This is a genomic window from Kitasatospora sp. NPDC002522, assembly GCF_053595195.1.
This window is the reverse complement of the sequence record NZ_JBSFXE010000007.1, coordinates 1-54,703: the sequence shown is the minus strand read 5'-3', so window position 1 is coordinate 54,703 and position 54,703 is coordinate 1. Positions and strand designations below refer to the sequence as shown.

56 protein-coding genes and 1 rRNA gene (1 of these 57 cut by a window edge) are annotated in these 54,703 nt (G+C 72.3%); 16 read left to right on the top strand and 41 right to left on the bottom strand.

The features are described from left to right. Positions 1 to 348: the 3' portion of a TerD family protein gene (locus ACWD4U_RS07805; protein ID WP_363457953.1), read on the top strand. 228 nt of this gene lie to the left of the window's left edge; the window shows 348 of its 576 coding nt (coding positions 229–576); its start codon lies off the left edge, out of view; the stop codon is at positions 346 to 348. A 91-nt stretch (positions 349 to 439) separates the two neighbouring features. Here ACWD4U_RS07805 and ACWD4U_RS07800 read toward each other — a convergent pair whose 3' ends face one another. The 7 genes from ACWD4U_RS07800 to ACWD4U_RS07770 all read right to left on the bottom strand — a co-directional run bounded on the left by ACWD4U_RS07800 (position 440) and on the right by ACWD4U_RS07770 (position 6,723). Further along, positions 440 to 1,510, bottom strand: a complete 1,071-nt coding sequence (locus ACWD4U_RS07800) for a hypothetical protein (RefSeq protein ID WP_363457951.1) — start codon at positions 1,508 to 1,510, stop codon at positions 440 to 442. Positions 1,511 to 1,658: 148 nt separating this feature from the next. Further along, positions 1,659 to 2,156, bottom strand: a complete 498-nt coding sequence (locus ACWD4U_RS07795; protein WP_363457948.1) for a DUF3180 domain-containing protein — start codon at positions 2,154 to 2,156, stop codon at positions 1,659 to 1,661. Positions 2,157 to 2,304: 148 nt separating this feature from the next. Then, positions 2,305 to 2,904, bottom strand: a complete 600-nt coding sequence (gene folK, locus ACWD4U_RS07790) for a 2-amino-4-hydroxy-6-hydroxymethyldihydropteridine diphosphokinase (RefSeq protein ID WP_363457946.1) — start codon at positions 2,902 to 2,904, stop codon at positions 2,305 to 2,307. A gap of 33 nt (positions 2,905 to 2,937) precedes the next feature. After that, complete coding sequence (gene folB / locus ACWD4U_RS07785; RefSeq protein WP_363458119.1) at positions 2,938 to 3,297, bottom strand: dihydroneopterin aldolase; 360 nt, start codon at positions 3,295 to 3,297, stop codon at positions 2,938 to 2,940. Between the two features lie 195 nt (positions 3,298 to 3,492). After that, complete coding sequence (locus ACWD4U_RS07780; RefSeq protein ID WP_363457943.1) at positions 3,493 to 3,990, bottom strand: nuclear transport factor 2 family protein; 498 nt, start codon at positions 3,988 to 3,990, stop codon at positions 3,493 to 3,495. A 2-nt stretch (positions 3,991 to 3,992) separates the two neighbouring features. Next, entirely contained in the window at positions 3,993 to 4,850 is an 858-nt protein-coding gene (gene folP, locus ACWD4U_RS07775; protein ID WP_449787136.1) for a dihydropteroate synthase, read from the bottom strand. A gap of 22 nt (positions 4,851 to 4,872) precedes the next feature. Continuing rightward, the gene (locus ACWD4U_RS07770) at positions 4,873 to 6,723 is read right to left on the bottom strand and encodes a phosphatidylglycerol lysyltransferase domain-containing protein (RefSeq protein ID WP_449787135.1); all 1,851 of its coding nucleotides are present in this window, start codon (positions 6,721 to 6,723) and stop codon (positions 4,873 to 4,875) included. A 261-nt stretch (positions 6,724 to 6,984) separates the two neighbouring features. On the opposite strand from ACWD4U_RS07770, the gene ACWD4U_RS07765 reads away from it, so the two are divergent. Next, entirely contained in the window at positions 6,985 to 8,208 is a 1,224-nt protein-coding gene (locus ACWD4U_RS07765) for an alpha/beta hydrolase (protein WP_363460084.1), read from the top strand. A 41-nt stretch (positions 8,209 to 8,249) separates the two neighbouring features. Here ACWD4U_RS07765 and folE read toward each other — a convergent pair whose 3' ends face one another. The 6 genes from folE to dacB all read right to left on the bottom strand — a co-directional run bounded on the left by folE (position 8,250) and on the right by dacB (position 15,895). Further along, on the bottom strand, positions 8,250 to 8,855 hold the full coding sequence (gene folE / locus ACWD4U_RS07760; protein WP_363460082.1) for a GTP cyclohydrolase I FolE: 606 nt from the start codon (positions 8,853 to 8,855) through the stop codon (positions 8,250 to 8,252). Between the two features lie 113 nt (positions 8,856 to 8,968). Further along, positions 8,969 to 11,011 carry an ATP-dependent zinc metalloprotease FtsH gene (gene ftsH, locus ACWD4U_RS07755; protein ID WP_363460080.1) on the bottom strand — a complete coding sequence of 681 codons (2,043 nt, stop codon included), beginning with the start codon at positions 11,009 to 11,011 and terminating at the stop codon, positions 8,969 to 8,971. A gap of 219 nt (positions 11,012 to 11,230) precedes the next feature. After that, complete coding sequence (gene hpt / locus ACWD4U_RS07750) at positions 11,231 to 11,770, bottom strand: hypoxanthine phosphoribosyltransferase (RefSeq protein WP_033217699.1); 540 nt, start codon at positions 11,768 to 11,770, stop codon at positions 11,231 to 11,233. A 77-nt stretch (positions 11,771 to 11,847) separates the two neighbouring features. Continuing rightward, on the bottom strand, positions 11,848 to 12,993 hold the full coding sequence (gene tilS, locus ACWD4U_RS07745) for a tRNA lysidine(34) synthetase TilS (protein WP_363460078.1): 1,146 nt from the start codon (positions 12,991 to 12,993) through the stop codon (positions 11,848 to 11,850). Positions 12,994 to 13,199: 206 nt separating this feature from the next. After that, positions 13,200 to 14,360, bottom strand: a complete 1,161-nt coding sequence (locus ACWD4U_RS07740; RefSeq protein WP_363460076.1) for a zinc-dependent metalloprotease — start codon at positions 14,358 to 14,360, stop codon at positions 13,200 to 13,202. Positions 14,361 to 14,425: 65 nt separating this feature from the next. Then, entirely contained in the window at positions 14,426 to 15,895 is a 1,470-nt protein-coding gene (dacB, locus tag ACWD4U_RS07735; protein ID WP_363460074.1) for a D-alanyl-D-alanine carboxypeptidase/D-alanyl-D-alanine endopeptidase, read from the bottom strand. Between the two features lie 128 nt (positions 15,896 to 16,023). Here dacB and ACWD4U_RS07730 point away from each other — a divergent pair, with 128 nt between their 5' ends. Beyond that, complete coding sequence (locus tag ACWD4U_RS07730) at positions 16,024 to 16,515, top strand: inorganic diphosphatase (RefSeq protein WP_363460072.1); 492 nt, start codon at positions 16,024 to 16,026, stop codon at positions 16,513 to 16,515. Positions 16,516 to 16,597: 82 nt separating this feature from the next. Here the strand turns inward: ACWD4U_RS07730 and ACWD4U_RS07725 are convergent, their stop codons facing one another. The 3 genes from ACWD4U_RS07725 to ACWD4U_RS07715 form a co-directional block, all read right to left on the bottom strand. Next, entirely contained in the window at positions 16,598 to 16,813 is a 216-nt protein-coding gene (locus ACWD4U_RS07725) for a dodecin (RefSeq protein WP_363460070.1), read from the bottom strand. Positions 16,814 to 16,912: 99 nt separating this feature from the next. Next, entirely contained in the window at positions 16,913 to 17,863 is a 951-nt protein-coding gene (locus ACWD4U_RS07720; RefSeq protein WP_363460069.1) for an asparaginase, read from the bottom strand. Between the two features lie 59 nt (positions 17,864 to 17,922). Next, on the bottom strand, positions 17,923 to 18,447 hold the full coding sequence (locus tag ACWD4U_RS07715; protein WP_363460068.1) for an RsiG family protein: 525 nt from the start codon (positions 18,445 to 18,447) through the stop codon (positions 17,923 to 17,925). A gap of 348 nt (positions 18,448 to 18,795) precedes the next feature. Between ACWD4U_RS07715 and dtd the strand changes: the two genes are divergently transcribed. Beyond that, complete coding sequence (gene dtd, locus ACWD4U_RS07710) at positions 18,796 to 19,227, top strand: D-aminoacyl-tRNA deacylase (RefSeq protein WP_363460067.1); 432 nt, start codon at positions 18,796 to 18,798, stop codon at positions 19,225 to 19,227. Between the two features lie 19 nt (positions 19,228 to 19,246). Here the strand turns inward: dtd and ygfZ are convergent, their stop codons facing one another. From ygfZ to ACWD4U_RS07695, 3 genes are all read right to left on the bottom strand, one after another. Beyond that, entirely contained in the window at positions 19,247 to 20,203 is a 957-nt protein-coding gene (gene ygfZ, locus ACWD4U_RS07705; protein WP_363460066.1) for a CAF17-like 4Fe-4S cluster assembly/insertion protein YgfZ, read from the bottom strand. A 10-nt stretch (positions 20,204 to 20,213) separates the two neighbouring features. Beyond that, entirely contained in the window at positions 20,214 to 20,660 is a 447-nt protein-coding gene (locus tag ACWD4U_RS07700; RefSeq protein ID WP_363460065.1) for a Fur family transcriptional regulator, read from the bottom strand. Between the two features lie 88 nt (positions 20,661 to 20,748). After that, positions 20,749 to 21,333 carry an FABP family protein gene (locus ACWD4U_RS07695; protein ID WP_363460064.1) on the bottom strand — a complete coding sequence of 195 codons (585 nt, stop codon included), beginning with the start codon at positions 21,331 to 21,333 and terminating at the stop codon, positions 20,749 to 20,751. Between the two features lie 243 nt (positions 21,334 to 21,576). Here ACWD4U_RS07695 and ACWD4U_RS07690 point away from each other — a divergent pair, with 243 nt between their 5' ends. Beyond that, on the top strand, positions 21,577 to 21,939 hold the full coding sequence (locus tag ACWD4U_RS07690; RefSeq protein ID WP_363460063.1) for a DsrE family protein: 363 nt from the start codon (positions 21,577 to 21,579) through the stop codon (positions 21,937 to 21,939). A gap of 7 nt (positions 21,940 to 21,946) precedes the next feature. Here the strand turns inward: ACWD4U_RS07690 and ACWD4U_RS07685 are convergent, their stop codons facing one another. The 5 genes from ACWD4U_RS07685 to ACWD4U_RS07665 all read right to left on the bottom strand — a co-directional run bounded on the left by ACWD4U_RS07685 (position 21,947) and on the right by ACWD4U_RS07665 (position 25,059). Continuing rightward, on the bottom strand, positions 21,947 to 22,264 hold the full coding sequence (locus tag ACWD4U_RS07685) for a DUF3099 domain-containing protein (RefSeq protein ID WP_363460062.1): 318 nt from the start codon (positions 22,262 to 22,264) through the stop codon (positions 21,947 to 21,949). A 74-nt stretch (positions 22,265 to 22,338) separates the two neighbouring features. After that, positions 22,339 to 22,629 carry a DUF1416 domain-containing protein gene (locus tag ACWD4U_RS07680; RefSeq protein ID WP_363460061.1) on the bottom strand — a complete coding sequence of 97 codons (291 nt, stop codon included), beginning with the start codon at positions 22,627 to 22,629 and terminating at the stop codon, positions 22,339 to 22,341. A gap of 39 nt (positions 22,630 to 22,668) precedes the next feature. Then, positions 22,669 to 23,502, bottom strand: coding sequence for a sulfurtransferase (locus ACWD4U_RS07675; RefSeq protein WP_363460059.1), 834 nt, complete (start codon positions 23,500 to 23,502; stop codon positions 22,669 to 22,671). Positions 23,503 to 24,024: 522 nt separating this feature from the next. Next, the gene (locus ACWD4U_RS07670) at positions 24,025 to 24,696 is read right to left on the bottom strand and encodes an LmeA family phospholipid-binding protein (protein ID WP_363460058.1); all 672 of its coding nucleotides are present in this window, start codon (positions 24,694 to 24,696) and stop codon (positions 24,025 to 24,027) included. Between the two features lie 117 nt (positions 24,697 to 24,813). Further along, a complete protein-coding gene (locus ACWD4U_RS07665; RefSeq protein ID WP_363460094.1) occupies positions 24,814 to 25,059 on the bottom strand; it encodes a MoaD/ThiS family protein in 246 nt (81 codons plus the stop codon). Between the two features lie 656 nt (positions 25,060 to 25,715). On the opposite strand from ACWD4U_RS07665, the gene ACWD4U_RS07660 reads away from it, so the two are divergent. The 5 genes from ACWD4U_RS07660 to ACWD4U_RS07640 all read left to right on the top strand — a co-directional run bounded on the left by ACWD4U_RS07660 (position 25,716) and on the right by ACWD4U_RS07640 (position 31,122). Beyond that, positions 25,716 to 26,447, top strand: a complete 732-nt coding sequence (locus ACWD4U_RS07660) for a response regulator transcription factor (protein WP_363460056.1) — start codon at positions 25,716 to 25,718, stop codon at positions 26,445 to 26,447. Between the two features lie 115 nt (positions 26,448 to 26,562). After that, entirely contained in the window at positions 26,563 to 27,615 is a 1,053-nt protein-coding gene (locus ACWD4U_RS07655; RefSeq protein WP_363460055.1) for a LacI family DNA-binding transcriptional regulator, read from the top strand. A gap of 89 nt (positions 27,616 to 27,704) precedes the next feature. Further along, positions 27,705 to 28,796: a S1C family serine protease gene (locus ACWD4U_RS07650; RefSeq protein WP_363460054.1), complete on the top strand. Its 1,092-nt coding sequence runs from the start codon at positions 27,705 to 27,707 to the stop codon at positions 28,794 to 28,796. Positions 28,797 to 28,885: 89 nt separating this feature from the next. After that, entirely contained in the window at positions 28,886 to 29,659 is a 774-nt protein-coding gene (locus ACWD4U_RS07645) for a response regulator transcription factor (RefSeq protein ID WP_363460053.1), read from the top strand. A 59-nt stretch (positions 29,660 to 29,718) separates the two neighbouring features. Further along, positions 29,719 to 31,122, top strand: coding sequence for a sensor histidine kinase (locus ACWD4U_RS07640; protein ID WP_449787143.1), 1,404 nt, complete (start codon positions 29,719 to 29,721; stop codon positions 31,120 to 31,122). Positions 31,123 to 31,190: 68 nt separating this feature from the next. Here ACWD4U_RS07640 and ACWD4U_RS07635 read toward each other — a convergent pair whose 3' ends face one another. The 6 genes from ACWD4U_RS07635 to ACWD4U_RS07610 form a co-directional block, all read right to left on the bottom strand. Next, on the bottom strand, positions 31,191 to 32,999 hold the full coding sequence (locus ACWD4U_RS07635) for a bifunctional metallophosphatase/5'-nucleotidase (protein WP_449787134.1): 1,809 nt from the start codon (positions 32,997 to 32,999) through the stop codon (positions 31,191 to 31,193). Between the two features lie 146 nt (positions 33,000 to 33,145). Further along, positions 33,146 to 34,492, bottom strand: coding sequence for an ATP-binding protein (locus ACWD4U_RS07630; protein WP_363460051.1), 1,347 nt, complete (start codon positions 34,490 to 34,492; stop codon positions 33,146 to 33,148). Between the two features lie 26 nt (positions 34,493 to 34,518). Further along, positions 34,519 to 36,105: an SCO6880 family protein gene (locus tag ACWD4U_RS07625; RefSeq protein WP_363460050.1), complete on the bottom strand. Its 1,587-nt coding sequence runs from the start codon at positions 36,103 to 36,105 to the stop codon at positions 34,519 to 34,521. Between the two features lie 7 nt (positions 36,106 to 36,112). After that, on the bottom strand, positions 36,113 to 37,402 hold the full coding sequence (locus tag ACWD4U_RS07620; protein ID WP_363460049.1) for a hypothetical protein: 1,290 nt from the start codon (positions 37,400 to 37,402) through the stop codon (positions 36,113 to 36,115). Next, a complete protein-coding gene (locus ACWD4U_RS07615) occupies positions 37,392 to 38,210 on the bottom strand; it encodes a hypothetical protein (protein WP_363460048.1) in 819 nt (272 codons plus the stop codon). Before ACWD4U_RS07615 ends, ACWD4U_RS07620 begins: the two co-directional genes overlap by 11 nt. Before the next feature lie 166 nt (positions 38,211 to 38,376). Next, positions 38,377 to 38,724, bottom strand: a complete 348-nt coding sequence (locus tag ACWD4U_RS07610) for a hypothetical protein (RefSeq protein WP_363460047.1) — start codon at positions 38,722 to 38,724, stop codon at positions 38,377 to 38,379. Positions 38,725 to 38,972: 248 nt separating this feature from the next. Between ACWD4U_RS07610 and ACWD4U_RS07605 the strand changes: the two genes are divergently transcribed. Next, entirely contained in the window at positions 38,973 to 40,028 is a 1,056-nt protein-coding gene (locus tag ACWD4U_RS07605) for a bifunctional lytic transglycosylase/C40 family peptidase (RefSeq protein ID WP_363460046.1), read from the top strand. Between the two features lie 176 nt (positions 40,029 to 40,204). Further along, positions 40,205 to 40,936, top strand: coding sequence for a phosphatase PAP2 family protein (locus ACWD4U_RS07600; RefSeq protein WP_363460045.1), 732 nt, complete (start codon positions 40,205 to 40,207; stop codon positions 40,934 to 40,936). Between the two features lie 23 nt (positions 40,937 to 40,959). Here the strand turns inward: ACWD4U_RS07600 and ACWD4U_RS07595 are convergent, their stop codons facing one another. Then, on the bottom strand, positions 40,960 to 41,142 hold the full coding sequence (locus ACWD4U_RS07595) for a hypothetical protein (RefSeq protein ID WP_363460096.1): 183 nt from the start codon (positions 41,140 to 41,142) through the stop codon (positions 40,960 to 40,962). A gap of 157 nt (positions 41,143 to 41,299) precedes the next feature. Here ACWD4U_RS07595 and ACWD4U_RS07590 point away from each other — a divergent pair, with 157 nt between their 5' ends. Then, the gene (locus ACWD4U_RS07590) at positions 41,300 to 42,133 is read left to right on the top strand and encodes a hypothetical protein (protein WP_363460044.1); all 834 of its coding nucleotides are present in this window, start codon (positions 41,300 to 41,302) and stop codon (positions 42,131 to 42,133) included. 141 nt (positions 42,134 to 42,274) lie between these two features. Next, positions 42,275 to 42,466: a hypothetical protein gene (locus ACWD4U_RS07585; protein ID WP_363460043.1), complete on the top strand. Its 192-nt coding sequence runs from the start codon at positions 42,275 to 42,277 to the stop codon at positions 42,464 to 42,466. A 49-nt stretch (positions 42,467 to 42,515) separates the two neighbouring features. Here ACWD4U_RS07585 and ACWD4U_RS07580 read toward each other — a convergent pair whose 3' ends face one another. Continuing rightward, a complete protein-coding gene (locus ACWD4U_RS07580) occupies positions 42,516 to 42,866 on the bottom strand; it encodes a metal-sensitive transcriptional regulator (protein WP_363460042.1) in 351 nt (116 codons plus the stop codon). Between the two features lie 222 nt (positions 42,867 to 43,088). Between ACWD4U_RS07580 and ACWD4U_RS07575 the strand changes: the two genes are divergently transcribed. Beyond that, entirely contained in the window at positions 43,089 to 43,709 is a 621-nt protein-coding gene (locus ACWD4U_RS07575; RefSeq protein WP_363460041.1) for a DUF47 domain-containing protein, read from the top strand. 5 nt (positions 43,710 to 43,714) lie between these two features. Continuing rightward, positions 43,715 to 44,710 (top strand): inorganic phosphate transporter, encoded by a 996-nt coding sequence (locus ACWD4U_RS07570; protein WP_363460040.1) that lies wholly within the window; start codon positions 43,715 to 43,717, stop codon positions 44,708 to 44,710. A 169-nt stretch (positions 44,711 to 44,879) separates the two neighbouring features. On the opposite strand, the gene pstB is transcribed toward ACWD4U_RS07570, so the two are convergent. The 9 genes from pstB to rrf form a co-directional block, all read right to left on the bottom strand. After that, on the bottom strand, positions 44,880 to 45,656 hold the full coding sequence (gene pstB, locus ACWD4U_RS07565; protein WP_363460039.1) for a phosphate ABC transporter ATP-binding protein PstB: 777 nt from the start codon (positions 45,654 to 45,656) through the stop codon (positions 44,880 to 44,882). A gap of 42 nt (positions 45,657 to 45,698) precedes the next feature. Next, entirely contained in the window at positions 45,699 to 46,778 is a 1,080-nt protein-coding gene (pstA, locus tag ACWD4U_RS07560) for a phosphate ABC transporter permease PstA (protein ID WP_449787133.1), read from the bottom strand. Beyond that, positions 46,775 to 47,758 (bottom strand): phosphate ABC transporter permease subunit PstC, encoded by a 984-nt coding sequence (pstC, locus tag ACWD4U_RS07555; protein WP_363460038.1) that lies wholly within the window; start codon positions 47,756 to 47,758, stop codon positions 46,775 to 46,777. The genes pstA and pstC overlap by 4 nt, the downstream gene beginning before the upstream one ends. Before the next feature lie 163 nt (positions 47,759 to 47,921). Next, entirely contained in the window at positions 47,922 to 49,040 is a 1,119-nt protein-coding gene (gene pstS / locus ACWD4U_RS07550; RefSeq protein ID WP_363460037.1) for a phosphate ABC transporter substrate-binding protein PstS, read from the bottom strand. Between the two features lie 212 nt (positions 49,041 to 49,252). Beyond that, positions 49,253 to 49,744: an NUDIX hydrolase gene (locus ACWD4U_RS07545; RefSeq protein WP_363460036.1), complete on the bottom strand. Its 492-nt coding sequence runs from the start codon at positions 49,742 to 49,744 to the stop codon at positions 49,253 to 49,255. 26 nt (positions 49,745 to 49,770) lie between these two features. Then, entirely contained in the window at positions 49,771 to 50,850 is a 1,080-nt protein-coding gene (locus ACWD4U_RS07540) for a CHAD domain-containing protein (protein WP_363462316.1), read from the bottom strand. Positions 50,851 to 50,940: 90 nt separating this feature from the next. Next, positions 50,941 to 53,307, bottom strand: coding sequence for an RNA degradosome polyphosphate kinase (locus ACWD4U_RS07535; RefSeq protein ID WP_363462252.1), 2,367 nt, complete (start codon positions 53,305 to 53,307; stop codon positions 50,941 to 50,943). 288 nt (positions 53,308 to 53,595) lie between these two features. Next, entirely contained in the window at positions 53,596 to 54,516 is a 921-nt protein-coding gene (gene mshD / locus ACWD4U_RS07530; RefSeq protein WP_363462250.1) for a mycothiol synthase, read from the bottom strand. A gap of 100 nt (positions 54,517 to 54,616) precedes the next feature. After that, positions 54,617 to 54,703 (bottom strand): 5S ribosomal RNA (rrf, locus tag ACWD4U_RS07525); the annotation flags it as partial.

The window sequence follows — 54,703 nt, the reverse complement described above, 5'->3', positions numbered from 1 at the left end:
GGCGACAACCGCACCGGCGAGGGCGAGGGCGACGACGAGCGGATCAACGTCAACCTGGCCGCGCTGCCCGCCGACGTCACCCGGATCACCTTCCCGGTCTCGATCTACGACGGCAACAACCGCGGCCAGAACTTCGGCCAGGTCCGCAACGCCTACATCCGGGTGCTGAACGCGGCCGGCGGCGCCGAGATCGCCCGCTACGACCTCTCCGAGGACGCCGCCACCGAGACCGCGATGGTCTTCGGCGAGCTGTACCGCAACGGCGCGGAGTGGAAGTTCCGCGCCATCGGCCAGGGCTACGCCTCGGGCCTGGTCGGCATCGCCCAGGACTTCGGCGTCAACGTCTGACCCCGCGCGGCCGCCTGACGCCGCGCCGGCCGCGAAAACGCCCCGGCCCCCTCCGTGCGGAGGGGGCCGGGGCGCATCCGTGGTCAGCGGGTCAGGAACGGCCGGCCCGCAGCTCGGGCAGCTCCAGCAGCTCGGTCTCGTCGTGCGGGGTCAGGTCGACCACCTCCGGCACGGTGTCCGACTCGGCGTGCTGGTGGCTCGGCGGCTGCTCCACCGCCAGGTGGTCGGGCTGCTGCGCGGCGTCCACCGGCCCGGCGTCCACCACCGCGTACTGCTCGCTGGCGGCCAGCGCCTCGTCCCCGACCACGTCGGCCAGGTCGCCGACCGCCGGGGCCGGCGCGGCCGCCCGCAGCGCGGCCCGGGCGCTGCCCGGCCGGCCGAAGAAGCTGAAGTTCGCCGCCCGCGGGCGCTGCCGCCCGCCCGGGACGACCGCAGCGGACTGCTCCGGGACGGCCTGCTCGACGGCGCCGGACGCCTGCGCGGGGACCACGGCGGCGGTCGGCGGCACCGGCTTCGGCAGCGCCGAGGCGACCGTGCGCAGGGTCTGCGCGGTGGGCACCGGCTGCGGCATCTTCGGGCGCAGCTCGACCTGGGCCCGCTCGTCCACCTCCCGGTTCGCCTCGGCGGTCGCGGCCTGCCGCTCCAGGTGCCGCAGCGCGGCCGCCGCCCGGACGTACGCGGCCGGGGAGGCCGGGTTCCTTGGGCGGGACGCCTCCAGCGCCTGCTGGACCGCCTCCGCCTCCTTCAGCGCCTGCTCGGCGACCATCACCGCGCGCTCGCGCAGCAGCCGGGCGATCTCGGTCTCCGCCTTCGCCAGCCGGGACTTCTCCGCGGTCAGCCGCCGGCCGAAGCGGGTGGCCCGCTCCTCGGCGACCTCGGCCGCGTACTCGGCCTCGGCGAGCTGTTCCTCGAACCGCTCCTCGGCGCGCAGCCGGCGCACCCTGGCGAGCTCCGCGGCGGTCCGGGCCGCCCGGTCGCGCTGGCGCAGCACCAGGCCCAGGCCGACCACGGCGACCACGGCCGCCACGCCGACCGAGCGGGCCACGATCTGGTCCGGACTGGCCACCAGCGCGGCGAGCGCCGCGAGCACGAGCACACCGGAGGCGGCCGGTGGCAGCGACCGGCCGAGGAAGGAGGAATGACGGTGGCGTCCGCGAGACATGGCTAGAAACTAGCGTGCGAGTCAGGGCCCTGTCAGCCTCGCCCCCCATTCGGGCCTTGACAGTCCGCCAGAAACACGCACCGGAGTGGATCATTGGCCGAAAGTCACCGGTTTCTGACCCGTCGTCAGCGCATCGCGGGGTCCCGGCTCAGCGGGGGGAGGCGGCCGTCCCGCGCGGGCGCTCCGGGTCGTCGTGGTCCTCGGGGAGCCGGCAGATGTGCTGCAGCCAGAGCGCCACCGCGATCACCGCCGCACCGGCCAGCACCGCCCAGCCGGCGGTCTGCGCCTGCGCCCGGCGGGCTGCCACCTCCAGCTGGCCGAGCAGGAACACCCCGACGCCCGCGTAGATCCCGGTCACCACCGAGGAGACCAGCGCACTGGCCTGCCCCAGCACCAGCACCCGGGCCGCGTGCAGCGGGTCCACGCCCTTCGCCCCGGGCTGCCGCTCGCGCACCGCCTTCAGCCGGGACCGCAGCGAGATCGCCGCGGCCAGCAGCACCACCGCGATCGCCGCCAGCACGTACGGCGCGTAGGCGGGCACGCCGGGCAGGGTGCCCAGCGAGTCCCACAGCCGGGCCCCGGCCCAGGACAGCGCCCCGGTGATCGCGATGATGCCGAGCAACAGACGGAGACGGAGCGGCTTCACGCGGACGGGGTTCCTTCCCTGGTGACGGGCGGGGCGGCGGCCCCGGCGGGCCGGGACGGCGGCGACCAGCCCACCGTACCGGCCCGGCCGCACCCGCAGGGAGCTACGCCCGCGTGCGGCCGGAAGTTCCCGCCACCGCGGCGGCCGGCTACTCCGGCAGCTGCAGCCGGAGGTCGGCCCGCAGCCGGACGCCCTGCGCCGCGGCGCCACCGAGGCCGTCCAGCAGTGCGGCGACCTTCCCGTGGCCGGGGATCTCCGCCTGCCCGTCGGCGTCCTGCCAGGGCGCCAGGACGAACGCCCGCTCGTGCGCCCGCGGGTGCGGGAGCAGCAGGTGCGGGTCGTCGCTGGTGACGCCCTCGTAGTCGAGCACGTCGACGTCCAGGGTGCGCGGGCCCCAGTGCACGGTGCGCACCCGCCCGAAGGCGTCCTCCACCGCGTTGGCGCGCTCCAGCAGGTCGGCCGGCGGCAGTGAGGTGCGCAGCAGCACCACCGCGTTGAAGTAGCTCGGCTGGTCGGCGGGGCCGCCGACCGCGTCGGTCTCGTACACCGCGGAGACCGCGGTGATCCGCAGGCCCGGGGTGTCGCCGAGCGCGTCCACCGCGCCCTGCAGGGTCTCCAGGCGGTTGCCCAGGTTGCTGCCCAGGGCGAGGGCGGCGTGCCGGGATGAGTGCAGGGTGGACTCGGCTCGGTCCACCCGGCGTTCCAGGTCGAAGGTGGTCGGCGAGGCGGTCGGGTCAGTCGTCGGCAACGGAATTCCCTCTGCTCGGCTTCCGACGGGGCGTCAGGAGCGCCCCCGGCGGATGGTGATGGTGACGTCGTCGAAGGGCACGGTGATCGGGGCGTCCGGCTTGTGCACGGTGACCTCGACCTCCTCGACCACCTCGTGCGCCAGGCACCGGTCGGCGATCCGCTGGGCGAGCGTCTCGATCAGGTCCACGGGATCCCCGGCGATCACCGCCGTGACCTCCTCCGCGATCACGCCGTAGTGCGCGGTGCGGGTGAGGTCGTCGCCCGCGGCGGCCGGCCGGGTGTCGAGGAACAGCACCAGGTCGACCACGAAGGTCTGCCCCTCGATGCGCTCGCGCTCGAAGACGCCGTGGTGGCCCCGGGCACGCAGGCCCCGCAGGGTGACGCGGTCCAGCAAACGAATCACTGCTCCCAGCTGACGGCCCCGCACGGGCGGGGACCGGCGGGCACCGGTCGCCCGCCGCCCCTCGAATCTACCTTCGAGCACCGACCGCGCCAGACCGCCTCCCCGGCCGCCCACCCGTTCGGACTGGCCTCGGCGGCACTTGACGACGCCCGCCCGCGCCTGCTCGGCGCGCGGGCCGCGCCGTCACTCGTCCTCGTCGTCCTCGTCGTCGTCGCCGCTGGTGAGCACCGGCGAGCCGTGGTGCGACCACAGCTTCCAGCCGTCCGAGGTGCGGCGGAACAGGTTGGTCGACACGACCTTCCCGCCCACCAGCGGCCCCAGTTCGCCCTCCTCCTCGGGCTCACCGCCGGACAGGATGTTCTCGGTGCAGGTGACCAGCGCCACATCGCCCTGCACGTCGACCTCGACGTCGGTCAGGAAGAACTGGATGTACTCGGTGTTCGCCATGATCAGCATGTACGAGCGGGTCACCTGGGCCCGCCCGATCAGCACCGGCCAGCCGGGGTGCACGCAGAACACGCCGCCCTTGTCGTCAGCCTCGTCCGGCCCCAGCCAGATCGACTCGACGGCCTCCAGGTCGCCGGTCTCCAGCGCCTCGTAGAGCGTCTGGTTGGCCGCCAGCACCGCCTCGCGGTCCGACTCCAGCGCCGCCCGGTCGTTGCCGCTCACTGCCTCCGCCACGCCTACCCCCTTCGCGCCGCCCGCTGCCAGGCAGCGACCACTCGTACGGCGTCAGCCGTGCCGGCCACATCGTGCACCCGCACCGCCCAGGCGCCCGCCCGGGCCGACAGCACCGAGACCGCCGCCGTGGCGTCGTCCCGCTGCCGCGCCGGGCGCAGCTCCCCGGTTTCCGGGTTGGCGAGCAGCGTACCCAGGAAGCGCTTGCGCGAAGCCGCCACCAGCACCGGCCGCCCCAAAGCGGTCAGCGCGTCCAGCCGGCCCAGCAGCGCCCAGTTGTGCTCACTGGTCTTCGCGAACCCCAGCCCCGGGTCGAGGATCAGCTGCTCCTCCTTCACCCCGGCGGCCAGCAGCGCCTCCACCCGGGCGGTCAGCTCCGCCACCACGTCCGCGACCACGTCCCGGTAGACCGCGAGGGCGTCCATGTCCGCGGACTGGCCGCGCCAGTGCATCACCACGAACGGCGCCCCGGTGGCCGCCACCACCTCGGCCATCGCCGGGTCGGCCAGCGCGCCGGAGACGTCGTTGACCACCCTGGCGCCGGCCTCGACCGCCGCCGCGGCGACGCTCGCCCGCATGGTGTCCACCGACACCACCACCCCGGCCCGGGCCAGCTCGGTCACCACCGGGATCACCCGGCGCAGCTCCTCCGCCTCGGTGACCCGCTGGGCGCCCGGCCGCGTCGACTCGCCGCCGACGTCGACCAGGTCCGCCCCGCGGGCCACCAGGTCCAGTCCGTGTGCGACCGCCTTCGCCGGATCCAGCCACAGCCCCCCGTCCGAGAACGAGTCGGGTGTGACGTTGACCACCCCCATCACCGCACAACGGTCGAGGACGGGAAGGCCGGGAAGGTGCTCGCTCATACGCCCATTATCGGACGCCCGCTCAGGCCGCCTCGTGCAGCTGCGCCGCGGGCTCGGGCATCAGGCCCTGCCGCTGGCGCTTGCGGCCCAGGCGGGGCATGCCGAGGGTGATGAAGGCCTCGGCCTGCATCGCGGCGAAGCCGATCCGCGGCAGGTCGCGGGTCTGCTTGTAGACCAGGAAGCGGGGCTCCCAGCTGGGCTGGAACTTGGCGTTGAACTTGTACAGCGACTCGATCTGGAACCACCGGGACAGGAAGACCAGCAGGCCGCGCCAGGCGCGCAGCACCGGTCCGGCGCCGATCCGCTCGCCGCGGGCCAGCGCGGAGCGGAACATCGCGAAGTTCAGCGACACCCGGCGCACGCCCATCGCGCCGACCTCCTGCAGCGCCGCCACGATGAGCAGCTCGTTGAGGCCCGGGTCGGCCTCGCGGTCGCGCCGCATCAGCTCCAGCGAGATGCCGTCCGATCCCCACGGCACGAAGTGCAGCACCGCCTTGAGGTCGCTCCCGGCGGCCGCGGGCGCGCCGTCGGCGGCGGGCTCGTCGGCCTTGTGCGCGGTGACCACCACGCACTCGTCGTCGCCGACGTCGCCGAAGCGGCCCAGCGCCATCGAGAAGCCGCGCTCGGTGTCGGTGCCGCGCCAGCGGGCGGCGGCGTCGCCGATCTGCCGCTTCTCCTCCAGCGTCAGGTCGCCGACCCGGCGGACCTTGCAGGAGTAGCCGTTGCGCTCGATCCGCTTGACCATCTGGCGGACGTTGCGCATCGCGCGGCCGGAGAGCGAGAAGGAGGCGGTGTCGACGATCGCCTCGTCGCCGAGCTCCAGCGCGTCCAGCCCGGCCTCCCGGGTCCACACCTCGCCGCCGACCTCGGAGCAGCCCATCACGGCGGGCACCCAGGCGTGCTCACGGGCCATCGCCATGAAGACCTTGATCGCGCCGGGCCAGGCCTCCACGTCGCCGACCGGGTCGCCGGAGGCGAGCATCACGCCGGAGACCACCCGGTAGGAGATCGCCGCCTTGCCGGAGGGCGAGAAGAGCACCGACTTGTCGCGGCGCAGCGCGAAGTAGCCGAGCGAGTCGCGGCGGCCGTGCCGGGCCAGCAGGTCACGCACCTTCAGCTCGTCCTCGGGGGTGAGGAACGGCTCGGGCTTCTCGGGGCGCAGCGCCAGGTAGGCGGTGGTGAACGCGGTCACCAGGCCGAGCGCGCCGAGCGAGTAGGCGACCAGATCGCCGATCCGGTCGGAGGTGTAGTGGATCGGTCCTTCGAACCCGAACAGGCCGTAGCCGACGTGCTCCAGGCGCGCGAACAGCGACGGGTCGCCGACCTCGGCCTTCCAGCGCATCGAGACGATCAGCAGGCCCAGCAGCACCGAGACGGTGCCGAGGACCAGGAAGTTGACCACGGCGCGCCAGCGGGTGCGCGGGTCGGCCTTGGCGTAGAACTCGCGCTGGTGGACCACCATCACCACGAGCAGCGCCAGCGAGATCACGGCCTGCCCGACCTGGTGCCAGCGCAGCAGGTGCAGCGCGGCGCCGATCGGCAGCAGCACGCACACCGCCCGCCAGGCGCGGCGCTTGCGGCGGCGCAGGGCGTGCGCCAGCAGCACCAGCAGCATGCCCACCATCAGCGTCCCGGCGGCGGCCAACGACGTGGTGCCGCCCGGGAGTTGGCCCGCCCAGTTGTGCATCCGGGTGAACCGCAGCTTGGGGAAGATCGCGCAGGCGATGTCGATCAGACCGATCAGCATCGTGGCGTACCCGACCACGCCGGGCAGCCACGGCCGCGGCACCGCGGCCGCCTGGCTGCGCAGCGCTCGCAGACCCCTGGGACGGGGCTCCTCGGACGTCGTCTCAGCGGGCACGGTTACGCTCATAAAAGCTCAGCCTAGAGGCACCCGGGCACTGGCCGCGCACCCCGCGAGCGGGGCCGTGATGGACCTTCATGACTGTTCCTTTGTCTGGCAATCCGCACGTCAAGGGGCGTCCATAGAACGTTCAAGAGCCACTCGGGCCGGACGTCCCACATGATGGACGCCGCATTCTAGAGCCTCGGTTGCGGTCGGCACAGGCGCTGGTTCGCACTGGTTTCCGACGCCCGGTCAGAGTACTACGGGTGGCTACCGACGGTTCGTCAGATGACGATGATCCTCTGCCGGGCGGCCGTCGAGGAGGGACCGGGCATGGAGCTCACCAGCCGGGCACTGGTGTACACGCTGATCGCGGCGGCCACCGCCGGACTGGTCGCCACCCTCTGGCTGTGGCCCCGGCTGGCCCGCCAGCGCCCGCTCCCCGTCCTGGGCCGGCTGGCCCTGCTGACGGTCACCCAACTCGCGGTGCTCTCCGTGCTGTTGCTGTCGGTCAACAACAGCTACGGCTTCTACACCTCCTGGAACGACCTGCTGCGCCCCGGCGGCGCCCCGCTCGCCCTGGCCGCCCACTCCCCCGGCGCGGCGCCCGACCACACCGCGCTGGTCCAGCCCACCGCCGAGGGCGGCCTGGAGGCCGTGCCGGACGTGCTGCCGCCCGGCAAGCCGGAGGAGGTCGGCCGGGTCGACTCGGTGCGGATCACCGGCCCCGAGTCCGGCCTGTCCGACCAGGTCTTCGTCTACCTGCCGCCCGAGTACTTCAACCCCCGCTACGCCCGCGAGCGCTTCCCCGTGATCCTCGCCCTGGCCGGCTACCCCGGCCCCTCGCTGCACCTGCTCGACAGCCTGAAGCTGCCGCAGGCCGCCGCCGACCTCCAGCGCACCGGCCGGCTCGCCCCCACCGTCATCGTGATGGCCCGCCCCACCGTCGCCCCGCCCCGCGACACCGAGTGCGTGGACGTCCCCGGCGGCCCGAAGACCGAGACCTGGTTCGCCAAGGACATCCCCACCGCGGTGCGCTCCGCCTACCGGGTCGGCCGGGCGGCCGGCTCCTGGGGCGTGCTCGGCTACTCCACCGGCGGCAGCTGCGCCCTGCGGCTGGCCATGCGCTACCCCGGCTCGTACGAGAGCGCGGCCGGCCTGCACGCCGACTACACCGTGCCCGACGACCGGTGGACCGACGGCGACCTGTTCCGCGGCGACGCCGCCGCCGCCCGGCAGTCCGACCTGGGCTGGCGGCTGAAGAACCTGCCCGCGCCGCGGGTCGGCCTGCTGGTGGTCTCCACCAGGACCGAGGACGACTACCCGGCCACCGAGCAGTTCCTCGCCACCGCCCGGCAGGTCGCCGCCGCGCACCCGGAGTTCCAGGTCGACTCGCTGCTGCTGCCCGACGGCGGCCACTCCTTCGAGACCTGGCGCCGCGAGCTGCCAGCCGCCCTGGAGTGGCTCAGCGACCACCTCGCACCGCCGCAGGACCGCGAACCGCGCAGCTGACGGCCCGGCCGCCTGCCTGGGGCGCGCCCTTCGGACGACGCCTAGCGCCCGATGATCAGGCTCATCGCCTCGGCGCGGGTGGCGGGGTCGCGCAGCTGGCCGCGGACCGCGGAGGTCAGCGTCTTCGCGCCCGGCTTGCGGATGCCCCGCATCGACATGCACATGTGCTCGCACTCGATCACCACGATCGCCCCGCGCGGCTCCAGGATCCGCATCAGCGAGTCGGCGACCTGGCTGGTCAGCCGCTCCTGCACCTGCGGGCGGCGGGCGAACACGTCGACCAGCCGGGCCAGCTTGGACAGGCCGGTGATCTTGCCGCTGGTGGACGGGATGTAGCCGACGTGGGCCACGCCGCGGAACGGCACCAGGTGGTGCTCGCAGGTCGAGAACACCTCGATGTCCTTGACCAGCACCATCTCGTCGTGGCCGAGGTCGAAGGTGGTGGTGAGGACGTCCTCCGGCTCCTGCCACAGGCCCGCGAATATCTCCTTGTAGGCGCGGGCCACCCGGGCCGGGGTCTCCAGCAGCCCCTCGCGGTCCGGGTCCTCGCCGACCGCGAGCAGCAGTTCGCGGACGGCGTTCTCGGCCCGCTTCTGGTCGAAGGTGCCGACGGTCGACTCACCGTCGAGCGTCACCGGGTCGATCATGCGTGCCTCGCTGCTCGTCAGTCGGGATCAAAGGTCCGTGCAGCACGAATGCCGCGCCTCCAGGGTACAAACCCGGGAAACGCGGCATCCATTCCGAACAGGTGGTCGAACGATCAGCTCTCGACCTGGCCGCCGTCGACCGGCGGCAGCTTGACCACGTCGACCGGGTCCACCGAGCTCGGCGCGGCGCCGTTGGTCAGCGCCAGCTCCTTCGGCGACTGCACCGGCGGCCGGGTGGACGGGGTGCGGCGGGCCGAGCCGGTCCACGCCGGACGCGGGGGACGCTTGATGACCGGAGTGAAGATCTCGGCGATCTGCTCCTTGTTCAGCGTCTCCTTCTCCAGCAGTTCGAGGACCAGGTTGTCGAGCACGTCGCGGTTCTCGACCAGGATCTCCCAGGCCTCGTTGTGCGCCGTCTCGATCAGCTTCTTGACCTCCTCGTCCACCAGCCCGGCGACCTCTTCCGAGTAGTCGCGCTGGTGGCCCATCTCGCGGCCCAGGAAGGGCTCGGAGTCGGAGGAGCCGAACTTGATCGCGCCGAGGCGCTCGCTCATGCCGTACTGGGTGACCATCGCCCGGGCGGTGCCGGTGGCCTTCTCGATGTCGTTCGAGGCGCCGGTGGTCGGGTCGTGGAAGACCAGTTCCTCCGCCGCCCGGCCGCCCAGCATGTAGGCGAGCTGGTCGAGCATCTCGTTGCGGGTGGTCGAGTACTTGTCCTCGTCCGGCAGCACCATCGTGTAACCGAGGGCGCGGCCCCGGGACAGGATGGTGATCTTGTGCACCGGGTCGGAGTAGTTGCAGGCCGCCGCGACCAGGGCGTGGCCGCCCTCGTGGTACGCGGTGATCTTCTTCTCCTTGTCGGACATGATCCGCGAACGCTTCTGCGGACCGGCCACGACGCGGTCGATCGCCTCGTCCAGCATCTGGTTGTCGATCAGCTTCCTCTCGGAGCGCGCGGTGAGCAGCGCCGCCTCGTTCAGCACGTTCGACAGGTCGGCGCCGGTGAAGCCGGGGGTGCGCTTGGCGACCGCGGAGAGGTCGACGTCGGGCGCGATCGGCTTGCCCTTCTGGTGCACCTTGAGGATGTCCAGGCGGCCCTGGAGGTCCGGACGGTCGACCGCGATCTGGCGGTCGAAGCGGCCGGGGCGCAGCAGCGCCGGGTCCAGGATGTCGGGGCGGTTGGTGGCGGCGATCAGGATGACGCCGCCCTTGACGTCGAAGCCGTCCATCTCGACCAGCAGCTGGTTGAGGGTCTGCTCGCGCTCGTCGTGGCCGCCGCCGAGGCCCGCACCGCGGTGCCGGCCGACGGCGTCGATCTCGTCGACGAAGATGATCGCCGGGGCGTTGGCCTTGGCCTGCTCGAACAGGTCGCGGACCCGGCTGGCGCCGACGCCGACGAACATCTCGACGAAGTCGGAACCGGAGATCGAGTAGAACGGCACGCCCGCCTCGCCCGCGACGGCGCGGGCCAGCAGGGTCTTGCCGGTGCCGGGCGGGCCGTACAGCAGCACGCCCTTGGGGATCTTGGCGCCGACCGCCTGGAACTTGGCCGGCTCCTGCAGGAACTCCTTGATCTCGTGGAGCTCCTCGACCGCCTCGTCGGCGCCCGCGACGTCCGCGAAGGTGGTCTTCGGGGTGTCCTTGGTGAGCAGCTTGGCCTTGGACTTGCCGAACTGCATGACCCGGGAGCCGCCGCCCTGCATCTGGTTCATCAGGAACAGGAAGACCACGACGATGATCACGATCGGCAGCATCGAGAACAGCAGGCTGACGAAGGTCGACTGCTTCTCGGGGCTGACGGTGTAACCGTCGCTGATCTGCCCGGCGGCGTACTTGTCCTGCAGCTTCTGGGACAGCTGGGTGGCCGAGCCGTCGCCGGTGTAGGAGGCCTGGAAGCGGGTGCCGGAGGGCGACTTGCCGTTGCCCCCCGCCTTCAGCTTCTGGCCGTCCTGCAGCTGGATCTTGATCAGGTTCGAGTCACCAGTGGTGAGCTGCGCCGACTTCACCTGGTTGTTGTCGATCGCGCTGACGATCTGCCCGGTGTCCGCAGTCTTGTAGCCGCTCGAATCCGAGACGAGCTGCATCAGTGCGAACACGGCGAGGGCGGCCAGCACGACCCACATGATCGGCGCACGGAAGTATCGCTTGACGTCCATCCATGCGGGGCGTCGCCGCCCCGTCCCTCCTGCCATTCAACGGGCGCTGTACGGCTGTGGGCCTCGGCGCATCCGGTATGTGCTCGTAAGACGAGCGGTTGATTGGACCGTACCGCAGGCACCCCCGCTTGCGGCGGGGCCACTACGGTGCGGTCTATTTTCCTACCCCCGCACAACGGGTGGGAACAGGGCACTGTTCCCACCCGTCGCCCGAACGGTTCAGCCGCCGTAGACGTGCGGCGCGAGCGTGCCGATGAACGGCAGGTTGCGCAGCTTCTCGGCGTAGTCCAGGCCGTAGCCGACCACGAACTCGTTGGGGATGTCGAAGCCGACGTACTCCACGTCGATCTCCACCTTGGCGGCGTCCGGCTTGCGCAGCAGGGTGCACACCTTCAGCGAGGCCGGGCCGCGCGAGCCCAGGTTGCCCAGCAGCCAGGACAGGGTCAGGCCGGAGTCGATGATGTCCTCGACGATCAGCACGTCCTTGCCGGCGATGTCGGTGTCCAGGTCCTTGAGGATCCGCACCACGCCGGAGGACTTGGTGCCCATGCCGTACGAGGAGACCGCCATCCAGTCCATGGTCACCTGGCTGTGCAGGGCCCGGGCCAGGTCGGCCATCACCATCACGGCGCCCTTCAGGACGCCGACCAGCAGGAGGTCCTTCCCGGCGTAGTCCTGGTCGATCCGCGCGGCCAGCTCCACCAGCTTGGCGTCGATCTCGTCCTTGCTGATGAGCACCTTCGCGAGGTCTGCGCCCATGTCGTTCTGGTCCACCGGGGATACGTCCTCAAACGCTCGGAGTCGGGTTCGGCGGCGGCGGTACGACCGGTTCGTGCTCAGTCGCCCTGCCGCCGAAACACCAGCGTGCCACACCGGCGGACGGCTTCGACGCCCCCGGGTAGGTGCAGCGGCCCCTGGCCGCGCCAGCCGGTGACCAGCAGGTCCACGCTCTCCAGGTGCCGGGCGAACAGGTCGCCGGCCGGGCAGCCCGCGCGCAGCGCGGCCCGGCGCAGCACGCGGCGGCGGACCGCGGGGGGCAGTTCGGCGAGCTTGCCGACGTCCAGGGCGCCCTCGGCCGTTCGGAGGTCGCGCTCGGCCAGGGCGGCCCACTGGTCGAGGGCGTCGGCGTCGTCGCGGAACAGCCGGGCGGTGCGGGCCAGGGCCTCCACCACGCCGCCGCCGAGGTGCTTCTCCAGCACCGGCAGCACCTCGTGGCGGACCCGGGAACGGGTGTAGGCGGGGTCGGTGTTGTGCGGGTCGTCCCACACCGGGATGGCCTGCGCGGTGCACGCCTGCCGGGTGGCGGCCCGGTCGAGCTCCAGCAGCGGGCGCCGGTAGCGGCCCTTCTGCGCGGGCATCCCGGCCAGCGAGCGGGCGCCGGAGCCGCGGGCCAGGCCCAGCAGCACGGTCTCCGCCTGGTCGTCGCGGGTGTGGCCGAGCAGCACCGCCAGCGCCCCGTACCGCTCGGCGGCGGCGTCCAGCGCGGCGTAGCGGGCCTCCCGGGCGGCGTTCTCCGGGCCGCCCTCGCGGCCGACCAGCACCGGGACGGCCTCCACCGGGTCGAGGCCGAGTTCGCGCAGCCGGACGGCGACCTGCTCGGCGCGTTCGGCGGAGCCGTCCTGCAGGCCGTGGTCGACGGTGACCGCGCCGACCCGCAGGCCGAGCTTGGGGGCCTCGAAGGCGGTCGCGGTGGCCAGCGCCATCGAGTCGGCCCCGCCCGAGACCGCGACCAGCACCAGCGGGGAGCCCGGCGCGGCGGGGGTGCGGGGCAGCCCGGAGGGGTGGCGGCGGGCGTTGCCGATCAGCGTGGTCGGCGCGGCGGCGGTGCCCGCCAGCGCGGGCATCGGCGCGGCCGCGACGGCGGCGGACACGCCGCGGGCGCGGACCGGGCCGCCGGGGGTGACGCCCGCTTCGGCGGCGAGTTCGGCGAGGGTGCGGCGGACGGCGAGGCGTATCGCCGCGACAGCGGGGTGTGGGCCCATGGGTGTGCTCTCCTTGGCGGAGGGAAGTACGGGACCGCCTGTCAGCTCTCGGTCACCAGGCGCTCACAGATGGTCGCAGACTCCGGCGACCGGCCACGACACCCGCGCCAACGGCGTATCCACCGTCCCACGTACGGGTGAATGAAGAAACGTTACGCCTGCCGCCAGGTGTACGAGTCGGCCGTGCGAGCGGGTGGTGCGCCCCGTCAGCCCACCACCCGGGCCACCCAGGCCGCCGGGTCGTGGATCTCGTCCTTGGTGGGCAGCGTGTTCGGGGAGGTCCACACCCGGTTGAAGCCGGTCATCCCGACCCGCTCCACCACGCCGCGCACGAACACCGCGCCGTCCTGGTACTGCCGCAGCTTGGCGTCCATCCCGAGCAGCCGGCGCAGCGCCAGGTCGAGCCGGCCGCTGCCGCGGTCGCGGCGGCGCTGGAACTTCTCCCGGATCTCCGCCACCGAGGGCACCACCGCGGGTCCCACACCGTCCATCACCACGTCCGCGTGGCCCTCCAGCAGCGACATCACCGCGGTGAGCCGGGCCAGGATCTCCCGCTGGGCGGGGGTCTGCACCAGCTCGGTCAGGCCGCCGCCGGCCGAGCCGTTGCCGCGCGGGCCGAGGCCGGGGATGCCGCCGAGGGCGTCCCGCAGCCGCTCCAGCACCGCGGCCGGGTCGACGTCGGTCTGCAGCAGGAAGTCCTGCACCTCGGACTGGATGTGGTCGCGCAGCCAGGGCACCGCGGTGAACTGGGTGCGGTGGGTCTCCTCGTGCAGGCACACCCACAGCCGGAAGTCGTGCGGGTCGACGTCCAGTTCCCGCTCGACCTGGACGATGTTCGGCGCGACCAGCAGCAGCCGCCCCGGCGGGGTGGTCAGGCCGCGGCGGGGCTGGTCGAACAGGCCGGCCGGGCTGTCGGGGGCGCTCGGCAGCTCGGCCGGCGCGAAGGTCTCGTACTGCCCCAGCACCTTGCCGGAGAGGATCGCCAGCACCGCGCCGAGCTCGACCCCGGTGGCCTTGGCGCCGAGGGCGCCGAACACCGCCGCGGTCTGCCCCTCGCTGCGACGGGCGGCGAGCTTGGCCACCAGCGGCCGGACCACGGTGCGGAAACCCGCCACGTTGGCCCGCACCCAGCCGGGCCGGTCCACCACCAGCACCGGCGTACCCGGGCCGTCGGCCAGCCCGGTCGACGCCAGCTGCGTGTACGCGCGCACGTGCCGCTCGGCCTCGACCGCGTGCCGGCGCAGCTCGGCGACGGCCGTGCGGGCCTCCTCGCGGCCGATCTGGGGCCCGGATCTGGCCAACCGGGTCGCCGTCGCGACCGCGAGTTCCCAGTCGACCATCTCCGCACCGCCGCTCGCGCTCGTCATGCCCTCACCGTACGTGCTCGTCCCCGCGCGGGGGAGGGAACCGGACCGGCCGGATCATCGCCGGCTCACCCGCAGCCGCAGGCCGCGATCCGGGCCACGATCCGGTCGACCGCGGCCCGGGCGGTGTTCGGGTCGGCGGTGGTCTTGGTCATCAGCGCGAACGCCAGCACCCGGCCGTCCGCGTCGACCACGGTGCCGGCCAGCGTGTTGACGCCCTGCAGGGTGCCGGTCTTGGCGCGCACGATGCCGGCCGCCTCGGCGGCGCCGGACTTGGCGCCGAAGCGGTTGACCAGGGTGCCGGTGAACCCGGCGATCGGCAGGCCGGTGATCACCGGGCGCAGCTCCGGGTGGTCCGGGGAGGCGGCCGCCGCGAGCAGCTTGACCAGGGTGATCGGCGGGATCAGGTTGGCCTTGGCCAGGCCGCTTCCGTCCGTGAGCACCACGCCGGCCAGCGGCACGCCGAGCTTGGTCAGCGCGCCGGTGACCGCGGCGACGCCGCCGTCGAAGCTGGCGGGCTGCTTGGCGGCGATCGCGGTCTGCCGGGCCACCGCCTCGGCCAGGGTGTTGTCGGAGGTGGTGAGCAGCCGCTCCACCAGGCGCTGGATGGTCGGCGACTCCACCCGGGCCAGTTCGGCGGCGCCGGCCGGGGCGGTCGCCTGCGCGGGCTTGGCCTGGACGGTGATGCCCTCGGCCTTCAGGAACGCGGCGAAGGAGTCGGCGGCCTGCCCGGCCGGGTCGAACACCCGGGCCGGGGCCTCGTCGGGCGAGCGCGGGTCGATCCGGCCCTCGTCGACCATCAGCGGGGTGACCGCGGCGATGTTCATCGCGTCGTGGTCCTTGTGCAGCAGCGGACCCGTGTACAGCGAGGTGTCGTACGACAGCTTCACCGAGGTGGTGCCGGCCGCCTTCAGGGCCTGGGCGGTGCGGTGCGCGAGCTCGGCCATCGAGGCGGGCGCGCTGTCCGGGTCGACCGGGGCGCCGCCGACCCTGACCTGGTCGGCGGGGAGCGCGGTGATCGTCGGGTCGCCGCCGCCGACCAGGGTGATCTCGCCGGGGTTGGCGCCGCGCACCACGGTGGTGGCGATCCGGTGGTCGGCGGGCAGCAGCGCGAGCGCGGCGACCGAGGTGGCGAGCTTGGTGGTGGAGGCCGGGGTGGCCGGGCTGGTCTCCTGCGAGCCGAACAGGAACTGGCCGGTGGCGGAGTCGGCGACGGCGAAGCTGAGCGCGCCCAGCGACTTGTCCTGCACGGTCGCGCCGAGCGCGGACTGCAGCCCGGCGCCGCTCGGCGCCTTGCTGTCCGCGCCGTCCCCGGCGCTCAGCACCGGGCCCTTCAGCGGCACCGCGCGGCGCCGGGCGTTCCGGTGGTTCGACTGCCCGTCGCCGTGCCCGTTGCCGCCGCCGCCCTTGCCGCCCTGGGAGTCGCCGTCCCCGGCCTTCTTGGCGTGCCCGTCCGAGCGGCTGGGCCCCGGTGAGGGCTGCGCCAGCGCCGGATCGGCGACGGTCAGCCCGCCGGCCGCCAGCGCGACCCCCAGCACACCCGCGAGCGCGGCTCTGCGTCCGCGTCCCGCCCCTGCCCCTGATCTCACCGACCGGCCCCTTTCCTGAGCACACCTTGCCGTAGGAGACACTTGGATTCTGTCAGTCCCAACCCTTGGAGGAACCGTTGGAGTTCGACGTCCTGATCGAGATCCCGAAGGGCTCGCGCAACAAGTACGAGGTCGACCATGAGACCGGTCGCCTCCGTCTGGACCGCATGCTCTTCACCTCGACCCGCTACCCGGCCGACTACGGCTACGTCGAGGGCACCCTCGCGGACGACGGCGACCCGCTGGACGCGCTGGTGATCCTGGAGGAGCCGACCTTCCCCGGCTGCCTGATCAAGTGCCGCGCCATCGGCATGTTCCACATGACCGACGAGGCCGGCGGCGACGACAAGCTGCTGTGCGTCCCGGCGACCGACCCGCGCTGGGAGCACCTGCAGGACATCCAGCACGTGTCGGAGTTCGACCGCCTGGAGATCCAGCACTTCTTCGAGGTCTACAAGGACCTGGAGCCCGGCAAGTCCGTCCAGGGCGCCGACTGGGTCGGCCGGGCCGAGGCCGAGGCCGAGATCGAGGCCTCGATCAAGCGCCTCCAGGACCAGGGCGGCCACTGATCCGTCGTCCCCCCGTGCACACCAGGGGCGGGAGTCCGGACCGGACTCCCGCCCCTGCGTTGTCGAACGGGCCCCGGGGGCCTCAGTCCTCGTCGTCGAGCCGGAAGCCGACCTTCAGGCCGACCTGGTAGTGCTCGATCTCCCCGTCCTTGAGATGGCCGCGGACCTGGACCACCTCGAACCAGTCCAGGTTGCGCAGCGTGCGGCCGGCGCGGGCGACGCCGTTGCGGATGGCGGCGTCCACACCTTCCTGCGAGGACCCGACGATCTCGGTGACCCGGTAGACGTGGTCGGTCATGGCGACTTCTCCCTGTGCGGCGGTGGGTTGGGCACTCCCCCGCCGTCCACCGTGCACCGAACCGCCCGCGCGGGCATCCCGGCCGCGTCCGACGGGGCGTCAGAACGCCGCGCGGACCGCGCCGACCACCTCGCCGCCGCCGTGCAGCGGGGCGCTGCCGATCCGCTCCAGCACCGGGTCGTCGACGCCGAGCCGGGCCAGCGCGGCGGCCAGCACCGGGCCGCGGGCGCGCTCCGCACCGTCCTCGATCTTGAAGGCGAGGGCCCGGCCGTCGGCGAGGGCGACCACCTGGACCGCCTCCGCGCCCATCTTGGAGAGCGCGCCGGGCACCGCGCGCATCAGCCAGGTGTCGGCGCGGCGGGTGCCGGCCACGTACTCGGGGTGGGCGCGCATCGCGTCGGCGACCTGCCGCTGCGGGGTGTCGGACCCGGCCAGCACCAGCGCGCGGTAGCCGCGGGCCAGGCCGGTCAGCGAGACGGCCAGCAGCGGGGCGCCGCAGCCGTCGGTGCCGGTGTGCGCGGCGCGCTCGCCGACGGCCTCCTCCAGCGCGGTGCGGGCCAGCCGCTGGATCGGGTGCTCGGCGTCCAGGTAGCCGTCCAGGTCCCAGCCGTTGGCGGCGCAGGCGGCCAGCCAGCCGGCGTGCTTGCCGGAGCAGTCCATCATGATCGGGGCGCGCTCCCCGCCGGAGCGCAGCAGCTCCTCCGCCTCGACCTGGTCCAGCGGCAGGTCGGCGGGGGTCTGCAGGGCGGCCTCGGTGAGCCCGGCGTCGGCCAGGATCCTCCGTACCGCGGCGCGGTGGAACGGTTCTGCGGAGTGGCTGGAGGCGGCCAGCGCCAGCTGCTCGCCGCGCAGCCCCAGTCCGGCCCGCAGGGTGGCGACGGCCTGGAAGGGCTTGGCGGTGGAGCGCGGGAAGACCGGGTCCTCGGGACGGCCGAGGGCGAACTCGACGCCGCCGTCGGCGCCGAGCAGGACCAGTGAGCCGCGGTGGCGGCCCTCGGTGAAGCCGGAGCGTATGACCTCGGCGAGGGCGGGCAGGGCGAACTGCGACACGGGGGGACTCCAGGACGACGTGCGGTGAGGGTGGGTGGGCCCCTGCCGCGTCCTGCCGCTCAGCCTCCGCTGAGCAGGTCGTCGACCCGGGCCTCCCCTTCACGGTACCTGCGGGTGATCTCCGCGCCGCAGTCGTCGGCGGTGCGCTGCTGCGCCTGGCGGCGGCCGGAGACCTCCCGCTCGTGCTCGGCCAGGCGCTCGATCGCGGCCAGCAGGTCGGCGGTCGCGTGCGCGGCCAGGTCCGCCAGCCGGACGTCGCCCATCAGGGCGTCCGCCTCCTGCTGGTAGCGCTCGCCGCGCGGCGGGCCGAGGGTGACGTGCCGGGCCGGACGGGGCGTCGCGGACGGGGCGTCGGCGAGGATCGCGGGCAGCCGCTCCAGCAGCGCGCACTGCGCCTCGCTGGCGCCGGCCAGCGGCACCTCGCGGCGGTCCAGCTCGGCGCGCAGGATGTCCAGCCGGCCGTGCAGCAGGCGGCGCAGGTAGGACAGGTCGGCCTCCTGCTCCAGGGCGTCCCGGCGCCGGACCCGCAGTTCCTCCAGCGCGAGGCCGGGCAGGCCGTCGACCGCGGTACCGCTCACGTCCATCAACCCAACCACCTGCCGTAGTCCCCAGTGCCCGCCCGGTAGCACGGACGCACGCCACCCAGGGTTCCCCCCTGCGGGCGACGCCACTCGTGCGGGTGACGCGGTTCGCCGGGACGGCGGATGCCCCCTGGGGGGCGTCGCCGGCCCGCGCCGTCCGACAGCGTGCCACCCCGGGACCTTCGGCCGCACGCCCGAGTACCCGAACGGCCGCATGGCGTAAGGCCGTGGCTAGTACGACGAATCCGTGCGCCGGGTTCACCTGCACGGATCGGGGCGCTCCACGCGCGACCCCCGCGCGCAAGCGGAGGCCGTGCGCCCCCGGTGGGGGGCTGCGGGCACAATGGCGGCATGCGAGCAGTGGTGCAGCGGGTCGCCGAGGCGGCCGTGGTGGTGGACGGCGAGACGGTCGGGGCGATCGAGGGCCCGGGGCTGTGCGTCCTGGTCGGGGTCACCCACGAGGACACCGCGGAGCGGGCCGCGCAGCTGGCCCGCAAGCTGTGGACGCTGCGGCTGTTCCCCGGCGAGCCCGAGCGGTCCTGCTCCGAACTGGGCGCCCCGCTGCTGGTGATCAGCCAGTTCACGCTCTACGGCGACGCCCGCAAGGGCCGCCGCCCCACCTGGAACGCCGCCGCGCCCGGCCCGGTCGCCGAGCCGCTGGTGGACGCGGTGGTGGCCGAGCTGCGGGCGCTCGGCGCCAAGGTGGAGACCGGCCGGTTCGGCGCGGACATGAAGGTGTCGCTGGTCAACGACGGCCCGTTCACCGTGCTGCTGGAGGTCTGAGCCCCCGTCAGCGGCCCGGTCAGGCCGGGACGATGACGTCCTGGCTGCCGGGCACACCGTCGGCCAGCAGCACCGCGTCCACCGGGGTGTTGCGCTTCACCAGGGCCAGCGCGATCGGGCCGAGCTCGTGGTGCCGGGCCGCGGAGGTGACGAAGCCGACCGGGCGGTCCTGGCCCTCCACCCGGACCTCGGCGCCGTGCGCGGGCAGCTTCTCCTCGGTGCCGTCCAGGTGCAGGAAGACCAGCCGGCGCGGCGGGCGGCCCAGGTTGTGCACCCGGGCGACGGTCTCCTGGCCGCGGTAGCAGCCCTTGTTCAGGTGCACCGCGCTGTCCAGCCAGTCCACCTCGTGCGGGATGGTCCGGTGGTCGGTCTCGAAGCCGAGCCGCGGCCGGTGCCCCTCGATGCGCAGCGCCTCGTACGCCCAGATCCCCGCGGCCGGGCCGAACTCCGCGGCCACCGCGGCGAGTTCCGCGCGCGGCACGAACAGGTCGCGCCCCCACGGGAGTTCCCGGACGGCCGCGGCCCCCTCGGCGGAGGCGGTCGAGCCGGCCGGCAGGAAGAGCACCGCGTAGTCGGCGGTGGCGTCGGCGATCTCGACCTGGCTCCAGAACTTCATCGACTCCAGGTACCGCACCAGCGCGGGCGCGGTGCCCGGCTCGACGTGGATCCAGGTGGTGGCGCCGTCGTCGACCAGGTAGAGCGCGTGCTCCACGTGCCCGTGCGGGGAGAGCACCAGCGCCTCGGTGGCGCGGCCGGCCGGGAGTTCGCTGACGTGCTGGGTGAGCAGCGCGTGCAGCCAGGTCAGCCGGTCCGGACCGCTGACGGTGACCACGCCGCGGTGCGACAGGTCGGTGAAGCCGCGGCCCGCCGCCAGCGCGCGCTGCTCGCGGAACAGGTCGCCGTAGTGGGCGGCGACGCCCTCGTCGGGTCCTTCGGCCGCAACGGCGCCGGGCAGGTCAAGCAGCGGGCTCTTCATACCGGCCAGCTTACGACCGGTCCCGCTCCGACTTGGCGGTGCAGTCGGCACAGCGGCCGAAGATGGCGAAATGCTTCAGGTCGGTGTCGAATCCGTGCTCGTCGCGCAGGCTGTCGATGAGCGGCGCGGCGATCGCGGTGTCGGTCTCGGTGACCTTGTCGCAGTCGCGGCAGACCAGGTGCAGGTGGGTGTGCCGGCCCGCCAGGTGGTAGGTCGGGGCGCCGTGGCCGAGGTGGGCGTGCGAGACCAGGCCGAGTTCCTCGAGCAGCTCCAAGGTCCGGTAGACGGTGGAGATGTTGACGCCGCTGGCGGTCTTGCGGACCTGCGCCAGGATCTCGTCCGGGGTGGCGTGGTCGAGCACGTCGACGGCCTCCAGCACCAGCTGGCGCTGCGGGGTCAGGCGGTACCCGCGCTCGCGCAGGTCGGCCTTCCAGTCGGTGGTGTCGCTGTTCGCCACGGTGGTGTCCCTGCCCGGTTCGACGTCGTGCCGACAAGTGTAGGGACCGACCGACCGGTCGGCCCCCACCCGAAGGTCCCTGCTGCGCTCAGCGGAAGAAGGCGATGCCGTCGTCCGGGAGGTCGTTGACGTCCTTGATCAGCTGCGCCGGGTTGAGCACCTTCTTCAGCTGACCCGACATGTACGGCCGCAGCGGCACCTCGGGGGCGGCCTTCTCGCCGACCCACAGCAGCTCGTCCTTGACCAGGCCGTAGAGCCGCTTGCCGCCGCTGTACGGGGCCGCGCCCTCGATCCGGGCGACCGCGTCGGTGGCCAGGTCGATCTGCGGCTTGCCGTCGTGCAGCTTGCCGTACCAGATCTCCACGGTGCCGTCGTCGCGGACCGAGGAGACCTCGATCTCGCGCTCACCGCTGGTGCCGTGCTGGTTGCTGGTCACCCGCCAGAAGGCGTGCTCCATCTCCAGCGGGCGGACCTTCTCGCCCTGCTCGTCCAGCACCCAGGTGCGGGAGCGGAACTCGAGGAACGGCCGGCCGTCGTGGCGGAAGACGATCTCCTGGCCGAAGTTGCACTTCTCCGCACCGGGGAAGTCGTGGACGCCCGCGCCCTCCCAGGTGCCGAGGAGGAAGGCGAGCGGGACGACGTCCTGGTGGAGGTCGGAAGGAATCTCGATCATGGTCCTGGCTGCTGTCGTCGGGCGGTTACCGGATCAACCGTACGGCAGTGTCAGCGCTGGCCCTGGTAGAGCTTCATGACGGAGAAGATGGCGAACCAGGTGATCAGCACGGCCATCAGAGCCAGCAGGCTGTCGAAGGCGATCTCAAGACCGGACACGGGGCGCTCCCATTGGCGGCGTCGACGGGGTGTGACTACGCGGTGGAGTCTATCCGGCGGCCCCCGCGCCCGTAGTCTCTGGGGCATGTCGAAGAAGCTGGTCATCAAGGTCACCGCCGGGGCGGACGCGCCGGAGCGCTGCTCGCAGGCGTTCACGGTGGCGTCGGTCGCCGTCGCCAGCGGCGTCGAGGTCTCGCTCTGGCTCACCGGCGAATCCGCGTGGTTCGCGCTGCCGGGCCGGGCCGCCGAGTTCGAACTGCCGCACTCCGCGCCGCTGCCCGACCTGCTGGAGGCGATCCTCGCGGCGGGCACCGTGACGCTGTGCACCCAGTGCGCGGCGCGCCGCGACATCGGCCAGGCGGACGTCATCGACGGGGTGCGGATCGCCGGCGCGCAGGTCTTCCTCTCCGAGGTGATGGCGGACGAGGCCAAGGCGCTGGTGTACTGACGGCCAGTCAGCCCCATCCGCCGTCCCGCTCGTCGTCCCGGTCGGGCCGCCCGCGGTCCGGTCCCTCCCGGTCCGGGCGGTCGCGGTCGTGGCCGGGCTGCTCCCAGCGGGGGTCGTCCCAGCGCGGGTCGTTCCACCAGTCGTCGTCCCGGTCCCGCCGGTTGGCCAGGATCGCGGCCAGCGGCGGGATCACCATGGCGACCACGCACAGCCCGATCGCCGCGCCCACCGAGAAGAAGCGCACCACTCCCCACGCGAGGACGAACAGCCCCAGGCAGACGCCCATCATCACGAAGTACCGCACATGCCGCCGGTGTGCCTGCACCCCTCCAGCGTATGCCGCGGGGCCCCGGCCGTGGAGACGGCCGGGGCCCCGGTGGCACTGCGGGTCGCCGCGGATCAGACCGCGATCGCGACCTCGGTGAACTCGCCCTGGGTGGCGACCACCTGGCGGTCCACGGTGGCGCCGGGCACCAGGGCCCGCAGGGTCCACTTGCCCGGGCGGGCGAAGAACCGGAACTGCCCGGTCGCCGAGGTGGGCACCTCGGCCGTGAACTCGCCGTTCTCGTCCAGGAGCCGCACGTAGCCGTTGACCGGCTCGTCGCCCCGGGTCACGGACCCCTGAATGATCGTCTCGTTCGCCACGTCAACTCCTGCCAGGTCCGGGCCGCCGGCCTTCGCACCGCACATGTCTGTCTTCCTCTTCCCTTGCTTAGCGCGAGCCGGGGCTCAGTTGCCGAGCTCGATCGGCACGCCGACCAGGCTGCCGTACTCGGTCCAGGAGCCGTCGTAGTTCTTGACGTTCTGCTGGCCGAGCAGCTCGTGCAGGACGAACCAGGTGAGCGCGGAGCGCTCGCCGATCCGGCAGTAGGCGATGGTGTCGACCGCCAGGTCCACGCCCTCGGCCTGGTAGAGCGCCGTCAGCTCCTCGTCGCTCTTGAAGGTGCCGTCGTCGTTGGCGTTCTTCGCCCACGGGATGTTCTTCGCGCTCGGCACGTGGCCCGGGCGCTGCGACTGCTCCTGCGGGAGGTGCGCCGGGGCGAGCAGCTTGCCGGAGAACTCGTCGGGCGAGCGGACGTCGACCAGGTTCAGGGTGCCGATCGCGTTCACCACGTCGTCGCGGAAGGCGCGGATCGAGGAGTCGGCCGGCTGCGCGGTGTACTGGGTCGCGGCACGCTCGGGCTGCTCGACGACCAGCTCGCGGGAGTCCAGCTCCCACTTCTTGCGGCCGCCGTCCAGCAGGCGGACGTCGCCGTGGCCGTACAGCTTGAAGTACCAGTAGGCGTAGGAGGCGAACCAGTTGTTGTTGCCGCCGTACAGCACCACGGTGTCGTCGTTGGCGATGCCCTTGGCGGACAGCAGCGCCTCGAAGCCGGCCTGGTCGATGAAGTCGCGGCGGACCGGGTCCTGGAGGTCCTTCTTCCAGTCGATCCGGACCGCGTTGCGGATGTGGTTCTTGTCGTAGGCGGCGGTGTCTTCGTCGACCTCGACGATGACGACCTTCGGCTCGTCCAGGCGGGCCTGGACCCAGTCGGCGTCGACCAGGACGTCGCTGCGGCTCATGGGGTGTTCTCCATCCGGGGGCGGTTGGCGGAAGGGGCTGTGGGTACTGCGGGGATTCGGGGAGGCGCCCGGACCCGCCCGTCCGCACGCCTGTCCGCATGGTGGGACGGCATGGGATACGGCTGGGCCGGGGGTGAATCAGAGGTGTGATCGCGTCGCGTCCGACGTACCGGTGCGGCTGAGACCCGCTCCAGCGGGCGGACACGCGGGCACTACCGGTCGGAATTGTCCGGTCAGCGCATGCGACAGAGGCAGCTCGACACGCGGCAGTGGTCTACCGCCCGCCGCTTCGTGAGGTCCGCCTGTCGCTTCATGACGACGATGCTAGGGACTCCGCGACCCCGCTGTCATCAGCGTGTCGAATAGTGAGACCCGATCATCCGGATACTGGGATTCGGCCGCTTTCCGTCGTAGGCCGATCGGGCCGCCGCCCGTACGGGGACCGGCCGAGCGGGCTCGCGGGGCCGTTTCGGCGGCGGCGATGGACAGGCCGTCTCGCCAAGCGGACGGCCGTCCGGCGGGTCAGCTGCCGAGCCGGGTGCCCTTGGAGAGGGCGAACTCCAGCCGCACTCCGTCCGGCTGCGGGCTCGCCGCGGAGAGCGTCAGGCCGCTCGGCAGGCCGGTCAGCTGGAGTCGCTGCGGCTTCAGTCTGTCCTGTGCGACGCCCTTCAACAGGGAGGCCATGCCGGTGAGTTGGAGGTTGTCCACGACCACGGCGTTGTTCTCGGCGTGCAGGTCGCCCTCGATCGCGCCGCCGGGCATCGCGGCCTTCACCTTGCCCGGCCCGCCGTACTCCAGGCCGAGCAGCTGGCCGCCGCTTACGAACTTCGCCAGGTCGGCGTAGCTGACCAGGCCCCGGGCGCCGCCGCTGCCGACCGTGACGCTGCGGTAGGAGTCGGAGAACTTCACCCCGGACAGCTCGGCCTGGAACGAGTGCACGGTGACCCGCTCCCGGCCGTCGGTGACGGTCATCCCATCCGAGCTGAGCCGCACCTTGTCGAGCTCGCCGGCCACCGCGTGGGTGAGGAAGGGGACGTCGTCGATGGTCACCTCCGGCTTGGTGGTCATCCAGCCGGAGGAGACCACCGCGTCCGCGGCCTGGTCCTCGGCCACCCCGACGGCCAGCCGGTCCGCGCCGACCAGCAGCGCGCCCACCACCCCGAGACCGATCAGCAGCTTCACCGCGCCACGCATCGCACTCTCCCCTGAGCCTTCCGGTGCCGGAGCCCTGACTGTCCGCAGATAGGACGATCGCACGCATGTGCCGGTTCCGGTGGCCGAGTTGACGGACGCCTTCACCGCGGCGGCGGATCAGCCCCCGGCGAACGGGGGCAGCACCTCCACCGAGCCGCCCGCGGTGAGGGCCACCGCGGCGTGGTCCCGGGCGCCCACCGGATCGCCGTCGACCAGGAACGAACTCATCGTCAGCACCCGCAGCAGCTCCGGCCGTCCGGTGTGCGCGGCGCGCACGGCGGCCAGCGCCTCGGCCAGCGTGCCGGCCAGGTACGGCTCCTCGGCCACCCCGGCGGCGGACTTGGCGGCAGCCCAGTAGCGGATCGTCCCGCTCACCCGCGCGGGTGACTGCGGCGCGGTACGGGCATCGGCGGTCGCGGTCACGGCAACCCCTCTCGTCGTCCTCGCCCGGTACGGCGGCCGGCCCGGTGCCGGCCGGCCCACCCGAAACAGGTGTACACGTACGGTGCGGCCGGTGCGGCCCCCATCATCGCCCGCGCCCCCCACCCCGAGGCAAACATCCCAGGCCGCGGCGGGCGCGCGGGGTGCCGCATCTCACGCCCCCGAAACGGCGTACCGACTCACGCGCCCCGCCCGCGCCTCTCCCTAAGCCGCGGCCGGTCGGCTATTCTCGATCCTCAAGAGGGATCCGGGCAGAGTCGCCCCCGGGTCCTTTTGTGCTTTCAGGACGCCAGTACGGACGTTCTTGCGAATCGGTGCCCCACCCGCACCGGAGCGCCGGAACGCCCCCGCCGCCGGCCGCACGACGAGGTGTCGGCCCGGCGGGACAGACCGGAGGGTACGCCGATGGGCGAGGCAGTAGCGGTGGACCCGGGGTTGCGGGACCCCGGGTCGGACACCGCCGCCGCCGCGCCCACCGACGCCCCCGCCGGAGCTGCGGCGCTCCCACCACCCTGCCCCGCGGCCGCCGTCCGGACGACGGCCGTGACCGCGACGACCCGGAAAGGGGACTACCGGGTATGAGTTCTCTGCTCCTGCTGACCAACGCGCTGCAACCCTCCGCCGAAGTGCTGCCCGCTCTCGGCCTGCTCCTGCACAGCGTCCGGGTGGCCCCCGCCGAGGGGTCCGCCCTGGTCGACACCCCCAGCGCCGACGTGATCCTGGTCGACGGCCGCCGTGACCTGCCGCAGATCCGCAGCCTGTGCCAACTGCTGCGCTCCACCGGCATCGGCTGCCCGCTGATCCTGGTGGTCACCGAGGGCGGCCTGGCCGCCGTCACCGCCGAGTGGGGCATCGACGACGTCCTGCTCGACACCGCCGGCCCGGCCGAGGTCGAGGCCCGGCTGCGGCTCGCCACCGGCCGGCTCCAGGTGGCCAGCGACGACAGCCCGATGGAGATCCGCAACGGCGACCTGTCGGTCGACGAGGCCACCTACTCCGCCAAGCTCAAGGGCCGCGTCCTCGACCTCACCTTCAAGGAGTTCGAGCTGCTGAAGTACCTCGCCCAGCACCCGGGCCGGGTCTTCACCCGCGCCCAGCTGCTCCAGGAGGTGTGGGGCTACGACTACTTCGGCGGCACCCGCACCGTGGACGTCCACGTGCGACGGCTGCGGGCCAAGCTCGGCGTCGAGAACGAGCAGCTGATCGGCACCGTCCGCAACGTCGGCTACCGGTTCGTGGTGCCGGAGAAGGGCGACAAGGGCGAGCGCGCGGCCGACCAGCCGCGGGCCGGGATGACGCAGGACCGCTGATTCGGAGCCGGGCGGGGTGCCGCCCGCCCGGCTTGACCGGATCGGCCCGAATTGCCGCACCACCCGGGGTGTCACCCCCGCTCCGAGCGTCAGGCCACCCGCGTAGACTCCCTCCGTGGCCAAGGTGACGCGCGACGATGTAGCCCGACTGGCTGGGACCTCGACCGCGGTCGTCAGCTATGTGATCAACAACGGACCCCGGCCGGTCGCCCCGGCCACCCGGGAAAAAGTGCTGGCCGCGATCGAGCAGCTCGGCTACCGGCCGAACAGCGTCGCCCAGGCGATGGCCTCGCGGCGCACCAACCTGGTCGGCATGGTCGTCCCGGACGCCCGGCAGCCGTTCTTCGCCGAGATGGCGCACGCCGTGGAACGTGCCGCCTCCGAGCGCGGCAAGCTCGTGCTGATCGGCAACTCCGACTACGTGGACGACCGCGAGGTGCACTACGTCCGCGCCTTCCTGGGCATGCGGGTCTCCGGCCTGATCCTGGTCAGCCAGGGCCCCTCGCAGCGCGCCGCCGAGGAGTTCGCCGCCATGGAGGGCGCCAAGGTGGTGCTGCTGCACCGCCGCCCCGAGGCGATCGACGACGTCGCGGTGGTCACCGACGACGTGGGCGGCTCCGAGCTGGCGGTCCGTCACCTGCTGGAGGTGCACGGGCACCCGTACGTGGTCTGCTTCGGCGGCCCGGTGGAGTCGCCCGCCCCCGGCGACCCGGTGATCGACCACGTGGCCGGCTGGGAGCTCGCGATGTCCGCGCACGGCCTGCCGACCGAGCCGCACCTGGTGGACGCCCCGTTCCACCGCTACGGCGCCTACCAGGTCGCCCTGGAGCTGCTCTCCTCCGACCGGCGCCCGCCGGCCATCTTCTGCTCCACCGACGACCAGGCGATCGGCGTGCTGCGGGCCGCCCGCGAGCTGGGCCTGCGGGTCGGGCACGACCTCGCGGTGGCCGGCTTCGACGACATCCCCGAGGCGGCCTTCGCCGACCCGCCGCTGACCACCGTCGCCTCCGACCGGGACGCGATGGCCCGGGCCGCCGTCGACCTGGTGCTGGACGACTCGCTGATGGTGCCCGGCAGCGACACCGAACGGGTCCGCCAGTTCCCGTCCCGGCTGGTCGTGCGGCGTTCCTGCGGCTGCACCGGAGACGGCCCGCCGTCTCCGGCCTGACCAGGCTTTATGAGAACCTGACAGGCTTCTCGGAGAGCTCATACCGCCCTCTCATCGCACGTTCATGAAGCGGGCGGAACTTGGTCGTCATGAGCGACCAGCACCGCAGCACCCACGAAGCCCACCAGGACGGCGGCGCGGGCTGGCCCCCGCCGCAGCCGCCCGTCCACCCGTACCTGCCGCCCGCGCCCGAACCGGCCGGCGCCCTCCCCGCGGCCTTCGCCGACCCGGCGTCCGCCGCGGAGCAGCCGCCCGGCGCCTCCGAGCAGCCCCCCACCGGCCACCGCGGCCGCCGCACCCTGCTGAAGAGCCGCCTCGCCCTGGTCACCACCGTGGCCGCCGCGGCCGCGCTGCTCGGCGGCGTCACCGGCGGCGTGCTCGCCGAGGCCAAGAGCGGCTCCAGCAGCGCCTCCAGCACCCTGGTGCGCCCGGTGTCGGCCAACTCCGACGGAACCGCCAACGTCTCGGCGATCGCCGCCGCGCTCTCCCCGTCCGTCGTGCAGATCACCGTGAAGACCTCCTCCGGCACCGCGACCGGCACCGGCGTGGTCCTCACCGCGGACGGCCAGATCCTCACCAACTACCACGTCATCGCAGGCGCGGTGACGGGCGGTCAGATGACCGTGGCCTTCCAGAACGGAAAGACCGCGTCGGCCACCGTGACCGGCACCGACAAGTCCCTGGACACCGCCGTGATCACCGCCTCCGGGGTCAGCGGCCTCACCCCCGCCGTGCTCGGCTCCTCCTCCGCGGTCGCGGTCGGCGACTCGGTGGTGGCCATCGGCAACCCGGAGGGCCTGACCGGCACCGTCACCTCCGGGATCATCTCCGCCAAGGACCGCAAGGTCTCCGTCCAGGTGGACGAGGGCACCACCAGCGGCAACGGCGGCTTCGGCTTCCCCAACCTGCCCGGCAGCCGCGGCTCCGGCACCGCGTCCGGCTCCGACACCGCCACCTACCAGGCGCTGCAGACCGACGCCGCGCTCAACCCCGGCAACTCCGGCGGCCCGCTGATCAACGCCTCCGGCCAGGTGATCGGCCTCAACTCGGCGATGTACTCGGCCAGCGGCTCCACCTCCACCGGCAGCTCCGACGCCGGCAGCGTCGGCCTCGGCTTCGCCATCCCGATCGACTCCGTCAAGCAGGTGCTCCCGCAGATGCAGGCCGGCAGGACCCTGTAGGCACGGCAAGCCCCGCAGTACCCCGCCGAATCCGTCCGCCGGACGGAGAATGGCCTCGACCGCACCGGACTCAGAAAGGGCCCGCGCCGATGACTCCCCCCGCCGACGACCGCACTCCCGCCGAGGCCCAGGGCGCCGGCGCCCGCGTCCTCGTGGTCGACGACGAGCCCGCACTGCGCGACGCTCTGGAATCCAGCCTCGCCTTCGAGGGCTACCAGGTCACCACCGCCACCGACGGCTTCGAGGCCCTCACCGCGGTCGAGCGCGAGCACCCCGACCTGGTGCTGCTGGACATCATGATGCCGCGGATGGACGGCCTCACCGCGGTCCGCCGGATGCGCTCGCGCGGCGACTCCGTCCCGGTGCTGATGCTCACCGCCCGCGACGCGGTCGGCGACCGGGTCACCGGCCTGGACGTCGGCGCCGACGACTACCTCGCCAAGCCCTTCGAGCTCGACGAGCTGCTCGCCCGGGTCCGCGCCCTGCTGCGCCGCAACGCGCTGGCCACCGAGGCCGCCGCGCGCACCGCCGCCGACGAGGACGGCGGCGAGGTGCTGGCCTTCGCCGACCTGCGGATGAACACCGCCACCCGCGAGGTCACCCGGGCGGGCAAGCCGATCGAACTCACCCGCACCGAGTTCATGCTGCTGGAGATGTTCCTCGCCCACCCGCGCCAGGTGCTGACCCGCGAGCAGATCCTCAAGGCGGTCTGGGGCTTCGACTTCGAGCCGTCCTCCAACTCCCTCGACGTCTACGTGATGTACCTGCGCCGCAAGACCGAGCAGGGCGGCATGCCCCGCATCATCCAGACCGTCCGCGGCGTCGGCTACGCGCTGCGCACCGCGACCGGCGCGGCGGCGTGAAGCTCCTGCGCCGGCTCACCGGCTGGTTCCGCAGCCGATCGCTGCGCAGCCGGCTGGCCATGCTCACCGCCGCCGCCGTCGCCGTCGCCATCGCGGTGGTGTCGATCGCCAGTTGGCTGCTGGTACGCGAGAAGCTCTACCAGGAGGTGCACGACAGCCTCGACCAGGCGCCCAGGACGGGTCCGCTCGGGCCCGCCCGCAACCCCGCACTGTACTGCGGCAGCACCACCGCCGGGGCCCTGGCCACCGTGCCCGCCGGGGCCTTCGGCGACCGTTTCGGCCCACAGAAGTACGACTTCCAGATCCTGCTGAACGACGGCACCGTCTGCTTCCTCGGCGACGCCAGCCGGGGCATCAACGTGGTGGCGAGCGACCTTCCGCCGAGCACCGACAGCAAGCACGTGGCCTACCGCGACGGCAGCTACCTGAACGGCGACTCGGCCCTGGTGCGCCAGACCAACACCACGGTGCGGGTGCAGGGCGTCGAGCAGACCGCCGTGCTGCTCACCGCGCTGCCCACCGGCGGAATGCAGAACTCGCTCAACAGCCTCGCGCTGCTGATGGCCGGTGTCGCCGGGCTCGGGGTGATCGGGGCGGGGGTGGCCGGGCGGGTGGTGGCGCGGTCGGCGCTCAAGCCGGTCGACCAGCTGACCGACGCGGTGGAGCACATCGCGCGGACGGAGGAGGTCGGCACCACGATCCCGGTGCACGGGAGCGACGAGATCGCCCGGCTGTCGACCTCGTTCAACTCGATGTCGACCGCGCTGGCGAACTCGCGCGAGCGGCAGACCCGGCTGATCGCCGACGCCGGGCACGAGCTGCGCACCCCGCTGACCTCGCTGCGCACCAACGTCGACCTGCTGATCCGCTCCGACGCGCAGGGCCGGGCGCTGCCGCCGGAGACCAGGGCCCGGATGCTGGGCAACATGAAGGCGCAGATGCAGGAGCTGACGGTGCTGATCGGCGACCTGCTGCAGCTGTCCCGGCCGGACACCCCGAACCCGGAGGCGGTGCGCACCGTGGTGCCGTTCCACGAGACGGTGGAGCGGGCGCTGGAGCGCGGACGGCTGCGCGGCCCGGGCCTGGTCTTCGCCACCGACGTGCGTCCCTGGTACGTGCACGGCGACCCGGCGGCGCTGGAGCGGGCGGTGATCAACCTGCTGGACAACGCGGTGAAGTACTCGCCGCCGGCCGGCACCATCGAGGTGTCGCTGCGGCACGGCCGGCTGACGGTGCGGGACCACGGCCCGGGCATCCCGGCGGAGGAGCTGCCGTACGTCTTCGACCGGTTCTGGCGCTCCCCGTCGTCCCGTCAGCTGCCGGGCTCCGGGCTGGGGTTGTCGATCGTGGCGCAGACCGTCCAGGACTCCGGCGGCCAGGTCTCGCTCGGCCCGGCCACCGACGGCGGCCCGGGCGCCCAGGCGGTCCTGGTGCTGCCGGGGCAGCCGGGCGCCGTGCAGTGAAGTGAGGCCGGGGACGCCGGAGGGCGGGGCGCCGTGCGGCGCCCCGCCCTCCGGGTGGTGACGGTGCGTCAGTCGACGTCGGTGCCGTTGCCGAGGACCTTGATCCGGGTCTGGGCCGGGACGGTCAGCGGGCTGGTGACCGAGCTGTGGCTGCCGAGGTAGGCGGTGAACAGGTCCAGGTCGGAGGCGCCGACCAGCTTGTTCGTGCCCGCGGCGAAGGCCGGGAAGCCGTCGCCGCCGCCCGCCAGGAACTCGTTGGCGGCGACCCGGTAGGAGGCGGCCGGGTCGATCGCGGCGCCGTTCAGCTTGATCGAGTCGACGACCACGCGGGCCGCGCCGGTCTTGCTCATGTCGAGCGTGTAGGCCAGGTTGGCGGAGGGCTGCAGGATCTTCGGGGCGGCGTCGTTGAGGCCGCTGACCTGCTGCTGGAGCAGCTGCACCAGCTGGGCGCCGGTGAGCGTCTTGACCTGCATCATGTTGGTGAACGGCTGGACGGTGAACGCCTCGCCGTAGGTCACCACGCCGTCGCCCTCACTGCCGCTGGCCTTGAAGACCAGGTCGGAGCGGATGCCGCCGGGGTTCATGAAGGCGACCTGCGCGCCGCCCTTGTCGGCCGGGGCCAGGCCGGCCAGCTGGGCGTCGGCGATGACGTCGCCGAGCGGCTTCTCCAGCGCGGTGGAGCCGCGGCCGTTGATGTCGGCGGAGATGTAGCCGACCGCGCGGTTGGCGATCGGCGCGGAGAGCGTGCGGTAGTGGTCGATCAGCTGGGTCATGTCCGGGGCCTTGTCCACGGTGCGGCGCACCACGTGGTTGGCGGCGGTGACCGACGGGCGGACGATGGTGCCGTTGTGCTTGTCCAGCTTGAGGTCGATCTCGGTGTAGAGCCGGCCGAAGGAGGCGGCACTGGTGACCGAGCGCGGGACGCCGTTCGGGTCCGGGATCATGCACGCGTAGGCGTTGTGGGTGTGGCCGGTGACGATCGCGCCGACCGCGGGGTCGATCCGCTTGGCGATGTCCACGATCGGGCCGGAGATGCCGGAGCCGCCCGCGCCGCAGTCGTAGTTGTAGACGTTGCTGGCCGGGTAGCCGCCCTCGTGGATCAGCGCGACCACCGAGTTGACGCCCTGGTGCTTCAGCTCGGCGGTGTACTTGTTGATCGTCTCGACCTCGTTGGCGAACTTGAGGCCCTTGACGCCCTCGGCGGTGACGATGTTCGGGGTGCCCTCCAGGGTCACGCCGATGAAGCCGACCTTCACGCCGTGGACGTTCTTCACCCAGTACGGCTTGAGCAGCGGCTTGCCGGTCTTCTCGCTGGTCACGTTGGCCGACAGGTAGCGGAAGTCGGCGCCCTCGAACTCGCGGCCCTCCTCGTAGCAGCCGTCGACCGGGTGGCAGCCGCCCTTCTGCATGCGCAGCAGCTCGGCCGAGCCCTCGTCGAACTCGTGGTTGCCCACCGAGCTGACGTCGAGGCCGATCTTGTTCATCGCCTCGATGGTCGGCTCGTCGTGGAACAGGCCGGAGATCAGCGGGCTGGCGCCGATGATGTCGCCGGCCGCCACCGTGACGCTGTTGCGGTGGCCCTCGCGGGCCTGGCGCAGCGCGGTGGCCAGGTACTCGACGCCGCCGGCCGGGGTGGCGACGGTCTTGCCGGTGGCCGGGTCGATCTCGTTGATGTTGCCGGAGGAGCCGGCCGGGGGCTCCAGGTTGCCGTGCAGGTCGTTGATGGCGAGGAGCTGGAGGTCCTCGTAGGCCGGCTTGTCGTGGCCGTGGCCGTGCGCCTCGGCGGTGGCCGGGAGGGCCATCGTGCCGAACAGGGCGGCGGCAGCGGCGACCGCGAGCGCGGTCCTGCGGCGGCCGGTGGAACCGGAAATGGGCATGGCTGTCCCCTGCACCGTCGGGGGCCGCGGCAGAAGGCGGCCTGGCGTTGTCTGGAGGCAGCTTAGGGTCAACGCGCGTAGCTGTCAGGAACTCCGGGGTAAAGGACGGGCGTCCACCGGCTGACGGACGCCTCTCCGACGGCCCGTCAGATCCTCGGCTGGGCGGCCAGTTGCTGGTCGGCCCGCTCCCGCTCGGCGACCGCGTCCTCGGTCATCGCGCGGTCGGTGTACACCAGCGGGCGCTCGGTCTCGGTGATGATGTGCTTGACCACCTGCACGTTGCCGTTGACGTCCCACACCGCGATGCCCGGCGACAGCGTCGGGATGATCTCCACCGCCCAGCGCGGCAGGCCCAGCACCCGGCCGGTGGACCTCGCCTCCTCGGCCTTCTGCATGTAGATGGTGCGGGTGGAGGCCATCTTCAGGATCGCCGACGCCTCCTTCGCCGCCGCCCCGTCCACCACGTCCGACAGGTGGTGCACCACCGCCACGAACGACAGGCCCAGCCGGCGCCCGAACTTCAGCAGCCGCTGGAACAGCTGCGCCACGAACGGGCTGTTGATGATGTGCCAGGCCTCCTCGACCAGGAAGATCCGCTTCACCCGGTCCGGCCGCAGCCAGGTGTGCTCCAGCCACACCCCGACGATCGCCATCAGGATCGGCATCGCGATCGAGTTGCGGTCGATGTGCGAGAGGTCGAAGACGATCAGCGGCGCGTCCAGGTCGATGCCGGCCGTGGTCGGGCCGTCGAACATCCCGCGCAGGTCGCCGTCGACCAGCCGGTCCAGCACCAGCGCCACGTCCAGGCCCCAGGACTGCACCTCGCCGACCTCCACGCCCAGCGACTCCACCGCCGACAGGTCGGGGCTGCGCAGCGTGTCGATGATGTCGTTCAGCACCGGCTGACGGTCCTTCACCGTGCCGTGCACGTACGCGTGCGCGGCCTTCAGCGCGAAGCCGGCCCGCTCCTCCAGCGGGCGGCCCATCGCCACCTCGATGATGGTGCGCAGCAGCGACAGCTGCCCGGTGGTGGTGATCGCCGGGTCCAGCGGGTTGAGCTTCACCCCGCCGTCCCGGGCCGCCATCGGGTCCAGCCGGATCGACTTTATGCCCAGCGCGTTCGCGATCAGGTTCCACTCGCCGACGCCGTCCTCGCCCTGCGCGTCCAGCACCACGACCTGCCGGTCGCGGAACCTCAACTGCCGCAGCACGTACGTCTTCTCCAGCGCCGACTTGCCGTTGCCGGACTCCCCCAGCACCAACCAGTGCGGGGCCGGCAGCTGCTGGCCGTACAGCTGGAACGGGTCGTAGACGTAGCCCTTGCCGCTGTACACCTCGCGGCCGATGATCACCCCGGAGTCGCCCAGGCCCGGCGCCGCGGTCGGCAGGTAGACCGCCTGCGCCTGCCCGCTGGAGGTGCGCACCGGCAACCGGGTGGTCTCCACCCGGCCGAACAGGGTGCTGGTGAAGGAATCGGTGAGCTTGCCGAGCATCGACGGGCCTCCGGGGATCAGCGGCGTCAGCGGCGGATGCCGGTGGCGAACGGCAGGGTGTTGGCGAACGCCCGGTGGTGCTCGCGGTCGCACCACTCCAGCTTCAGGTAGCTCTTGCCCGCCGACGCCCGGATGGTCCGCTTGTCCCGGGCCAGCGCCTCCGGATTGCGCGAGGAGACCGTCAGGTAGCCGACCAGGTTCACCCCGGCCGCGCCGGACGCCAGGTCGTCGCCGCGCTGGTCCACCCGGCCGGTGTGCGCCAGGTCGCGCGGGTCCACCGTGCGGTTCATCTTCGCCGCCCGGCTGGCCTCCGCCTCGTCGTTGGTCTTCTCGGTGAGCATCCGCTCGATCGCCACGTCGGTCGGCTCCAGGTCCATCGTCACCGCCACCGTCCGGATCACGTCCGGGGTGTGCACCAGCAGCGGCGCCAGGAAGTTCACCCCGACCGGGGTCAGCGGCCACTCCTTGATCCACGCGGTGGCGTGGCACCACGGGTCGCGGGTCTCCGCCTCCCGGGTCTTCGCCTGCAGGAACTGCGGGTGGGTGGCGTCCAGTTCGGCCGGCCAGGCGTTGCGCCGGCTCATCGCCTGGAGGTGGTCGATCGGGTGGTCCGGGTCGTACATCGAGTGGATCAGCGACGCCAGCCTGGCCTGCCCCAGCGGCTGCCGCACCCGGATGTCCGCCTCCGCCAACCGGGCGCAGATGTCCGTCAGCTCACGGGCCATCACGGTGGCCAGACCGACGTCGTCCCGGTCCGCCCGCGCCTCCCGCGACCCGTACGCGGTGCGCCCCATCGCGTGCGCCTCGGACGCCAGGTCCCGGGTGTAGTGCATGCACGCCACCAGGTACGCCCGGTGCTGCTCCGAGGAGGTCGACACCATCGACTGCAACTGGTCGTAGCTGTCCTGCAGCCAGCGCGGCGCGTGGTGGTCACCGCGCCGCTCCACGTCCTTGGCGTGCGCGTCCGGGTCGGCCGGCAGCGTCCGGGCCAGGATCTGCAGCCGCGTCACGAAGCCGTCCCCGTTGGCGACGTGCTTCAGCAGCGTGCCGAACCGGTCGACCAGCGCCTCCTGGTCCTCCGAGTCGCGCAGGCCCACGCCCGGGCCCTCGATCTCGATCGCCGCGGTCACCGTACGCCGCTCCAGGTGCATCAGCACCGCGACCTCGTCCGGCCCGAACGGCGCGGTCAGCCAGCGCAGCCGCCCCACCCCCGGCGGCGGCCCGACCTCCACCTCGCGCCCGTCCAGCCTGGTCCCGGCCTCGTGCACGTCCGGCCGCCACACCGCCCGGCCGCTGCGCACCGTCCGCCGGAAGGTCCGGTTGATCTCCACCCACTTGTAGAACGTCCGCCGCCGGTACGGCACGTACACCGCCATGATCGCCAGCAGCGGGAAGCCCACCAGTCCGGCGATCCGCAGCGGCAGGATCGGCAGGGCCAGCCCCCACAGCATGCCGAGGCCCGCACCCGCGATGATCAGCACGATCTCGCCGGTCTCCCGGTTGCGCCCGATCGGCGCGTTCGGCCGCGCCTTGCCGATCAGGTAACTGCGGCGCTGATGGACGTACGGCTGGGCGTACTGGGCACCGTACTGGCCGAGCTGATCGCTGCTCATCTACCCGTCACCCTCCCTTCGGGTTGTTGACCGGAGCCTGGGCCGGAGCCTGCGCGGGCGGCCCCGCCGCCCGACCGGAGTTCGCCGGACGCGCCGCGTGGGCCGCGATCCCCGGCGCCACCCCGCCGCCGCCCGCCCCCGGCGAGGCGTTCGCGGTCTGCGCGCCACCGCGCGAGCCGTGCGTCGAGATGCCCTGCTTCACGAAGTTCGCCGGACCGTTGATCATCGCGCTGCCGGCCTGCACCGCACTCGACCGGGCCCGCCGCATCGCCATCAGCTCGTCCCCGAAGCCCGGCACGAACCGGTACACCGTCGCGCTCGCGAAGATCGACAGGAACAGGATCGCCAACCCGCTCAGCACCCGCGCGAAGTCGTCGTCCGCCCCCGCCCCCGTCGCCACCGCGCTCGCCAGCCCCAGGATGATCACGATGATCGGCTTCGCCAGGTCCACCGCCAGCATCATCGCCGCCCACCGGCGCACGTGCTTCCACAGCTGCTTGTCCACCAGCCCCGCGTACACCGCCGTCCCCAGCAGCGCCCCGACGTACAGCATCGCCGCCCGGATCACCAGCTCGATCCACAGCACCGCCGCGGCCAGCACCGCCACCAGCGACACGATGATCAGGATCAGCGGCCCGCCGCCCAGGCTCCCCTTCTCCAGGGTGTCCGCGAACGCGCCCAGGTACGTCCCGGTGTCCGACTTCGTCCCGACCGAGATCGCCTCGGTCAGCCCGTCGGTGACGCTCACCACCGTGTACAGGATCAACGGCGTGAACGCCGAGGCGATCACCGTCAACCACAGGAACCCGACCGCCTCGCCGAACGCCTGCCCCAACGGCGCCCCTCGCACCGCCCGCTTCGTCACCGCCAGCAGCCACAGCACCAACGTGACCACCGTCGACACCGCGAACACCACCGCGTACTGCTGCAGGAACGCCGCATTGGTGAAGTCCACCTGCGTCGTCCCGTCGATCGCCCCCGAAAGCTTCCGCACCACCCAAGCCGCCGCCGTCGCACACCCCTTGGCCAACGACCCCAAAGGATCCGCCACCGACCCCACCGAATCCCCCCCGGGGATGACGGTGGTACCGGGGGGAGCGCAGAGCTTGTCCGCGCCGAGGACGGTCGCGTCCTGGCCCGCGCACTTGGAGACGCTCGGACTGGGACTCGGGCTCGGCGACGGCGCGGCGAAGACCCGCTGCGCGGCCAGCAGCGCGGTGAGTTGAAGACCGCTCAGCGCGGTGCCGAGCGCTCCGGCCCGGCGCAGGAACCGGAGTCTGGACGCATCAGCGGGCATAGCGGAACCCTCCGAACTGCTGGACGGCATCGGCGATCTCTTTCGCGGTGGCCGCCTGCTGGTCGCCCGGGAGGGGGGCGGGGCCCGCGGCGCGGGAGTAGTCGGTGAGCTTCCAGTCGCTGCCGGTCCAGCGCATGGTGACGGTGAGCGTGTACCAGTCCTGGGTGACCGGGTTGGTGGAGGCGTCACCGGCCAGCCCGTACAGCCCGGTGCACCAGACCTCGACCTTGGTGGCGGTGTCGGCGCCGTTGGTGGTCCGGCTGCCGACCGGGACGATCCGGCTGACGAAGGTCTGCCCCTTCGGGGGGTGGCCCTGCGCGTCCAGGCCGAACCGGGCCACCGTCTCCGCCGAGAACGCCTGGTCCAGGCGGGACTGGAGGGTGGGGAGGGCGGTGGGGTCGGCGAGGGTGGTGAGGATGGTGTGGCGGGTGTCGGTGCGGAACATGTCGGCGGAGCCGAGCGCGACGGCGTAGTTGGCGGCGGCCGACTGCGCCCCCTGGTCGGTGTGGGGGTAGCCGGTGGCGATGCCGTTCGCGGTGGTGGTGACGGGCTGCTGGCCGCTCGCGGCGGTGCGGTCGGCGGCGGGGGCGCTTGGGGTGGCGTGGTCGCCGGACGCGGCGCCGCCGCCCCGCACCGGGTCGGGCTTGTTCCGGTTGGCGACGGCGATGGCGACGACCAGCAGGGTGACCACGGCGATGACGGTGAGCAGGGTCCGCAGGGGCCGGGCCTGCCGCCCGCCCGCGGCGGGGGTCTGTTCGGCGACCGGTAGCCGCGTACGGGTGTGCGGCTGGTCGTCGGACAACGGCACGGCGGCCCTCCTGGTGCGGCGCCACCGCGCGGGGCGCGCGGTGGCGAGGGGGTCCCCCCGCCCGATGGCCGGGGGGAGGGTTCACGGTCTGGCGGCGTGGTGGTGGGAGGCGTCCGGGCGTGCGGCTGGCGGGACGCCTGCGGAGGCTACGGGAGTTGTCCGATCGTCAGATCGCCATGCCGTAGACAATGGTGAACAGGGTTCCGAGCGAACCGATGATGAACACGCCGGTCAGCCCGGCGATGATCAGTCCCTTGCCCTGTTCGGCGCTGAAGGTGTCACGCATGGCGGTGGCGCCGATCCGCTGCTTGGCGGCGCCCCAGATGGCGAGGGCGAGGCAGACCAGGATGGCGACGGCCATCACGACCTGGACCATCACGCGGGCCGAGGAGCCGAGCGAGGCGAACGGGCCCCAGTCCGGCGCGATGCCGCCGATGATGGTGTCGATGTTGGCTTTCTTCGGCGGATCCTCCGCCAGGTACCCGATCACCTTGCTGTCCACGCTCAGGTTCATCCCATCTCACCGCCCGCTCAGGAAAATTCAAGGCCCCGGACCACGGTCGAGCGAAGGGGCAGGTCCCATTCTTGGCCAGATCTGGCGTCGACTTGGCCGTTTCTCGCGGATCGCTCGTGGCGCCCCGGTCATCTGAGCCAGGATGTCCGGTGGTTCGAGGATACTGCGGTCCGTTGGTATCTGTGATGATTGGACCGGGCAATAACGCAACAGGACACGGCCGCTGACGCCCCGTCGGGATGGTGCTGATGGTACTCCGCAAGGCTCGGCTCGCGGCCGCCGCGGCAACGGTCGTCTCGCTCGGCTTCGTCGGCGTGGTGACGGTCGGGACGTATGCGGCCAGTGGGATTCCCGGACGCGCCTCCAACGACCTCGCGCTGTCCGGCGGAACGGTGCCCGCGTCCTATCGGCCGCTGATCGAGCGGTGGGGGAAACTCTGCCCGGAGATCTCGCCGCCGATGCTCGCCGCGCAGCTGTACCAGGAGAGCGGATTCGACCCGACGGCGAAGAGCCCGGCGAAGGCCTACGGGATGGCCCAGTTCCTCGAGGGCACCTGGGCCGTCTACGGCACCGACGGGGACGGCGACGGCCGGCAGGACATCTGGAACGCCTCCGACGCGATCGCCTCCGCGGCGACCTACGACTGCGCGCTGGCCCGGGACGTCGCCAAGGTGCCGGGCGACCGGCAGGCCAACATGCTGGCCGCCTACAACGCCGGCCCGTACGCGGTGATAAGCAACAACGGCGTCCCCCCGTACCGCGAGACCCAGGGGTACGTGCGCTCCATCCAGTCGCTGGCCAAGTCCTTCACCGCCCCGGTGAGCGCGGGCGCGCAGCCGGCGCTGTCCAAGCAGGCCGCGGGGGCGATCTACTTCGCGCAGAGCAAGCTCGGCACCGACTACCTGTGGGGCGGCACCGGGCAGGCCTGGGAGAGCGGGCGGTTCGACTGCTCCGGCCTGACCCAGGCGGCGTACGAGTCGGTGGGCATCGAGCTGCCCCGGGTGGCCAACGACCAGTGGTACGCCGGCCAGCACCCGGCCCGCGACCAACTCCGGCCCGGGGACCTGGTGTTCTTCGCCAACGACCTGGAGGACCCGCGCACCATCCACCACGTCGGCATCTACGTCGGCGGCGGCTACATGATCGACGCCCCGCACACCGGCGCCAAGGTCCGCTACGACACCATCGACCAGAAGGACTACATCGGCGCGACCCGGGTCACCCCGGACGGCGCCGCCGCGCTGCCGACCCGGAACCTGAACGACGGCACCATCACCTCGAGTCAAGCACCGGCGAAGGCCTGACGAACCGTCGGCTCGGCATGTGCATGCGGGGTGGACGGTCAGTCAAGTTTCCATAACAGCGCGTTTCATCGGAAACCTCGAAGCCGCTGATGGAGTTGTCTGAGCTGGCTGCCGGTCGTCCGCACCCGGAAGCACACTCACCGGGACACTCGCGGACACCGACAGGGAGGTGCGGCGTGCCCGTGCTGCTCGCCGACCCGAGCGACCCCGACTTCGGGCTGCTGAAGGCCGTCAACGGCCTCGCCGCCGAGGCGCCGCCCTGGCTGGACTCGCTGCTCGCCTGGACCGGCGAGTACGGCGTCCTGCTCGGCCTGACCGCGCTCTGGCTGGCCGCCTGGCTGACCGCCCGCCGCCGGCCGGACGCGCCCACCGCGATCGCCGCGGTGCTCTGGGCGCCGCTCGGCGTCGCGCTCACCGAACTCGCCAACCTCCCGGTCTCCGCGATCGTCTCGCGGCCCCGCCCGTTCGTCGACCACCCCGAGCTGGACGTCCTGGTGGGCGGCAAGGAGGGCACCCTGTCCTTCGTCAGCGACCACTCGGCGATGTCGATGGCGGTCGCCGTCGCCCTGCTGCTGGTCGACCGCCGGCTCGGCGTCGCGGCCGGCGCGCTCGCCGTGCTGCAGGGCTTCTGCCGGCTGTTCGTCGGCGTGCACTACCCGACCGACGTGCTCGGCGGCTACGCGCTGGCCACCGCCGTGGTGTTGCTGCTCGCCCCGATCGCGATGGCCGTGCTGGTCCCGCTCTGCCACGCGGCCGGCCGCACCGCGCTGCGCCCGCTGCTGGTCGCCGCCGCCCCCGCCGAGGGCCGACGCCCCGTCGGCCGGGCCGCCCGGCGCACCGCCCGGTCCTCCGGCAGCCCGCTGCGCCGGCGCGGCGACTCGAACCGGGACTCCGACCTGGCCGCCTGACGGCCCGTCGGACGGAGGAGGGGTCAGCCCGGCCGATGCTCGGCCAGGTGCTCGGCGGCGTCCCGCCGCGACTTGTCCCGCGAGCGGCGGCCGGGCGCGAACCAACCGCAGCTGCACTCGGCGAAGCTGAACGATCCGCGCTCCACCACTTCAGCCCGGTGAGCCGACGCCGCCGCGTCGCTCGCCTCCGGCCGCTGGTCTGCCACTCCTTCACGGTAACCCGCCCGGCGGAACGGACGGTGAACACGTCCGGCCACCGGGCGCCGTAACCTCCGCGGCCCCAACTCGTTTGCCGGACAAGAGCTCTGCCCATCCGGGGCAGCTGCTTGCCGGGTCACCGGGGCCCGAGGGGGTAGTGGAGAAGTGACGAAGCTCAACCAGGCCGCCGCCGCGGCGTTGCTCGCCGCCGTGCTGACCGCCTGTTCGGCCGGCTCCCAGCAGGGCGGCGGGAGCTCCGCCGACCAGTTGTCGGCCGACCCGCTCACCGCGGTCCGCTCCACCGCCGACATCACCGGCCGGACCGGCTCGGCGCACGCGGTCACCGAGCTGGTCACCGAGTCCGCCGACAAGAAGGCCGTGTTCAACGGCAGCGGCGGCTACGACTACGTGAAGCGGCTCGGCCGCCTGGAGGTGGACGTCCCGCCCGGCGCCGCCACCACCGGCAAGATCACCGAGGTGGTCCTGCCCGGCACCGTCTACCTGCAGAACTCCGGCGCGAAGATCCCCGAGGGCAAGTGGGTCAAGCTGGACGTCCGCCAGCTCCCCGACGGCAACCTGGTCAGCAGCGGCGCCACCGACCCGGCCACCGCGGCCGGCGCGCTGCGCGGCGCGCAGCACGCCGAGCTGGTGGGCGCCGAGACCGTCGAAGGCGTGGAGCTCAAGCACTACAAGGGCACCCTGGACCTCGCCGCGGCCGCCGACGCGACCGGCGGCCGCGGCGCGGACGGCCTGCGGATGGCCGCGCAGACCTTCACGGTCAAGGAGGTGCCGTTCGAGGTGTGGCTGGACGCCCAGGGCCGGATGCACAAGGTGGTGGAGACCTTCGGCTTCGCCGGGGTTGCCGGTTCCAAGGCGCCGAAGGACCAGGTCAAGGTGGTCTCCACGCTCACCCTCCACGACTTCGGCAAGCCGGTGGAGGCCGCCGAGCCCGCCGCCTCCGAGATCTACTCGATGAAGGCGGCCGCCCCGCCGAAGTGACCGCGGGCGGCCCGGCCCACCCGTTTCGGGCGGCAGAGATGACCCGTCCGTGCCATGTGGCGCGGCTCACCGCTGCCTAGGCTGGACGGGCCGGGCCGGTGTCCCGGCGACGGACGGGGCGCGGGAAGGGGTGGAGGGCAGATGTCGTCCGGGGAGAGCCAGACCGGCGGCCACGACCGCACCGCGCTGGACGAGATCGACCTGGCCGGCGAGCTGATGATCGCCGCCTCGGCGAGCGACGCGGACCGGCTGGCCGCCGAGCAGATCGACCAGGTGCTGCTGGAGCACCGCCCGGCGGAGCCCCCCGAGGACGGCCCCGAGCAGCCGGACTGACCATCCGTCAGTCCCGCGGCCCCGACCGTCAGGTGCGGGGCCCGGCCGGTCAGGTGCGCAGCAGGCGGGCGATCGCCGCGGTCGCCTCGGCCACCTTGTCGTCGAGTTCGTCGCCGCCCTGTTCCGCCGCGGCGGCCACGCAGTGCCGCAGGTGCTCCTCCAGCAGGGACAGGGCGAAGGACTGCAGCGCCTTGGTCGAGGCGGACACCTGGGTGAGGATGTCGATGCAGTAGACGTCCTCGTCGACCATCCGCTGCAGGCCGCGGATCTGGCCCTCGATCCGGCGCAGCCGCTTGAGGTGCGCCTCCTTCTCCGCGCTGTAGCCGTGCGGTCCCTGGGGTTCCTGCGCCCCGTGGCACGCCGGAGCCGTCTCGCTGCTCGGGGTGTCGATGGTGGTCATCCGGTCCGCCCTCCAGGCCTCGCTTCTCGGGCCCATTCTCCAACACGCCGCCGGGGTCCGGTGTTCCGCCGTCCGGGCGTCAGGTCACAGATCCCCGTGCAGGGCAGGCGCAAACGGGCCCACGGTGGGCGACACTTAGGGCGCGTCAAGACCCCGTTTCCTCTTCCCGAACAGCGTGCGCCTAGCATCGTTCAGTCCAGCCCCCGCACATCGGAGAGCTCCGTGCGTTTTAGCCTGACCCCGAAGGAGACGAGTTTCTACGACATGTTCGCCGCCGCCGCGGAGAACCTGGTCGTGGGATCGAAGCTCCTGCTCGAGCTGCTGGGATCAGACGTGTCCACCCGCGCGGAGATCGTCGAGCGCATGCGCGCCGCCGAGCACGCCGGGGACGACACCACCCATGCGATCTTCCACCAGCTGAACTCCTCGTTCATCACGCCGTTCGACCGCGAGGACATCTACGCGCTGGCGTCCTCGCTGGACGACATCATGGACTTCATGGAGGAGGCCGTCGACCTGGTCGTGCTGTACGACATCGAGACCCTCCCGAAGGGGATCGAGCAGCAGATCGAGGTACTGGCGCGGGCCGCCGAGCTGACCGCGGAGGCGATGCCGCACCTGCGGTCGATGTCCAACCTGACCGAGTACTGGATCGAGATCAACCGGCTGGAGAACCAGGCGGACCAGATCCACCGCAAGCTGCTGGCGCACCTGTTCTCCGGCCAGTACGACGCGATCGAGGTGCTGAAGCTGAAGCAGGTGGTCGACGTCCTGGAGGAGGCCGCCGACGCGTTCGAGCACGTGGCCAACACGGTGGAGACCATCGCGGTCAAGGAGTCCTGACCTCCGTGGACATGGCAGCACTGATCGTCGTCATCGGCGTGGCTTTCTTCTTCACCTACACCAACGGCTTCCACGACTCGGCGAACGCCATCGCCACCTCGGTCTCCACCCGGGCGCTCACCCCGCGGGCGGCGCTGGCGATGGCCGCGGTGATGAACCTGGCGGGCGCGTTCCTCGGCAGCGGGGTGGCCAAGACCGTCTCCAAGGGCATCATCGAGACCCCGTCCGGCTCGCAGGGGATGGCGATCCTGTTCGCCGGCCTGGTCGGCGCGATCGCGTGGAACCTGGTCACCTGGTACTTCGGCCTGCCCTCCTCGTCCTCGCACGCGCTGTTCGGCGGCCTGGTCGGCGCGGCGCTGGCGGCCGGCACCGGGGTGATCTGGCACGGCGTGATCGACAAGATCATCATCCCGATGTTCGTCTCGCCGATCGTCGGCCTGGCCGGCGGTTTCCTGGTGATGCTGGCGATCCTGTGGATCTTCCGGCGGACCAACCCGCACAAGGCCAAGCGCAACTTCCGGGTGGCGCAGACCGCTTCGGCCGCCGCGATGGCGCTGGCGCACGGTCTGCAGGACGCCCAGAAGACCATGGGCATCGTGGTCATGGCGCTGGTGATCTCCGGCCACCAGACCGGCAACGACATCCCGATCTGGGTGAAGCTCTCCTGCGCGACCATGCTGTCGCTGGGCACCTACGCGGGCGGCTGGCGGATCATGCGCACCCTGGGGCGCAAGATCATCGAGCTGGACCCGCCGCAGGGCTTCGCCGCCGAGGCCACCGCCTCGACGGTCATGTACGTCACCTCGTTCGTCTACGCCGCCCCGATCTCCACCACCCACGTGATCACCTCGGCGATCATGGGCGTGGGCGCCACCAAGCGGATCCGCGCGGTGCGCTGGGGTGTCGCGAAGAACATCGTGCTCGGCTGGTTCATCACCATGCCGGCCGCCGCCCTGGTGGCCGCCGGGATGTACGGAATCGTCCACCTGATCTTCCTCTGACCCGGCGTCAGCCCGGATGGAACGAGCGGGTGGTGCACCCGGTGGGATCACCGGGTAGGACGCGGGAAGGCGAAGGGCCCGCCCCCACAGCACGGGGGCGGGCCCTTCTGTTGCTCCGCGGCGGCACCGCCATGCAGCACCGCGAAGCAGATCCTGGGTGGCGGTCCGATCAGCCGAAGCGGCCGGAGATGTAGTCCTCGGTGGCCTGGACCGACGGGTTGGAGAAGATCCGCTGGGTGTCGTCCAGCTCGATCAGCTTGCCCGGCTGGCCGACGCCCGCCAGGTTGAAGAAGGCGGTGCGGTCGGAGACGCGGGCCGCCTGCTGCATGTTGTGGGTGACGATCACGATGGTGTACTGCGCCTTCAGCTCACCGATCAGGTCCTCGATGGCGAGGGTGGAGATCGGGTCGAGGGCCGAGCAGGGCTCGTCCATCAGCAGCACCTCGGGCTCGACCGCGGTGGCGCGGGCGATGCACAGACGCTGCTGCTGACCGCCGGAGAGGCCGGCGCCGGGCTTGTTCAGCCGGTCCTTGACCTCGTTCCACAGGTTGGCACCGCGGAGCGAGCGCTCCACCACGCCGTCCAGCACGGACTTCTTCTTCACGCCGGCCAGCTTCAGGCCGGCCACCACGTTGTCGTAGATCGACATGGTGGGGAAGGGGTTGGGGCGCTGGAACACCATGCCGACGGAGCGGCGGACCGCCACCGGGTCGACGTTGCTGCCGTACAGGTTCTCGTCGTCCAGCATCACCTTGCCCTCGACCCGGGCGCCGGGGATCACCTCGTGCATCCGGTTCAGGGTGCGCAGGAAGGTGGACTTGCCGCAGCCGGAGGGGCCGATGAAGGCGGTCACCGAGCGGGGCTCGACGGTCATCGAGATGTCCTCGATGGCCTTGGTGGAGCCGTAGTAGGCCGACAGTCCGCTGACGTCGATGCGCTTGGCCATGATCTTTCTCTTCTTCCGTGTCTTCTCGTACGTCAGTCGGTGTCAGTGCCCGGCCTTGGGCGAACGCCAGCGGGCGATGCCCCGCGCGATGAGGTTGAGCCCCATCACGAAGGCGATCAGCACCAGCGCGGCACCCCAGGCACGCGTGTAGCCGTAGTCGTTGTTGACCATCGAGTACTGCTGCCAGATGTACAGCGGCAGGGACTGCTGCGGTCCGTTGAACGGGTCGGAGTTGATGAAGTCGGCGCCGAACACCAGCATCAACACGGGAGCGGTCTCACCGGTGATGCGGGCGACCGCCAGCATCACACCGGTGGTGATACCACCCACGGCCGTGGGGAGCACGATCCGCAGGATCGTCTTCCACCTCGGCACACCGAGCGCGTACGAGGCTTCGCGGAGCTCGTTCGGGACGAGCTTGAGCATCTCCTCGGTGGAGCGGACCACGACCGGCATCATCAGGATCGCCAGCGCGAGGCTGCCGGAGAAGCCGGAGTACTCGAACCCGAGGGCGATGTTCCAGAGCGACAGGACGAAGAGGCCGGCCACGACGGACGGGATGCCCGTCATGACGTCGACGAAGAAGGTGACCGCCTTGGCGAGCCGGCCGCGGCCGTACTCCACCAGGTAGACGGCGGTGAGCAGGCCGATCGGCGCGGCGATCAGGGTCGCCAGCAGCACCTGCTCGATGGTGCCGATGATCGCGTGGTAGATGCCACCGTCCGGAGTGGTGGTGGCGACCACGCCCTTCATCGAGTGGGTCAGGAAGTTGATGTTGATCGCCTTGATGCCCTGCTGGACCGTGTAGAGGGTCAGCGACACCAGCGGGACGACCGCGCAGATGAACGCGACCCACACCAGCGAGGTGGCGAAGCGGTCCTTGGCCTGGCGGCGGCCCTCGACCTGGGCGGAGGCCAGGTAGCCGATCAGCAGGAAGAGCAGCGCGGAGATCAGGCCCCACTGCAGGTGGCTCTTCAGGCCGCCCAGCGCGCCGATGGCGCAGCCGAGGGCGATCGAGACGGCCGCGACGGCGGCCGGCGCCCAGCGCGGCAGCCGGGCCGCGGTCAGCCGGTGGCTGAGCTGCGGCGGCGTGGCGTCGGTGACGGTGGAGATGGCGCTCACGCGGCGGCCCCCGAGTACTCCTTGCGGCGGGCGATGATCATGCGGGCCGCGCCGTTCACCAGCAGGGTGATCACGAACAGGACGAGACCGGAGGCCATCAGGGCGTCCCGGCCGAGCGGCTGGGCCTCGTTGAACTTCAGGGCGATGTTCTGGGCGAAGGTACCGCCGCCCGGGTCCAGCAGGTGCAGCGACAGCTTGCTGTTGGTGGACAGCACGGTGGCGACCGCGATGGTCTCACCGAGGGCGCGGCCCAGGCCCAGCATCGAGGCCGAGATGATGCCCGGGCGGCCGAACGGCAGCACCGCGGTGCGGATCATCTCCCAGCGGGTCGCGCCGAGCGCGAGCGCCGCCTCCTCGTGCATCCGCGGGACCTGCCGGAACACCTCGCGGGAGACCGCGGTGATGATCGGCAGCACCATGATCGCCAGCAGGATGCCGACGGTGAACAGGGTGCGCGGCGGCACGCCGGAGCTGCTCTGGCTGAAGATGTACGTCCAGCCGAGGTACTGGTCCATCCAGCTGGCCAGGCCGTTCATGTGCGGGACCAGGAAGAGGACGCCCCACAGGCCGTAGACGATCGAGGGGACGGCGGCCAGCAGGTCGACCAGGTAGGCGAACGGCTGGGCGATCCGGCGCGGCGCGTAGTGCGAGATGAACAGCGCGATGCCGACCGCGATCGGGACCGCGATGACCATCGCGATGAACGCGCTCACCAGGGTGCCGAAGGTCAGCACCGCGATGCCGAAGACCGGCTTGGTGGCGTCCGGCAGCCACTCGAAGGTGGTGAAGAAGTTGGCCTCGTCCTTGCTGATGGCGATGACCGAGCGGTAGGCCAGGAAGCCCGCGATGGCGGCCATGATGACCAGCAGCAGGATGCCCGAGCCCCGGGAGAAGTTGAAGAACACGGCGTCGCCGCGGCGGCTGTCGCCTCGGCGTCGGCGGGTCCGTCCCCGCGCCTCGGCGGGGGTGGCAGAAGTCATGATCGTTTACTCCGGTCTGGCGGTGCAGCCCCGCGGAGGGCGGCACCATGGCGGCGGTGCCCCGGACGTTCTTGGTGGGTGGTACGGAAAGACGGACGAATGGTCCGGCCGAGCGGCCCCTCCCCCCTCCAGTGGGGGCCGCCCGGCCGGTCGTCACTCAGCCTCAGGCGAGGGCGTCGACCTGGGTCTTCACCTTGGCGGCCAGGTCCTTCGGCAGCGGGACGTAGCCGGTGGCGCCGATGGCCTGCTGGCCGGCGTCGCTCACGGTGTACTGCAGGAAGGACTTCAGGACCGGCAGGCTGTCGGCCTTGTTGCCCTTGTCGCAGACGATCTCGTAGGTGACCAGGGTGAGCGGGTAGGCGCCCTCGTCCTTGGTCGCGTAGTCGATGCTCAGCGCCAGGTCCGCACCGGTGCCGACGACCTTGGCGTTGGCCAGGGTGGTGGCGGCGTTGGCCGCGGTCGCCTCGACCGGCTTGGAGGCGCCGGTGTTGATGGCGGCGCTGGTCAGCTTGTTGGTCTGGGCGAAGGAGAGCTCGACGTAGGAGATCGAGTTCGGGACCTGCTTGACCTGGGCCGCGACACCGGCGGAGCCGTTCGCGGACTGGCCGCCCTGGCCCGCCCAGGTCTTGGCGGCCGGGTACTTCCAGGCACCGGCGCCGGCCTTCGCGAGGTACGCGGTCAGGTTGGCGGTGGTGCCCGAGTCGTCCGAGCGGTGGATGGCCTGGATGTCCGCGGCGGGGAGGTTGACACCCGCGTTGAGGGCGGCGATCGCCGGGTCGTTCCACTTGGTGATCTGCGAGTCGAAGATCTTCGCCAGGGTCGGGCCGTCGAGGACGAGCTTGTCGACACCCTGGACGTTGAAGACGATCGAGATCAGGCCGCCGACCATCGGCAGGTCGATGCCCTGACCGCCGGTGCAGACCTGCTTCGAGCTGTCGATCTCGGACTGCTTCAGGGCGGCGTCGGAGCCCGCGAAGGCGACCTTGCCCTGGTTGAACTGGGTGACACCGGCACCCGAACCGCCGCCGCTGTAGGTCAGGGTCGCGCTGGAGCAGGCGGCGCTGTAAGCGGCCTTCCAGACGTCGATCGCGGGGCCCTGGGCGGTCGAACCGGCGCCCAGCAGCTGGCCACCCTTGTCGGCACACGCGATGGCGGCGGCGCTGGCCGAACCCGAGGCGCCGCCCGAGCTCTTGTTGGAGTTGTCGTCCGTACCACAGGCGGCGAGCGACAGGGTGGAGGCGAGCGCCACGGCACCGATGGCGAGGGCCTTGGAGCGGTTCACAGGGTGTCCCTTTCTGAGGCAATGCCGGATCAGACCTGATCCGGATTTGCTGTGGTCCGGGGCCCTTACGGCCCTCCGGTAGTCCCGAAGTTAAGCAGGGCAGGTGACGCGTCAGCCGGTCGCAAATGAACGGGGAGTGAACCTCGGACGGATGTCAGGAAACTGAGGTCGGTAGTAACGGTTGCGTCACGGCCGGAACGCGGGCAGATCACTCAGCCCAGCAGGACCGCCAGCAGGGCGTCGATCAGCACCTCGTCCCGCGGGTGGGTCAGCCGCTCACGCGCCTTGCGCGGCGGCAGCCACTCCAACCGGTCCACCTCCCGGTTCGGCCGGAACGCCCCGCCGGTCGGCACCGCCGCCCAGTACCGGACCTCCTTCGGCCGGCCCTGCGCCAGGTAGTGCTGGGTCGGCAGCTCAGGACCGAGCACGCAGCTCATCCCGGTCTCCTCGCGCACCTCGCGCAGCGCCGCCGCCCGCCAGCCCTCCCCCGGATCCAACTTCCCCTTCGGCAGGCTCCAGTCGTCGTACTTGGGCCGGTGCACCAGCGCGATCCGCGGCTTCTTCCGCCCCTTGCCGTCCTTGCGCAGCGGCCCGGGCACCCACAGCACCGCGCCCGCCGCCAGCACCGTCGACCCCGACCGCGCCCCGGGATCCCACCGGTCCCGGGCGGATCCACGGGCGGGCGGCGTCAGGCGTTCGGGCATGCGGGGGTCCATCCGGGGCGAGGGAGTCAGTCCAGCACCGACGGCACCGCCGCCAGGCCGACCAGCCCGGGGGCCACCCCCGGCCACTGACGCCCGAAAGCGTACCGGGCCGCCTCCACCTCCAGCCGCTGATCCGCGTGCACCACCCCGAGCACGTACGCCGTCGCCGGAGTGATCCGCGGCGTGCGCGCGGCCGTCGCCACCGTCACCGCCGCGTCCGACGCCTCCTGGTGCCGGCCCAGCACCCGGTCCAGCTCCAACAGCTCACCACCCGGCGCCCCGCACACCTCCAGCGCGTACCTGGCCCGCTTCACGAGTATCCGGGCCCGCAGCCACGGCGCGTCGTCCGCCGCCAGCGCCGTGTCCGCCTCCGAAGCCGACCCGCGCGCCGCCGGCACCGAACCCGGCTGCGCCGGGTCCGCACCCAGCCGGTGCAGCCCCACCCGGCCGTACGCCTCCGCCGAACGCTGCCACGGCAGCCGCTCCGCCGCCGACAGCAGCGCACCCAGCGCCGCACCCGCCTGCGGCAGCAGCGCCGCCACCGGCTCACCGGCCACCGGCTCCACCAGCGGCACGTCGCCCGCCAGCAGCGTCATCCGGTCCGCCAGCGCGTGCAGCCGCGCCGAACGCAACTCCTGCAGCGACGACGTGTGCGCCCGGGTCCGCGCCAGCGTCAACTGGCGCTCCATCAACGCCCGCGCCTTCGGCGCACCCGCGTGCCCGGCCAGCATCCCCGCGGCCTCCGGCGAGGTGTCCGCCAGCGAGTCCAACGCACCCAGCAGCCGCGACGACCGGCGCTGGAAGCCCGGCTCCAACGCCAGCAGGTTCAACAGCCAGCGCAGCTCGGCCCGCGACTCCTGCGCCCACACCGGGTCGAAGGCCGCCGCGAAGGTGTGCAGCGCCCCGCCGACCCGGCGCACCGAGCGCAGCAGGTCGTCCGCGGCCGCCGCCGACGCCGGAAGCGCCCCCGGTCTGGAGCCCGCCTCACCGACCGCCTGCGGCAGGGCGCGCAGGAACGCGCCCGCCTGGGCGGTCAGATAGCCGGCAAGGACCTCCCCGGCGGACGCTGCGCGCGCCACCGGGGCCGTCGTCGGCGCATCGGTCATGGCTGTGGCTCTCCCCGATTTCGTTCCTGGGCCTGCCCCAGGGCTGCAAGCCGCCCGCGCCGGGGTCTCCCCGGCGCGGGCGGGTGCCGCTCAGCGCGCGGCGGCCGAGCCGCGGTTGCGGCGGTGCGAGTCGATCAGCAGGTCCTGGACGTGCCGCAGCGGGCGGCCCTCGGCGTCCTGCGAGTGCCGGGTCCAGGAACCGTCCGCACCCAGGTGCCAGGAGTCCGTCTCGGCCGAGACGCCCAACTCCAGCAGGTTGTTCAGCGACGCCCGCTGCGCCGGGTCGGTGACCCGGACCAGCGCCTCGATCCGGCGGTCCAGGTTGCGGTGCATCATGTCGGCACTGCCGATCCACACCTCCGGATCGCCGCCGTTGCCGAACATGAAGATCCGCGAGTGCTCCAGGAACCGGCCCAGGATCGACCGCACCCTGATGTTCTCGCTCAACCCCGGCACGCCCGGCCGGATCGCGCAGATGCCGCGCACCCACACGTCCACCGGCACGCCCGCCTGCGACGCCCGGTACAGCGCGTCGATGAACACCTCGTCGACGATCGAGTTCACCTTGATCTTGACGAAGGCCGGCCGCCCGGCCCGGTGGTGCGCGATCTCCCCGTTGATCCGCGCCACCAGCCCGTCCCGCAGCCCGCGCGGCGCCGTCAGCAGCCGCCGGTACGACTCCCGCCGGGAGTACCCCGACAGCCGGTTGAACAGGTCCGACAGGTCCGCGCCGACCTGCGGGTCCGAGGTCAGCAGACCCAGGTCCTCGTACAGCCGCGCCGTCTTCGGGTGGTAGTTGCCGGTGCCCACGTGCGAGTACCGCCGCAGCGTGTCGCCCTCCTGACGGACCACCAGAGACAGCTTGCAGTGCGTCTTCAGCCCGATCAGGCCGTACACCACGTGGCAGCCCGCCTCCTCGAGCTTGCGGGCCCACTTGATGTTGGCCTGCTCGTCGAAGCGCGCCTTGATCTCCACCAGCACCAGCACCTGCTTGCCGGACTCGGCCGCGTCGATCAGCGCGTCCACGATCGGCGAGTCACCGGAGGTCCGGTACAGCGTCTGCTTGATCGCCAGCACGTGCGGATCGCCGGCGGCCTGCTCCAGGAACGCCTGCACCGAGGTGGAGAACGAGTCGTACGGGTGGTGCAGCAGCACGTCCCGCTCGCGCATCGCCGCGAAGATGTCCGGCTGCGAGGCCGACTCCACGTCGGTCAGACCGCGCGCGGTGCCCGCCACGAACTTCGGGTACTTCAGCTCCGGCCGGTCCAGCTCGGCGATCCCGAACAGCCCGGTCAGGTCCAGCGGCCCGGGCAGCGGGAAGACCTCCGCCTCGGTGATGTTCAGCTCCCGCACCAGCAGGTCCAGGATGTACGGGTCGATCGACTCCTCGACCTCCAGCCGCACCGGCGGCCCGAAGCGGCGCCGCATCAGCTCCTTCTCCAGCGCCTTCAGGATGTTCTCGGTGTCGTCCTCCTCCACCTCCAGGTCCTCGTTGCGAGTGACCCGGAACGCGTGGTGGGCGAGCACCTCCATCCCCGGGAACAGCTCCTCCAGGTGCGTCCCGATCACGTCCTCCAGCGGTACGTACCGCTGGGGCGAGGCCTCCAGGAAACGGGCGAGCGTCGGCGGTACCTTCACCCGGGCGAAGTGCTTGTGCCCCGACACCGGGTTGCGCACCACCACCGCCAGGTTCAGGGACAGTCCCGATATGTACGGGAACGGGTGCGCCGGGTCGACTGCCAGCGGCGTCAGCACCGGGAAGATGTGCTGCCGGAACAGCGTGTGCAGCCGCGCCTGCTCGGTCTCCGTCAGCTCCGCCCAGCGCACCAGCTCGATGCCTTCGGACGCCAGGTCCGGCAGCACCTCCTGCTGGAAGGTCGCCGCGTGACGGGCCATCAGCTCCCGCGAACGCCGCCAGATCAGGTCCAGCACCTCGCGCGGCTGCAGACCGGACGCACTGCGCTGGGCCACCCCCGTGGCGATCCGGCGCTTCAGCCCCGCCACCCGGACCATGAAGAACTCGTCCAGGTTGGACGCGAAGATCGCCAGGAACTTCGCCCGCTCCAGCAGCGGGATGTTCGGGTCCTCCGCCAGCTCCAGCACCCGCTCGTTGAACGCCAGCCAGCTGCGCTCACGGTCCAGGAACCGGCCCTGCGGCAGCTCGGCCTCCCCGTCGGCCTGACCGTCCGGAGCCCCGGCGAAGGCCGCCGACACCGCCGCCGGCAGCGCGGTGGTCGCCAACGCCGCCTCCGGCTCCACGGCGGGCTCCGCGACCGGATCGGCCACCGGCTCGGCCGCACGCGGCTTGCGCGCCGCGGCCCGCGGCTTGGCCGCCGTCTTCGACTCCTTCGCCGCGGACTTCGGCTCGGTCTTCACACCGGACCGGGTGGCCGGCTTCTGCTCGGTGCTCTGCTCGGCCTTGGCGGCCGAGTCGGAGACGGGGCGGGGGATGCTCATCAGTTCCAGCTCCTCCTGCAGGACAGAGTCCCGGCGGGGCGAAGGGCATGCCGTCGCCACATGCGAATCGTCCTCGTCCATCCAGCTCCACCCACCCGGCGCGGCCGGAATCGGACCGGCCTGACCGGGGGTGGATCGGTGACGCGGACGGGGCAATACGGACGACATTCTGTGATCTTCGCGGCGTCAATTGAATCCACGGTAAACACCGCATGGCCAGGAGGAAAGCTGAGTCGGTCACCCCTGTGGCTGCTACCGGACGCCGCCCTCCGGTGGCATCCGACCAGCTCACCGACCCGCCATCGGCTCCCATCGGTACATCAGGTCGACCTCGTGCACCGAGAACCCGAGCCGCTCGTACACCCGGACGGCCGCAGCATTGTCAGCATCCACGTACAGCATCACCGTCGCCAGTCCGCGCTCCAGGACCAGGTACCGCAGCCCGACCGCGGTCAGCGCCTTCCCCAGCCCGCCGCCCTGCTCCGCCGGGTCGACGCCCACCACGTACACCTCGCCCAGCCCGTCCGGCTGCACCTTCGTCCAGTGGTACCCCACCAGCCGACCGTCGCGCTCCGCCAGGAAGAACCCCTTCGGGTCGAACCACGGCTCCGCCATCCGCTCCGCCAGGTCCCGCGACGTCCACGACCCCTGCTCCGGATGGTGCGCGAACGCCAGCGCGTTCAACGCCAACCACGCCTCCTCGTCCCGCCCCGGCTCGAAGGTCCGCACGACCACGCCGGCCGGCAGCGCCACCGCCTCCGGTGCCTCGGCCGTACGCCGCATCTGCCGCAATTCCCGCACCAGCTCCGCCCCGTGCACCTCCGCCAGGTGCCGCGCCGCCGGCAGCCCGCCGTGCGCCCAGAAGTCCAACGCCCCCTCGGCCCCCGCCAGCACCTCCCGCACCAGCGCACCGCCCAGCCCGCGCCCCCGCTCCCCCGGCACCACGGTCAACTCCACGGTCCCCGGCCGCTCCCCCTCGACCTGGCCGTACCCCACCACCGCCGACCCGACCGACTGCACCAGGTGCCGCACCCCCTCCCGCGACTCCCCGGCCCGGACCCGCAACCGCCCGGCCTCCGACACCGCCTGGCGCCCGTCCACCCGCGCCACCTCCGCGAGCAGCCCCCGCACCGCCTCCGCCTGCCCCGCGGTCAGCACCTCGACGCGCTCGACCCGGGCAGCGCCTGACGTGTTCTCAGATGTCTCCATACCGCCGAGCGTACGACCTTCCGCGCGTCGCGCATCGAATTGCGCGCGGAACGCGAAGAAGCCCCCTGACATCCCGTCAGGGGGCTTCTTCCGAAAGATTGTTCGGCGGCGTCCTACTCTCCCACAGGGTCCCCCCTGCAGTACCATCGGCGCTATGAGGCTTAGCTTCCGGGTTCGGAATGTAACC

What these genes read in the sequence shown, in the direction of transcription:
- ACWD4U_RS07800 (WP_363457951.1), bottom strand. Translation starts at nt 1,510, where the DNA reads ATGTCTCGCGGACGCCACCGTCATTCCTCCTTCCTCGGCCGGTCGCTG.
- folP (WP_449787136.1), bottom strand. Translation starts at nt 4,850, where the DNA reads ATGAGCGAGCACCTTCCCGGCCTTCCCGTCCTCGACCGTTGTGCGGTG.
- ACWD4U_RS07770 (WP_449787135.1), bottom strand. Translation starts at nt 6,723, where the DNA reads ATGAGCGTAACCGTGCCCGCTGAGACGACGTCCGAGGAGCCCCGTCCC.
- ACWD4U_RS07765 (WP_363460084.1), top strand. Translation starts at nt 6,985, where the DNA reads ATGACGATGATCCTCTGCCGGGCGGCCGTCGAGGAGGGACCGGGCATG.
- folE (WP_363460082.1), bottom strand. Translation starts at nt 8,855, where the DNA reads ATGATCGACCCGGTGACGCTCGACGGTGAGTCGACCGTCGGCACCTTC.
- ftsH (WP_363460080.1), bottom strand. Translation starts at nt 11,011, where the DNA reads ATGGACGTCAAGCGATACTTCCGTGCGCCGATCATGTGGGTCGTGCTG.
- hpt (WP_033217699.1), bottom strand. Translation starts at nt 11,770, where the DNA reads ATGGGCGCAGACCTCGCGAAGGTGCTCATCAGCAAGGACGAGATCGAC.
- tilS (WP_363460078.1), bottom strand. Translation starts at nt 12,993, where the DNA reads ATGGGCCCACACCCCGCTGTCGCGGCGATACGCCTCGCCGTCCGCCGC.
- ACWD4U_RS07740 (WP_363460076.1), bottom strand. Translation starts at nt 14,360, where the DNA reads ATGACGAGCGCGAGCGGCGGTGCGGAGATGGTCGACTGGGAACTCGCG.
- ACWD4U_RS07725 (WP_363460070.1), bottom strand. Translation starts at nt 16,813, where the DNA reads ATGACCGACCACGTCTACCGGGTCACCGAGATCGTCGGGTCCTCGCAG.
- ACWD4U_RS07715 (WP_363460068.1), bottom strand. Translation starts at nt 18,447, where the DNA reads ATGGACGTGAGCGGTACCGCGGTCGACGGCCTGCCCGGCCTCGCGCTG.
- dtd (WP_363460067.1), top strand. Translation starts at nt 18,796, where the DNA reads ATGCGAGCAGTGGTGCAGCGGGTCGCCGAGGCGGCCGTGGTGGTGGAC.
- ygfZ (WP_363460066.1), bottom strand. Translation starts at nt 20,203, where the DNA reads ATGAAGAGCCCGCTGCTTGACCTGCCCGGCGCCGTTGCGGCCGAAGGA.
- ACWD4U_RS07695 (WP_363460064.1), bottom strand. Translation starts at nt 21,333, where the DNA reads ATGATCGAGATTCCTTCCGACCTCCACCAGGACGTCGTCCCGCTCGCC.
- ACWD4U_RS07690 (WP_363460063.1), top strand. Translation starts at nt 21,577, where the DNA reads ATGTCGAAGAAGCTGGTCATCAAGGTCACCGCCGGGGCGGACGCGCCG.
- ACWD4U_RS07680 (WP_363460061.1), bottom strand. Translation starts at nt 22,629, where the DNA reads ATGTGCGGTGCGAAGGCCGGCGGCCCGGACCTGGCAGGAGTTGACGTG.
- ACWD4U_RS07675 (WP_363460059.1), bottom strand. Translation starts at nt 23,502, where the DNA reads ATGAGCCGCAGCGACGTCCTGGTCGACGCCGACTGGGTCCAGGCCCGC.
- ACWD4U_RS07670 (WP_363460058.1), bottom strand. Translation starts at nt 24,696, where the DNA reads ATGCGTGGCGCGGTGAAGCTGCTGATCGGTCTCGGGGTGGTGGGCGCG.
- ACWD4U_RS07660 (WP_363460056.1), top strand. Translation starts at nt 25,716, where the DNA reads ATGAGTTCTCTGCTCCTGCTGACCAACGCGCTGCAACCCTCCGCCGAA.
- ACWD4U_RS07650 (WP_363460054.1), top strand. Translation starts at nt 27,705, where the DNA reads ATGAGCGACCAGCACCGCAGCACCCACGAAGCCCACCAGGACGGCGGC.
- ACWD4U_RS07645 (WP_363460053.1), top strand. Translation starts at nt 28,886, where the DNA reads ATGACTCCCCCCGCCGACGACCGCACTCCCGCCGAGGCCCAGGGCGCC.
- ACWD4U_RS07640 (WP_449787143.1), top strand. Translation starts at nt 29,719, where the DNA reads ATGCTCACCGCCGCCGCCGTCGCCGTCGCCATCGCGGTGGTGTCGATC.
- ACWD4U_RS07635 (WP_449787134.1), bottom strand. Translation starts at nt 32,999, where the DNA reads ATGCCCATTTCCGGTTCCACCGGCCGCCGCAGGACCGCGCTCGCGGTC.
- ACWD4U_RS07630 (WP_363460051.1), bottom strand. Translation starts at nt 34,492, where the DNA reads ATGCTCGGCAAGCTCACCGATTCCTTCACCAGCACCCTGTTCGGCCGG.
- ACWD4U_RS07625 (WP_363460050.1), bottom strand. Translation starts at nt 36,105, where the DNA reads ATGAGCAGCGATCAGCTCGGCCAGTACGGTGCCCAGTACGCCCAGCCG.
- ACWD4U_RS07620 (WP_363460049.1), bottom strand. Translation starts at nt 37,402, where the DNA reads ATGCCCGCTGATGCGTCCAGACTCCGGTTCCTGCGCCGGGCCGGAGCG.
- ACWD4U_RS07610 (WP_363460047.1), bottom strand. Translation starts at nt 38,724, where the DNA reads ATGAACCTGAGCGTGGACAGCAAGGTGATCGGGTACCTGGCGGAGGAT.
- ACWD4U_RS07605 (WP_363460046.1), top strand. Translation starts at nt 38,973, where the DNA reads ATGGTACTCCGCAAGGCTCGGCTCGCGGCCGCCGCGGCAACGGTCGTC.
- ACWD4U_RS07585 (WP_363460043.1), top strand. Translation starts at nt 42,275, where the DNA reads ATGTCGTCCGGGGAGAGCCAGACCGGCGGCCACGACCGCACCGCGCTG.
- ACWD4U_RS07580 (WP_363460042.1), bottom strand. Translation starts at nt 42,866, where the DNA reads ATGACCACCATCGACACCCCGAGCAGCGAGACGGCTCCGGCGTGCCAC.
- pstB (WP_363460039.1), bottom strand. Translation starts at nt 45,656, where the DNA reads ATGGCCAAGCGCATCGACGTCAGCGGACTGTCGGCCTACTACGGCTCC.
- pstC (WP_363460038.1), bottom strand. Translation starts at nt 47,758, where the DNA reads ATGACTTCTGCCACCCCCGCCGAGGCGCGGGGACGGACCCGCCGACGC.
- ACWD4U_RS07545 (WP_363460036.1), bottom strand. Translation starts at nt 49,744, where the DNA reads ATGCCCGAACGCCTGACGCCGCCCGCCCGTGGATCCGCCCGGGACCGG.
- ACWD4U_RS07540 (WP_363462316.1), bottom strand. Translation starts at nt 50,850, where the DNA reads ATGACCGATGCGCCGACGACGGCCCCGGTGGCGCGCGCAGCGTCCGCC.
- ACWD4U_RS07535 (WP_363462252.1), bottom strand. Translation starts at nt 53,307, where the DNA reads ATGAGCATCCCCCGCCCCGTCTCCGACTCGGCCGCCAAGGCCGAGCAG.
- mshD (WP_363462250.1), bottom strand. Translation starts at nt 54,516, where the DNA reads ATGGAGACATCTGAGAACACGTCAGGCGCTGCCCGGGTCGAGCGCGTC.